We start from the raw sequence: 54,469 nt of genomic DNA, 5'->3' as shown, positions 1-54,469 counted from the left end.
CTCATGCACCGACGCCGCCGACTCGACGTCCAGATGCACACCAGTACTACGGAACCCAATCTGACGACCCACGAGGCAACACCCTTTCGAACGAATCAGGTGTTGCAGCGATCACTTGAGCCTGCCCCGCTTGGCACCCGCGTTGGACGCAGGCTCGATGCCGTCACCGCAGGCTCGCTTCAACTCCACAGCGTCACATGCACTTTCGGGCGGAACCTGGTCACACCCACCCCGCTGCCGCGGATCATCGCCTGGGTACACCGCGGTGTGGTGATGAAGCCAATGAGCTCCGACACGGCGGGCTGGCGGGCGGACGGTCCCAGCGTTGACGCGCACCATTCGCCGGACGCCTGCAGTCGCTGCCCGGCGACGTGGATCAACCGCCCGGCGGCAAGGTCTTTGGACACCGCGAACCCGATGGTCAATGTGATACCGCCGACGCGCTGAACCTCCTCGAGCGCGGCGGCGTCGCTCTGGAAGATCCGCTGCCGCGACTCCGGAATCGCCAACTCCCGCAGTATGGATGCGATCTCACCGTCCACGCTGCCCGCGGACGGGCCGAGCATCCAGTCTTGCTCGCGCAGCTGTGCCGGCGTCGGGGTGCCGTGCGCCAGCGGGCTGTGCGGTGCGGTCACCGCGATGATCTGGTACTTCAGGAACGACCGCATACAGATCAAACCATCTGAGCCGGTGCCACTTTCGCTGGCCGGTCCGATCGCGATGTCGACGGCGCGCGCGGCGATCAGATCGGCGAATCGGCTTGTGGGGTGCACGCTCAATTCGACCGACAGATCGTCGGCGCGCGACGAGAACAGCTCGATCAGCCCGGGCGCCGCGTGCTCGGCGAAGGCGCTCGACGCGGCGATGCGCAGCAGCCGGCGCCCGTGGGCGGCCTCGCTCACCTCGATCGCGGTTTGCTGTTGCAGCCCGAGGATCTCCACCGCCCGGCTGGCCAACCGCAGCCCGCCCGGGGTGAACGCCAGTCCGGCACCGGTCTTGGTGAACAACGCGTCGTCGAGTTCCTTGCGCAGCGCCGCGACATGCATCGAGATACCGGCATCCGACATGCCCAATTCCTCGGCGGCTGCGCGCACCGAGCCCAACCGCACCACCGCCGAATAGGCCCGAAGCTGAGCCGGAGTCATGAAAAGAAGCCTACGTTGAGATGCGTGCGCGACGTTCTCGCCGACCTGATGTCGATCTGGCGCGCCGGTCGGACCGCCGGCGTCGGGACCGTGGTACGAACCTTCCGGTCGGCGCCGCGCTCGTCGGGCGCGGCGATGATGGTGGCGCCGGACGGGTCGGTCGCCGGCTCGGTGTCGGGTGGCTGCGTGGAGGGCGCCGTCTACGAGCTTGCGACCGAGGTGGCGCGCACCGGCACACCGCGGTTGGAGCGCTACGGGGTCAGTGACGACGACGCGTTCGCGGTCGGGTTGACGTGCGGCGGCATCATCGACGTCTTCATCGAGGCGATCTCGGCCAACACCTTCCCCGAGCTGGACGCGGTCGCCGAGGACATCGACGCGCACCGGCCGGTCGCGGTCGCGACCGTGATCGCCCATCCCGACCCCGCGTGGCTGGGCAGGCGGTTGATCATCCGTCCCGACACGGTGACCGGATCACTCGGCACGGCGCGGGCCGACGCCGCCGTCACCGATGACGCGCGTGGGTTGCTGGCGGCCGGGCGCAGCGAAGTGCTGCGCTACGGGCCCGACGGCGAGCGGCTCGGCGAGGGGATGGAAGTCTTCGTGGCCGGTTACGCCCCGCGACCGCGGATGTTGGTGTTCGGCGCGATCGACTTCGCCGCGGCGCTGGCGCGGCAGGGATCGTTCCTGGGCTACCGGGTCACGGTGTGCGACGCCCGCCCGGTGTTCGCGACGTCGCCGCGGTTTCCCACTGCCGACGAGGTCGTCGTCGACTGGCCGAACCGCTATCTGGCTGCCCAGGCCGAGGCGGGCGCGATCGACCGGCACACGGTGATCTGTGTGCTCACCCATGACCCGAAGTTCGACGTCCCGGTGCTCGAGGTGGCGCTGCGGCTGGACGTCGGCTACGTCGGGGCGATGGGATCGCGGCGCACCCACGACGACCGGATGGCCAGGCTGCGCGAAGCGGGCCTGACCGACACCGAGCTGAGCCGGCTGACCAGCCCGATCGGCCTGGATCTCGGTGCCCGCACCCCCGAGGAGACCGCGGTCTCGATCGCGGCCGACATCATCGCCCGGCGTTGGGGCGGCGGCGGCGGTCGGCTGGTCGATGTCGATGGCCGCATTCACCACGACTCCACCGCCGCGACCGACGCCCGGCCGAGTTCAGCGATTACTTAACTCGGTATTGACGCCAGGTCAGCACGGGACTGACACTGAGAATCCCGTCAGTGGATGTGAGGTGCGTCACATGCAGGTACCTGGTCCGTTTGAGTACGAACGAGCAAACAGCGTCGACCACGCCGTCGGATTGCTGGACCGGCTGGGCGATGGCGCGATGATCGTCGCCGGCGGGCACAGTCTGCTGCCGATGATGAAGCTGCGGATCGCCAATCCGGAATATCTGATCGACATCAACGATCTGGCGCCGGAGTTGGGGTACGTCATTACCGACCCGACGCTGGTGCGCATCGGGGCGATGACCCGGCACCGTGAAGTGCTGGAATCCGATCCGCTGGCCGCGGTGTGCCCGATCTTCCGCGACGCCGAGCGGGTGATCGCCGACCCGGTTGTGCGCAACCGCGGCACCGTCGGCGGGTCACTGTGCCAGGCCGACCCCGCCGAGGACCTGACGACGGTGTGCACGGTTCTGGGCGCGACCTGCTTGGCCCGTGGACCGTCCGGGGAACGCGAGATCGCCATGGACGATTTCCTGGCGGGGCCCTACGAGACGGCGCTGGCCCACAACGAGATGTTGGTCGAGGTGCGGATCCCGGTGCGGCACAACACGTCTAACGCCTACGCCAAAGTGGAGCGCCGGGTGGGTGACTGGGCGATTACGGCCGCCGGCGCCGCGGTCACTCTCGACGATGGCACGATCGCCGCCGCCCGGGTGGGTTTGACGGCGGTCAACGCGGATGCCGCCGCCCTCGCCGAGGTGTCCGAGTCACTGATCGGCCGGCCGGCTACCGAAGAAGTGTTCGCCGACGCCGGACGCGCCGTCGCCCAGGCGTGTGAACCGGTGACCGATATGCGCGGCACCGCTGACTACAAGCGTCACCTCGCCGACGAGCTGACCACCCGGACGCTGCGCACCGCGGTCGAGCGGGTGCGCAATATCCCAAGGCCACAAGGGAATTGAGGAGAATAGGCTATGCAGATCAATTTGACGGTCAACGGTGAGCAGGTCAGCGCCGAAGTCGAACCGCGGATGCTGCTGGTGCACTTTCTGCGGGATCAGCTGGGCCTGACCGGAACGCACTGGGGCTGCGACACCAGCAACTGCGGAACCTGCGTCGTCGACGTCGACGGTGTGCCGGTGAAGTCGTGCACGATGCTGGCCGCGATGGCGTCCGGGCACAGCGTGCGCACCGTCGAGGGACTCGAACGTGACGGACAGCTCGATCCGGTGCAGGAGGGCTTCATGCGCTGCCACGGGTTGCAGTGCGGTTTCTGCACTCCGGGCATGATGATCACTGCCCGCGCCCTGCTGGACCGCAACCCGAACCCGGACGAGGAGACCATCCGCGACGCGATCTCCGGGCAGATCTGCCGTTGCACCGGGTACACCACGATTGTGCGCTCCATCCAGTGGGCCGCACAGCATCCCAAGGCCAGCGCGGAGGCCACCTCATGACCACCATCGAGTCTCGCCCGCCAGTCCCGGAGGGACGGCCGGAAGACACCGCCGACAACGACCAAAAGCCGTGCGGGCACGGCCGGATGCTGCGCAAGGAAGATCCCCGGTTCATCCGGGGACGCGGCACCTACGTCGACGATGTCGTGCTGCCTGGCATGCTGCATCTGGCGATTCTGCGTTCGCCGTTCGCCCATGCCCGCATCGTCGGCATCGATACCTCTGCGGCCCAGGCGCATCCGAAGGTCAAGGCGGTGGTGACCGGCGCCGACCTCGCCGAGAAGGGCCTGGCCTGGATGCCGACGCTGTCCAACGACGTGCAGGCGGTGCTGGCCACCGACAAGGTGCGGTTCCAGGGCCAGGAGGTGGCCTTCGTCGTCGCCGAGGACCGCTACTCCGCGCGGGACGCGCTGGAGCTGATCGACGTCGACTATGACCCGTTGGACCCGGTGATCGACGTGCGAAAGGCACTGGATCCCGACGCCCCGGTGATCCGCGACGACCTGGAAGGCAAAACGGACAACCACATTTTCGACTGGGAGACCGGCGACGCGGCGGCAACCGAGGCGGTGTTCGCCGAGGCCGAGGTCGTCGTCAAACAGGAGATGATCTACCCGCGCGTGCATCCCGCGCCGATGGAAACCTGCGGCGCGGTAGCCGATTTGAACTCGGTCAGCGGCAAGCTGACGCTGTGGACCACCTCGCAGGCTCCGCATGCGCACCGCACGCTGTACGCGTTGGTCGCCGGTCTGCCCGAACACAAGATCCGGGTGATCTCACCGGATATCGGCGGCGGCTTCGGCAACAAGGTGCCGATCTACCCCGGTTACGTCTGCGCGATCGTCGGCTCGCTGCTGCTGGGCAAACCGGTCAAATGGATGGAGGACCGCAGCGAGAACCTGACCTCGACCAGCTTCGCCCGCGACTACATCATGCTCGGCGAGATCGCGGCCACCAAGGACGGCAAGATCCTGGCGGTCCGGTCCCATGTGCTGGCCGACCACGGTGCGTTCAATGGTCAAGCGGCACCGGTGAAATACCCGGCCGGATTCTACGGTGTGTTCACCGGCAGCTACGACCTGCAGGCGGCCTACTGCCACCAGACCACGGTGTACACCAACAAGGCGCCCGGCGGGGTGGCCTACGCCTGCTCGTTCCGGATCACCGAGGCGGTGTACTTGGTGGAGCGGCTGGTGGATTGCCTGGCCTACGAACTGAAAATGGATCCGGCCGAGCTGCGGCTTTCAAACCTGCTGCGGCCCGACCAGTTTCCCTATACCACCAAGACCGGCTGGGTGTACGACTCGGGCGACTACGAAACCACCATGCGCAAGGCCATGGACATGATCGGCTACCAGGCGCTGCGCGCCGAACAGAAGGAAAGACGCGCACGCGGCGAGGTGATGGGCATCGGCATGTCGTTCTTCACCGAGGCGGTCGGTGCCGGGCCGCGCAAGGACATGGACATCCTCGGCCTGGGCATGGCCGACGGCTGCGAGCTGCGGGTACACCCGACCGGCAAAGCCGTTGTGCGGCTATCGGTTCAGACTCAGGGACAGGGCCACGAGACGACGTTCGCCCAGATCGTCGCCGAGGAGCTGGGTATCCCGCCCGACGACATCGAGGTGGTGCACGGCGACACCGACCAGACGCCGTTCGGGCTGGGCACTTACGGCAGCCGGTCCACTCCGGTGTCGGGAGCGGCGGCGGCGCTGGTTGCCCGCAAGGTCCGCGACAAGGCGAAGATCATCGCATCGGGGATGCTGGAGGTGTCGGTCGCCGACCTGGAGTGGGAGAAGGGCAAGTTCCACGTCAAGGGTGACCCGTCGGCGTCGGTGACCATCGCCGACATCGCGATGCGCGCGCACGGGGCCGGCGATCTGCCCGAGGGCATCGAGGGCGGGCTGGACGCCGAGGTCTGCTACAACCCATCGAATCTGACCTACCCCTATGGTGCCTACTTCTGCGTGGTCGACATCGACCCCGGCACCGCCGTGGTCAAGGTGCGCCGTTTCCTGGCCGTCGACGACTGCGGCACCCGGATCAACCCGATGATCATCGAGGGTCAGGTGCACGGCGGCATCGTCGACGGGATCGGGATGGCGTTGATGGAGATGATCGCGTTCGATGCCGACGGCAACTGCCTGGGCGGGTCGCTGATGGATTACCTGATCCCGACCGCGCTGGAGGTGCCCCATCTGGAGACCGGGCACACCGTGACGCCGTCACCGCACCACCCGATCGGCGCTAAGGGTATCGGTGAATCGGCCACCGTCGGCTCACCGCCCGCGGTGGTGAACGCGGTGGTAGATGCGTTGGCGCCGTTCGGCGTTCGGCACGCCGACATGCCGCTGACCCCGTCGCGGGTGTGGGAGGCGATGCAGGGCCGGGCCCGGCCGCCTATTTAGAGGAGCGCACCGATGACGATCAGTGAGCGCGTCGAGCAGCTGACGCGTGCCCGGACACCGTTCGTGTACGCGACCGTCGTGCGTGCGCAACAACCGACGTCGGCGCACCCCGGCGACGAAGCGATCCTGTTGGCGGACGGCACAATCGAGGGGTTCGTCGGCGGCCACTGCGCGCAGAACTCGGTCCGCAAGGCAGCGCTGGGTGTGCTGCAGGCGGGCGAAAGCGTGTTGCTGCGTGTGCTGCCCGACGGTGACGTGCATTTCCCCGAGGCACCCGGTGCGAGCGTGGTCGTCAACCCGTGCCTGTCCGGTGGCGCGCTGGAGATCTATCTGGCGCCACGGCTGCCCGCACCGCTGATCCGGATCTGCGGTGCCACACCGATTGCCGACGCGCTGGCCGAATTGTGCGGGGTGCTCGGATACGAGGTGGCCCGCGAGGATGTCGGCACACCGCAGGGAACCACCGCGGTGGTGATCGCCAGCCACGGCGGCCCGGAAGCCGAGACCATCCGGGCGGTACTCGACGCCGGCATCGGCTACGTCGGCCTGGTGGCCAGCCGGGTGCGTGGCGCGTCGATCCTGGAAGGGCTGGCACTGTCCGACGCCGAGCGCGTCCGGGTACACAGCCCGGTCGGCTTGCCGATCGGCGCGAAAACTCCTGCGGAGATCGCGGTGTCGATCCTCGCCGAAGTCATCAGCGAAATTCGGGTCGGTGGGCTGCCGGTGGCCTCGGCTTCGCCGTGAAGCTTTTCGCAGACGTCGACGACGTGGTCCGCCGCTTCGACGCCAACGACTACCTCCTCGACACCGGGACCGCGTCGGCGATCTATCTCGCGGTGACGCTGGGCCGGCCACTGCTGCTGGAGGGCGAGCCCGGAGTGGGCAAGACGACGGCGGCGAAAACCCTCGCCGCAGTGCTGGATACCCCGCTTGTCCGGCTGCAGTGCTACGAGGGACTGACCGCCAGCGAGGCCCTCTACGACTGGAACTACCAGCGTCAACTGCTGTCCATCAGGCTGGCCGAAGCGCGCGGCGCCGGGATCGACGAATCGGATCTGTACACCGAAAAATACCTGGTGGACCGGCCTATCCTGCAGTGCGTGCGGCACCGCGGGCCGACACCGCCGGTGTTGCTGATCGACGAAATCGACCGGGCCGACGACGAATTCGAGGCGCTGCTGCTGGAGTTCCTCGGCGAATCCGCCATCACGGTCCCCGAGCTGGGCACCTTCGTGGCCGAGCGTCCACCGATCGCGGTGCTCACCTCCAACCGCAGCCGCGACCTGCACGACGCGCTGCGGCGACGGTGCCTCTATCACTGGATCGACTACCCGGAGCCGTCGCGGGCTGCCGCGATCGTGCGCCGGACAGTACCCGGCGCAACCGCGCCGCTGATCGAGCACGCTACCCAGTTCGTCGGCGCGGCACGCGATCTCGATCTCGACAAACCGCCCGGAATCGCAGAGACCATCGACTGGGTCGCGGCCCTGGTCTCGCTGGGTGTCGCGGACCTCGTCGATGCGGATGGCCTCGCCGGCATCGGTGCGCTGGCCAAGACGCCCGACGACCGCACCCTCATTCGTGAAGCGCTCGTCGAGTACAGCAGCAGTTAGGACGCACCGATGAAGATCGTCAACGAGTTCACCGTCAGCGCGCCGATCGAGGAGGTCTGGGACGTGCTGTCCGATTTGGAGCAGGTGATCCCGCTGATGCCGGGCGCGCAACTGGTGGGCCGCGACGGCGACGACTTCGTCGGCAAGGTCAAGGTCAAGGTCGGACCGGTGATCAGTGACTTCAGCGGAAAGGCGCGGTTCGTCGAGTACAACCGTGACGAGCATCGTGCGGTCATCGATGGCCGGGGCAAGGAGGCACGCGGCACCGGCAACGCTGCCGCGATCGTCACCACCCAACTCCACGAGGCCGGGGAGCGTACCCGTGTCACGGTCGACACCGACCTGAAAATCGTCGGCAAGCTCGCCCAGTTCGGCAGCGGGTTGTTGCAACAGGTATCGGAGAAGTTGTTGGGCCAGTTCGTGGAACAGCTCGAGGCCAGGCTGGCTGCCCCAAAAGAGCCGTCGAGACCGGAAACCCCGGACAACCCGGCGGCGACCGCCGAGCCGGCTCCCGTCAACCTGCTTGAGCTGGCCGGCGGCACTACGGTCGCCAAGTACGCGCCGCTGTTACTGGCCGCGGTGTTCGCGCTGCTGCTGCTGGTCTGGGTGCTTCGCCGCCGACGATGACCAGCCCGCTGCTGCGCGGAGTCGATTCTGCGGCGTTCGCCGCGGCACTGGTGGCGCGGCTGCGCGGCTTCGGGATACTCGTATCCGCGAGCGGCCCAGCCACTTTCGTGCAGGCACTCCGGCAGCTGGTACCGCGCACCAGCTCGGAACTGTACTGGGCGGCGCGGTTGACATTGGTCAACCGCATGGAGGATCTCGCCGCGTTCGACTCGGTGTTCGCGGCTACCTTCGGCGACGCCCCGGTTGCCGCTGAGGCGTCGGGATGGCACCCATCCGCGCGGCGTGAGGTAGCGGACACCGGCAGGCCCGCGCACGACGCCCCGACCCGGCCCGCGGCGGGGCTGCCCTGGTCCACGCGTCCAACCAGGATGGCCGCGCTCGCGCACGACGACACCCAAGCGGCGAACGTCCTGGTGCCGGATCCGCTGCCCAGCCGCATCGCCGCGCGGGCCGAGGAACCCTTCGACCGGTTCGATCAGGACGACCTGCGGCTGCTCGGGACCTGGCTGGAGGCGTCGGTGGCGCGGTGGCCGCGACGGCGCAGTCTGCGGCTGGAGCCCAGCCGGCACGGTAAGAGGATCGACCTGCGTCGCACGATGAACGCTTCGCGGGCAACCGGCTGGGAAACGGTGGTGCTGGCCCGAACGCGGCGGCGCCGCCGGCACCGCCGGGTCGTGCTGATCTGTGACGTGAGCCGGTCGATGCAGCCCTACGCGACTATCTACCTGCATCTGATGCGCGCGGCGGTACTGCGGCACGCCGGGATCCGCCCGGAGGTGTTCGCCTTCTCGACGTCGCTGACCCGGCTCACGGCGGTGCTCGCCCACCGTTCGCCGGAGGTGGCGCTGGAACGGGCCAACGCGAAGGTGACGGACCGCTACGGCGGCACCCACATCGGTCGCAGCATGGGCGCGCTGCTGTCCCCGCCGCACGGCAACGTGCTGCGCGGCGCGGTGGTGATCATCGCCTCCGACGGCTGGGATGCCGATCCGCCCGAGGTGCTCGGCCACGCCCTGGCCCGGGTGCGTCGGCGCGCCAAGCTGGTGGTCTGGCTCAACCCACGGGCGGCGCACCGCGAATTCCGGCCGCTGGCCGGCTCGATGGCGGCGGCACTGCCCAACTGCGACCTGTTTTTGCCGGCGCACTCGCTGGCCGGATTGCGGCAGCTGTTCGACGCATTGGCCGTGCGAGGCTGAGTGCCGTCAGCCCGCAGCGCGACAGCTTCTATTCTGAGCTGCATGCAGGAAGCGCGGGGGCAGGAGCAGTTCGGCGGCGGCGATGCCCGTCGGACCAGGGTGATGCTGCTAGGGGCCGGGGAGTTCGGCCGCGAGCTGGCGGTCGCCTTCCAGCGTCTCGGCGCTGAGGTGATCGCGGTCGAGCGGTACGCCGACGCGCCCGCGCACCGGGTCGCCGACCAGTCGGTGGTGGTCACGATGACCGACACCGACGAGTTGGCCGCGGTGACCAGCCGGCTGCAACCAAATTTCGTGGTGACGGTCACCGATGCCGTCGCGGCCGACGCGTTGACGGCCGCCGCGGAAACCGGGTTCGCGCAGGTCTTCCCCACGGCCCACAGTGCCCGGCTCACCGCCGACCGGGAAAGCCTGCGGCGGCTGGCCGCCGACGAGCTCGGCCTGCCCACCGCACCGTTCTGGTTCGCCGGATCGCTCGACGAACTGCGTGCAGTGGCCGACCACGCCGGCTACCCGTTGCGGGTCCAGCCGGTGGCGCCGGCGGCCGGGCACGGGGAGTCGGTGATCTCCGGCCAGCACGACGTCGAGGCGGCCTGGCAGCGCGCGGTGTCCGCCGGTGGCCCGCTCGCGACCGCGCGGGTGTTGGCCGAAACCGTCGTCGAGATCGACTTTCGTGTCACGCTGCTCGCCGTGCGCAGCGAGGGACCGACCGGTCCGGTGATCGAGTTCTGCGCACCGATCGGACACGGCGAGGCGACCGGCGACGCGTTGGAATCCTGGCAGCCGCAACAGCTCAACACCACCGCGTTGGACGCCGCCAAGTCGATCGCCGCGCGCGTCGCCAAGGCGCTCGGCGGGCGCGGCATCTTCGGGATCGAACTGATGGTTCGCGGCGATGAGGTGTACTTCTGTGACGTCAGCGTCCGGCCCTACGAGTACGCGGTGGTCACGCTGCGCACCCAACGGCTGTCGGCGTTCGAGCTGCAAGCCCGCGCGATCCTGGGTTTGGCGAGTGACACCATCATGATTTCGCCGGGCGCCGCGCAACTGCTCTACGCCGACCACGAGGCGGTCGACGCCGGACCCGCCGCCCCTGCGTTGGCCGACGCGCTCGCGGTGCCCGAAAGCGACGTGCGGGTCTTCGGTCCGGGGGAGTCCGACGGCCGGCGCCTGCTCGGGGTGGCCGTCGCCACGGCGCCGGACGTGACGGCCGCCCGGGACCGTGCCCGGCAGGTGTCGGCCGCGCTGCGCAAGAATTGGCCGTCGTGAGAGACTCACGCGGGTGAGCCGCGCGTACGCAGGAGATATCACGCCGGAGCAGGCTTGGCGGCTGCTCAGCGAGAATCCCGAGGCGGTGCTGGTCGACGTGCGTACCGAGGCTGAATGGCGCTTCGTCGGCGTGCCCGACCTGTCGAGTCTGGGCCGCGCCGTGGTGTACATCGAGTGGAACTGCGTCGACGGGACGCGTAACCAGAAATTCGTCGCCGACCTGTTGGACCAGGTGCCGGCAAGCACGGATCGGCCGGTGGCGTTCCTGTGTCGCTCCGGCAACCGTTCCATCGGCGCCGCGCTGGCGGCCACCGAAGCCGGCATCGCTCCGTCCTACAACGTGCTCGACGGGTTCGAAGGACATCTCGACGCCGCCGGCCATCGCGGCGCGTCCGGGTGGCGGGCGATCGGGTTGCCCTGGAGGCAGTCTTGAACCGCGCGGACGACGAGCGGTCGATTCGCACGCCGCCGCCGCTGCCTGCCGGCGTCGGTCCGGCCACGGTCGGCGTACGCGGTGGGATCCTGCGTTCGGGTTTCCAAGAGACCGCCGAGGCGGTCTATCTGAGCTCCGGCTACGTCTACGAGTCAGCGGCCGCCGCGGAGCAGGCGTTCACCGGCGAGGTGGACCGCTATGTGTACTCCCGTTATGGCAATCCGACTATCACCATGTTCGAGGAACGGCTGCGGCTGATGGACGGTGCGCCGGCGGCTTTTGCTACCGCGAGCGGCATGGCCGCGGTGTTCACCTCACTGGGCGCGCTGTTGGGCGCCGGTGACCGACTGGTCGCCGCACGCAGCCTGTTCGGCTCGTGTTTCGTTGTATGCAACGAGATCCTGCCGCGTTGGGGGATCGAGACCGTCTTCGTCGACGGCGACGACCTCGGCCAATGGGAACAGGCGCTGTCGGTGCCGACCCAAGCGGTGTTCTTCGAGACCCCGTCGAACCCGATGCAGTCGCTGGTCGACATCGCCGCGGTAACCGAGTTGTCGCACGCCGCCGGTGCGAAAGTGGTGCTGGACAACGTGTTTGCCACCCCTTTGCTGCAGCAGTGCTTTCCGCTGGGTGTTGACGTGGTGGTGTACTCGGGCACCAAACACCTCGACGGCCAGGGCCGGGTGTTGGGCGGAGCGATCCTCGGCGATAAGGAGTACATCGACGGCCCGGTGCAGAAGCTGATGCGCCACACCGGTCCGGCGATCAGCGCGTTCAACGCCTGGATTCTGTTGAAGGGCCTTGAGACGCTGGCGATCCGGGTTGAACATGCTAATTCCTCTGCTCAGCGGGTCGCCGAGTTCCTGGAGGAACATCCCGCGGTGCGCTGGGTGCGCTACCCATTTTTGGCGTCGCATCCGCAGTACGACCTGGCCAAGCGCCAGATGTCCGGCGGCGGCACGGTCATCACCTTCGAACTCGACATCCCGGAGAGTGCGGCCAAGCAGCGAGCCTTCGACGTGCTGGACAAGTTGCGCCTGATCGACATCTCCAACAACCTCGGCGATGCGAAATCGCTTGTCACCCATCCGGCAACCACCACGCACCGGGCGATGGGTCCCGAAGGACGTGCCGCGATCGGCCTCGGCGACGGTGTGGTGCGAGTTTCGGTCGGACTGGAGAACACCGAGGATCTTATCGCCGACCTCGGTCAGGCATTGGGCTAAGACCCGCAGCGGGCCGGCGTATAACAAACCGCGGTAACGACGAGATAACAAATCCCACAACAAACTAGCGCGACGCGCTGGGCAAATACCGGGGACTTTGCCTCGGGCCAAATATCGTCACTTCGTGTACCGCCGAACGGTCCTGAAGTTACCGCTGTTGCTGGCAGCGGGCACCGCGTTGGCCCGAACGCCGCGCGCCTCCGCGGATCCAGGCCGTTGGCCGGCCGACCGTGCCAACCGTTGGTATCAAGCGCAACGATGGCCCGTCGGAGCCAACTACACCACCTCAAGCGCCATCAATCAGCTCGAGATGTTTCAGCCCGGCACCTATGACCCCCGGCGCATCGATACCGAGTTGGGCTGGGCCCGGTTTCATGGACTCAACACGGTGCGTGTCTTTCTCCACGATCAGCTCTGGGCGCAAGACTCCCGAGGTTTCCAACTCCGTCTCGCGCAGTTCGTCAACATTGCATCGCGCCGCGGCATCAAACCACTTTTCGTCTTGTTCGACTCATGCTGGGATCCGCTCCCCAAACTGGGGCGGCAGCGTGCGCCGAGGCCCGGAGTGCACAACTCCGGCTGGCTGCAGAGCCCGGGGGCTGAACGCCTCGGCGACAGCCGCTACCGGCGCACGATGCAAGCCTATGTCACTGGAGTATTGAGCCAATTCCGCAACGATGACCGTGTTCTGGGTTGGGACCTGTGGAATGAACCCGACAATCCCTCGCGGGTGTATCGGCAGGTCGAGAGACCGGACAAGCAGGAGCTTGTCGCAGACCTGCTTCCCCAGGTGTTCGGATGGGCACGATCGGTTGAGCCGAGTCAACCGCTGACCAGTGGGGTGTGGGACGGCGAGTGGGGGGATCCCGCACGCCGCAGCGCAATCAGCGGTATTCAACTCGACAACGCTGACGTGATCACATTCCACTGCTATGGCAAACCGGCGGATTTCGAGAACCGGATCGCCGAGCTCAAGCCGCTGGGGCGGCCAATCCTGTGTACGGAGTACATGGCCCGTACGATGGGCAGCACCGTTGACGGAATCTTGCCAGTTGCCAAGCGGTACAACGTTGGTGCGCTCAATTGGGGTCTGGTCGCTGGGAAGACTCAGACCTATTTTCCCTGGGACTCGTGGGATCGCCCGTACACGTCAATTCCGAACCCATGGTTTCACGATCTGCTCCGACCCGACGGACAACCCTTCCAGAACAACGAGATCCAGACGATTCGGGGGCTGACCACCTTATAGCCGAGCAGCGTGGGACGGACATCAATCCTTGTGCTCGACTACGCCGGTCGCGTGCTGGGCGCGGTCCTCGTACGCGGCGCGGGTCTTGGTATCGAGGTTGAGGAATACCGTGTCGGTGCCCATCTTCTTGCCGAGCCAACGGCGGCCGCGAACGGGCAGCAACATCGTCAAGATGGCGATGAGGCGAGATGAGCCAGGCACTGACACTTGGGTTTTCGGTTTGTCGAGTACCTTGACGATCGCGGCGGCGACGTCGTCGGGTTGGACCGGCTTGGTCGCAGCGGTAGTGGTGGTGCCGGAGATCAACTCGGTGTTGGTGAATGTCGGCAGCACCGCGGTGACGTTGACACCCTGCGCGGCGAACTCGTCGGCCATCGCGGACGAGAGCCCGACGACGGCGAACTTGGTGCCGGCGTAAACGACCTGGCCGGGTACCGCGACCATGCCGGCCATCGAGGCGATGTTGACGATGTGGCCGCTGCGGCGCTTGACCATCTCCGGCAGCACTAACCGGCAACCGGTGAGCACACCGTAGAAGTTGACCTCGATCGACGAGCGGATGGCATCGGTGGATTGCTGCAGGAACCGGCCGACCGGCATCACGCCGGCGTTGTTGATCAGCACGTCGATGTGCCCGCCCCCGTCGGCGCGGGCTTTGTCGAGGAAGGCCGCGAACGACTCCCGGTCGGTGACGTCGAGCGGATGACCCGACACCGGGCCCAAACTGCTCATGTCAGCGACAGCTTGCTCGAGCGCGTCGAGGTCGCGGTCGCCGATCACCACCCGCGCACCGCGGCTCAGCAACGCCCTGGCGGTCGCATGCCCGATGCCGCGGGCTGCGCCGGTGACGACGACGGTCTTACCCCTGATGTTGTCCATGCCGACGGACTTTACACATGTCAAGTCTGCGGCCCGCCCGGGGTGGCCGTTGCGTCGGAGCTTCCGTGTAGTATCGAAAATATGTTCGAAGCGTCGGTATCTGCGCAGGCTGCGAGTGCTTTTGTCGGTCTAGACGACGCCGGTGTGGTGGATGCCATCACCGCGGCGTCGCGCCGGCAGAACGCGATGTGCGCGCGGGAGTTGGCGGCGATTGGTGAGCTGTACACGCGGCGGGCGACCGAAGACGATGTCGACCGGAGCAACTGGGCCATTGACGGGCATGAGAATGTGGTCGCAGAGGTCGCCGCCGCGTTGGGGATCAGCCGGGGGCGAGCCCGGGGGCGGTTGCGCTATGCGATCGCGTTGCGGGAGCGGTTGCCGCGGGTGGCGGAGGTCTTCGCCCGCGGAGACATTGATTTTCGGGTGATGGCCGCGGTGGTGTGCCGCACCGAGTTGGTGGACGATCCGGTGTTGATCGCCAAGCTCGACGCCGCGATTGCCCGGCATGGGCCGAAGTGGATGCGCCTTTCCGAGCCCAAACTCCTTGAGCGCATCGATATGTGGGTTGCCCGGTTCGATCCGGCCGGGCGGCGGTTGCCGGGTCAGCGTAATGAGGATCGCTATGTCGAGATTGGCCCGGTCGATTCCGGATTGGCTGGGGTGTGGGCGCAGCTGCACGCAACCGACGGCGTGGCGTTGGATCACAAGCTTGATGCGCTGGCTGCCACCGTGTGCCGAGATGACCCGCGCAGCAAGGCGCAGCGGCGCGCCGACGCGCTGGGCGCGTTGGTCGCCGGCATGGACGTGATGCGCTGCGAGTGCGGATCGCCGGATTGTTCGGCGGCAGCGCGGCGCCCGGGCACCGATGTGATCATTCACGTGTTGGCCGAACAAGGCACCGTCGAGGGTGCTTCCGAGGCGCCGGGTTATCTGCCGGGATTTGGGCCGATTCCGTCAGCCGCGTTGCGCAACTTGGCCGCTACCGCCAAGCTCAAGCCCCTGGCCAAGCCGTCGACCGAGGCGGAGTCGGGTTATCGGCCGTCGGCGGCGCTGGTCGAATTCGTGCGGCTGCGTGATTTGACCTGCCGGTTCCCGGGGTGCGACCAACCGGCCGAGTTCTGCGACATCGACCACACGATCCCGTTTCCGCTTGGCCCCACCCACCCGTCGAATCTCAAACTGCTCTGCCGCTATCACCATCTTTTGAAGACCTTCTATACCGGGCTGGGCGGCTGGGCGGACCGTCAGCTCCCCGACGGCACCATAGTATGGACGGCCCCGACCGGCCACACATATACGACGAAACCTTGTGGTGCCCTGTTCTTTCCGGCATTGGCCGTTCCGACCGGCGAATTGGTGCTCCCAACATCGACACCGCCTCGGTGCGACAACCGAGAGGTGATGATGCCCGCCCGCCGCCGAACACGAGCGGCCGAGCGCGCCGGCCGGATCCGCTGCGAGCGCGCCATCAACGAAACCCGCATCGCCGCCGAAGCGGCCCGAGAAGCCGAGCGACTCGCCGCCTGCAACGACCCGCCGCCCTTCTAAGTCGGCATTGACTCTTAACCAACTGGTGCCCACAGGTCGGCGGGGACGATTTCCTGTGCGCGGCATTATAACGACGTTATAGTAGGACGTGCGTCATCGAGGGTAAGGGAAAGGATGGGTAGATGCCTCACCTGCAGTTGGACACATCAGGTACTTATTCAGCCGAGGTCAAGCGCGAATTCGCGCGTCGACTCGGCGACGTTTACGCCGAGAAGATGCAGACTTCCCCCGATATTGTCGACGTGACGATCCGCGAACACGGCCCAGGTGGGGTGTGGCGGTGCGGAAAGGAACCTCGTCCGTCCGCGGTGCTTTCGTGTGACATCCGGCGAGGACGCACGGTTGAGCAGCGCGCCCAGTTGGCCGATGCTCTGGTCGATGTCGCAGTCGATGTCCTCGGTGCCGACGACCGGTTTTTCAACGTTGAGTTCACCCAGCACGACGGCGATGAGATTTACAGCTCTGTAGACATCGACGGCGTCGTGCACCGTGGCTTCGCGCCGAACTGGAGCCCTTCGGAAGCTACGACGCCAGTGCTTGAACAGGTACGAGAAACCCACCGCTAGGTGCTGTTACGTCCCGCGACGGTCGTCTGCAGTCAGCGACGCTAGCACGTGACGGGTTTGCAACTCGATGTAATCGTCGAGGCTGTAGTGCGGCCCGAAATGCCAGTGCTTGAGCGCCCATCCGTGCGCGAGCAGCATGATGTCGAAAACGACCAGATCGACATCGGCGGCGTGGAAAACGCCGCCGGCGATACCGGCCTCGATGACCGAGCGCAGCGGTGAAGCGGTGGCGATCTCGAGTTCCTTGATTTGTGCGCGCCCGGCCGCGTCGAGGGTGCGGCTTTCCCGGTAGGTCAGGACCACTGCGTCCAGGTTCTCGTCAACGATCTCGATGTAGCGCCGGATTCCGGCGGCCAACTGTTTGACGGGATCGTCGCCGGCAGCCGCCATGACCGGTGCCAGTTGGTCGCGAAAGGCGTCCTGGATCCGCACGACCGTCGCCAGCAGCAGATCCTCCTTGCCGCCGAAGTACTTGTAGATCAGGCCGACGCTGACGTTGGCCTCGGCCGCCAGGTCCTGCATCGACATCTGATGAAATCCCTTCTGGCCCATGACCTTGACCGCGGCGTCGAGCACCTGGCGGCGCCGCGAGCTGGTCCGGGCGGCGCGGACGGCCTCCTCGACCGGTAGAGAGCCATAGTCAGCGACATCGGTGGCCATCAGATACCCAGATCTTTGGCGACGATCGTCTTCATGATCTCGGTGGTGCCGCCGTAGATCGTCTGGATGCGGGCGTCGACGAACGCCCGCGACACCGGGTATTCCCGCATGTAGCCATAGCCGCCGTGCAGCTGCAGGCAGCGGTCGGCGACACGCACTTGCAGCTCGGTGGTCCACCATTTCAACCCGGCTGCCCGTGCAGCGGTGAGCCCGCCGGTCAGATGCTCAGCGATGCAGTCGTCGAGAAAGGTGCGGGCGACATCGAGTTCGGTTGCCAACTCGGCCAGCACGAATTGAGTGTTCTGCAGGCCGGAGATGGGGGAGCCGAAGGCGTTTCGCTGCCGGACGTAGTCGAGGGTTTCGGCCAGTACTCCCTCGGCGGCGGCCACCGCGCCCACCGCCAGCGACAGCCGCTCCTGCGGCAGGTTGGCCATCAGCTGATAGAAGCCCCTGCCTTCCTCCTCGAGCAGGTTGTCGACGGGTACCCGCATGTCGGTGAAGCTCAGCTCGCTGGTGTCCTGGGCGTGCAGGCCGATCTTCTCCAGGTTTCGGCCGCGGCTGAAACCCGGCGTGTTCGGCTCGACGACCAGCAGCGACAGCCCCTTGTGCCGGTCGGGTGCGGTGCGTACCGCGACGACGAACAAGTCACCAATCTGTCCGTTGGAAATAAAGGTTTTCGCGCCGTTGACGACGTAGTGGTCGCCGTCGCGCACCGCCGTGGTGCGGATACCGGCCAGGTCGCTGCCGGCGCCCGGCTCGGTCATCGCGATGCCGATTAGCGTCTCGCCGGTCACTACACCCGGCAACCAGCGTTGTTTTTGTTCGGGTGTCGTCAGGTCGGTGAGATAGGGGAGCACGATGTCGTTTTGCAGCGAGAAGGCGACCGTCTCGGCCGCCGCGCCGACCCGCTGGAGTTCTTCGACGACGATCGCGTTGTAGCGGAAGTCGTTCACACCCGCTCCGCCGAAATTCTCGGGTGCCGAAAATGCCAGCAGCCCAAGCTTTCCGGCCTCGGTGAACAGGGAGCGGTCCAAGCGGCCGGCCTTCTCCCAGCGTTCGTGGGCTGGAACGACCGCCTGTTGCACGAAGTCCCGTACCAGCTCCCGGAACTGGTTGTGCTCGGCGCTGTAGCTCAGTGTCATCGGAAGGCATCCATCCCGGTAAAGGCCTGGCCCAAGACCAGCTGGTGCATCTCCGGTGTGCCCTCGTAGGTCAGCACCGATTCCAGGTTGACCATGTGCCGGATCACCGGGTACTCCAGCGATATCCCATTGCCGCCCAGGATGGTCCGGGCGGTCCGGCAGATCTCGAGCGCCTCGCGGGTGTTGTTGAGCTTGCCGAAGCTGACTTGCTCGGGGCGGATACCGACGCTGTCCTTGAGCCGGCCGAGGTGCAGCGAGAGCAGTTGCCCCTTGTGTAGCTCGACCGCCATGTCTACGAGCTTGGCCTGGGTCAGCTGAAATCCGGCGATCGGGCGACCGAATTGGGTGCGCGCCGTGGCGTAGTCCAGCGCGGACTGCCACGCCGAGCGCGCGGCGCCCATCGAGCCCCAGATGATGCCGTAGCGCGCTTCGGACAGGCAGGCCAGCGGTCCGCGCAGACCGACCGCCTCCGGAAGCATCGCGTCTTCCGGCAATCGCACGTCGTCGAGCACCAACTCGGACGTGATCGAGGCACGCAGCGACAGTTTGTGGTGAATCGTGTTGGCGCTAAATCCGGCAACGCCGGTGGGAACAATGAATCCGCGGACCCCGTCGTCGGTGGTCGCCCAGACGATCGCGACGTCGGCCACCGAGCCGTTGGTGATCCACATCTTGCGCCCGTCGAGGATCCAGTCCGAACCGTCGCGGCGGGCGCGGGTTTTCATGGCGGCCGGGTCGGATCCGACGTCGGGTTCGGTGAGCCCGAAACACCCCACCAGTTCGCCGGCGGCCATACCCGGCAACCACTGTTGCTTCTGTGCCTCGGAGCCGCCCTTCCAGATGGCGAACATCGCCAGCGACCCCTGCACCGACACCAGCGAGCGGATGCCCGAGTCGGCGGCTTCCAGTTCCAGGCAGGCCAGCCCGTAATGCACGGCCGATGCTCCGCCGCAGCCGTAGCCCTTCAGGTGCATGCCCAGCAGCCCGAGCGCACCGAACTGCTTGGCGAGCTCGCGGGCCACCGGCAGGTCGCCGGCCTCGAACCAGCCGGCGACATATGGGGTGACGTGCTCGGCGCAGAACCCTCGAACCGTGTCACGCACCGCGATCTCGTCCTCAGACAGCGACGCGTCCAGGCCGAGCGGGTCGTTTCGATCGAAAGCCGGCAGGGTGCTCATCGGATCATCCTGCCATCGTCAGGCCGCCGCTGACGCTGATCACCTGACCGGTGATGAACGACGCGGCGTCGGAGGCGAAGAACAACACCGGCGCCGCTACTTCCTCGGGCCGGGCCAGCCGACGAAACGGAATCGCTTTGACCAGCGCCTCTCTCAGCTTTTCCGGCTGGGCCGCGAACAGCGGGGTGTCGGTGGGACCGGGGCACACGCAGTTGACGGTGATCGCATGCCGCGCCATCTCCCGGGCGAGCGACTTGGTCAACGCGATGACGCCGCCCTTGGCGCCGGCATAGATGGTTTCGCCCGCGCTGCCGACCCGGCCGGCGTCGCTGGCCAGGTTGACCACCCGCCCACCACCGCCGGCCTCGATCATTCCCGGCAGGAACGCACTGCACATGTGCACCGGCCCGAGGTAGTTGATCGCTACCACCTTCTCGGCGAATTCGGTTGTGGCGTTGAGGAACTGGTCGGTGCGGTCCCAGCCGGCGGCATTGACCACCACGTTGGGGACGCCGACTTCGGCGTGGGTGCGGTCGCGCAGCGCGTCGACCTGGGCGCGGTCGGCGACGTCGACCGGCAGCGCCGTGATCAACTCCGGGTACTCCGTGGCGGTGGCCGCCGCGGCCACGTCGTCGAGATCGGCGGCGATCACCCGGTCGCCTCGGGCGGCGAACCCCAGGGTGATCGCTTTGCCGATACCCGATCCGGCGCCGGTCACAAGTGCGATTTTGCTGCTCATCTGTGAAGTTCTCTCAGGCCGTGACGAACTGGCCGAAGTTGGCCGGACGTTTCTCCGCGAACGCCTGGGCGCCCTCCATGCCCTCGTCGGTGTGTACGAAGATCTCCAGCGCCGACATCGCCAGGTTACTCAGTCCGGCCTGGTGATCGGTGTCGGCGTTGAAGGATTGCTTGAGGAAGCGCAGCGCGGTCGGGCTCTTGGCGGCGATCTCCGCCGCGATGGCCTTGGCCTCGGCAATCAGCTTCTCGGCGGGCACCACGCAATTCACCAGCCCCCAGCGTTCGGCGGTGGCGGCGTCGTAGCGACGGCACAAGTACCACATCTCCCGGGCCCGCTTCTCGCCGATTACCCGGGCCAGATAGGCCGACCCGAACCCGGCGTCGAACGACCCGACCCGCGGTCCGGCCTGACCGAACGTCGCGTGCTCGGCGGCGATCGACAGGTCGCACAGCACGTGCAGCACGTGCCCGCCGCCGACCGCGACCCCGTTGACCGCGGCGATGACCGGCTTGGGCACGTCGCGGATGAGCTTGTGCAGGTATCCGATTTCGAACATGCCGCTCTCGGTGGGTCCGTAGTCGCCGGTCTCGGCACGCTGCTTGACGTCGCCGCCGGTGCAGAACGCCTTGTCGCCGGCCCCGGTCAGGATGATCACCGATACCCCGGTGTCGGCCCACGCCCTGCGGAATGCCCTGATCAGTTCTTCGACGGTCTTGCCGCGAAAGGCGTTGTAGCGCTCAGGCCGATTGATCGTGATGACGGCAGCGGCCGCGTCGATCTCGTAAGTGATGTCTTGGTAGTCAGTCATGGCGCTCCCGAGTGAACCAGCATTCATTCCGGACGAATCTACATTCACCATCGTGCCGGGTCAAGATGCCGGGTAATCTCGCGACATGCGCGCACCACGCGGTTTGGGCTGGCTGGGTGTTGACGTCGGCTGTGTCCTGGTGTTCTGCGCGGTCGGGCGGCGCAGCCACAACGAAGGCCTGGACGGCGTCGGCGTTGCGGTAACCGCCTGGCCGTTCCTGACCGGCGCCATCCTGGGATGGCTGGTGTCACGCGGTTGGCGGCGTCCGACGGCCGTGGCTCCGACCGGGGTCCTCGTCTGGGTGTGCACGGTGGTGGGCGGAATGTGGTTGCGCAAGATGACTTCGGCCGGTGTCACTGTCAGCTTCGTGGTGGTGGCCTCGTCGGTCACCGCCGTGTTGTTGCTGGGTTGGCGGGCAGCGCTGCTGTCGATGATGCGGCGGCGGACAAAGGTGTGATAGCCGGGGCGATATGGCACGGTCAGCGGGCGACAGCTGGGATGCGGCCACCGGCGTGGGCGCCACCGCGACGCTGGTTGCCGCGGCCAGGGCGGCGGCAACCCGGGGCGGGCTGATCGACGACCCGTTCGCCGAGCCGCTGGTGCATGCGGTTGGGGTGGACTTCTTCGTCCGGGTGGCCAGCGGCGAGCTGGCTTTGGCCGACCTTCGAGACAACGGCGGGTTCGCCCATCTGACTGAACTTTTCGCGGTGCGCACCCGGTTTTTCGACAACTTCTTCGCCGACGCCGGCCGCGCCGGTATCCGGCAGGCGGTGATCCTGGCGTCGGGGTTGGACGCGCGCCCGTATCGGTTGTGGTGGGCGCCGGGGACCGCGGTGTATGAGATCGATCAACCACAAGTGATCGAATCCAAGACCCACGCGTTGCGGGCACTGGGTGCCACCCCGACGGTCAACCGTCGTGCGGTGGGCATCGATCTGCGTCAGGATTGGCCGACGGCGTTGCGGCAGGTTGGATTTGACGCCGGCCAGCCGACCGCCTGGATCGCCGAAGGGCTGCTGATCGGCTTCTTACCGCCCGACGCACAGGACCGGTTGCTCGATGACGTCACCGCGTTGAGCGCCGTCGGCAGTCGGTTCGCCGCCGACTACCTGCCGGCCGGACGCCCGCCGCCGGCGGGCCAGGAACGGGTCCTTGCCGAATGTTGGCGAAGCCACGGTTTAGACGTCGACCTGGCCGACCTGACGTATCCGGGCGAGCACCACGACACCGCGCAGTACCTGGCCGCCCAGGGTTGGGCGACCGTCGAGATGCCCCTTTCCGAAGTGCTCGCCGCCACCGGACTGCCCGACCTGCGCCATGACGACCCCGCCGACGCGCCGGTCTCGAGCTCATATGTCGGCGCAACCCGGACCTGACGAGGGACGATCAAGCCGCCAGTGCGGCGGGTTTTTTAGCGAACCGCAGGCCTTCGTCGGCCACCTTGCCATGCCTGATCAGCCGCACGTCCAGCAGGTAGTTTTGGTTCAACCGCCACGGCTTACGCGAGCCCTGCGTGGGCAGCTCGTCAAGTTTGCGCAGCACGTAGCCGGGGGTGAATTCCATGAACGGGCGCTCGTCGACGTCTGGGCCCGGGCGCTGGGCCACCACGGTGTCGTAGCCGTTGGCGTCCATGTAATTCAAGATGCGGCAGACGAATTCCGACACCAGGTCGGCCTTCAGCGTCCACCCTATGTTGGTGTAGCCGACCGTGTAGGCCATGTTGGGCAGGCCGGACAGCATCATGCCCTTGTAGGCCATCGTCTGAGTCAGGTCCACCTCCCGGCCGTCGATGCTGCCGGTCGCCCCACCGAAGAGTTGCAGGTCGAGTCCCGTCGCGGTGACGATGATGTCGGCGGCCAGCTCACGACCCGAGTGGAGCTTGATGCCGGTCGGCGTGAACCGCTCGATGGTGTCGGTGACTACCTCGGCTTTCCCGTGGCGAATGGTGCGGAACAGGTCGCCGTTGGGCACTACGCACAGCCGCTGGTCCCATGGGTTGTAGTTGGGGCCAAAGTGCTTTTCGACGTCATAACCCTTGGGTAGCTGGCGTTTGACGAGCCACATCAGGATCTTGCGCATCCGCCGCGGCCACCATTGGCAAAGCTGGTACAGCGCTACTTGCAAGACCACGTTCTTCCACCGAATGACGGTGTACGCCTTGCCCTTGGGCAGCCAGCGGTTGAGCTTGGCCGCGATGGGGTCGCGGTAAGGCTGGGAGATGATGTAGGTCGGTGAGCGCTGCAACATCGTGACGTGCTTGGCGCCGGAATCGACAAGCGCCGGAATCAAAGTCACCGAGGTGGAACCGCTGCCGATCACAATGATGCTCTTATCGGCGTAGTCGAGGTCTTCGGGCCAGTGCTGCGGGTGGACGATGGGGCCGGTGAAGTCCTCGGAGCCGGGGAAAGTCGGCGAGTAACCCTGCTCGTAGTTGTAGTAGCCGCTGCACAGAAACAGGAATGAGCAGGTAATTGTGCTTTCCGCGCCGTCCGTCTCAATTCGCACGCTCCAGCGGTTCTGGGCGCTCGACCAGTCGGCGCCGACCACCTTGTGGTCGAATCGGATGTGCTTGTCGATGCCATACGTCGCCGCGGTGTCCTTGATGTAGTCGAGGATTGGCTTGCGCTCGGCGATGGCCTGGCTTCCCGTCCACGGGCGGAAGCGGAAGCCCAGCGTGTACATGTCGGAGTCGGATCGGATGCCCGGATACCGGAACAGGTTCCAGGTGCCGCCCATATCCCCGCGCTTCTCCAGGATGATGTAGCTCTTGGCCGGGCAGCGCTCCTGCAAATGCCATGCTGCGCTCACGCCGGAAATGCCGGCTCCCACAATGACGACGTCGTAATGTTCAGTCATAGCGCCACGTTATCGCTGTTCGCATCGTTTGAGCTCAGTTCGATCAGGCGGGCCGCGCCGCCCCACAAGCGCAGGTACCGCTGCCCGGTAGTGGTGGTTACTTGTAGTACGAGCACACCGGTAGACGTTGACCTATCCGTCTTCACGCAGGGGTGCCTTACTGCGATGAGTGTTGGATGGCGACGGCGGCAGCGCCCGAATAGCTCTTGCCACGACGGCAGGTCGGTCTCGGAGGCGTTGGCGAGGCCTTACGTGCTCACCGACCCGTCATCGCATGACGTTCAGCCGGTCATGAATTCGTTGTATGCCGACTCCAGCTCGGGTGATAACACCGTCGTGCTGCACTGCTGCTGCGTGTCACCGATTGGCGCAAGAATTCCCCGCAAGTCGTAATACTCCTGCGGGTGGGCGGTGAAGTAGTTACGCAGACTGGCCGCAGCCTCCGGGCGCGGCTGGCTGAACGCTGCTGTCACGGCCGCATTCGCGCCCGGGTGAGCGTCGAGGTACTGATGAGCCGAACCCTCTGCCGAGTTGACGGTGTTGGTCACCGCGGCAGGGCTGCAGTCCGGTGCCGCAGACGCCGTCGGCGCCGCGATTGTGGTTGCAGCCAGACCCCCGAGTAGGCACAAGCCGGCAGCGTGCCGGCGCGCAGTCATACCACTGAATTTCATTACTGCTTGTTCCTTTGGCGGATTGGACATAGATGTTTGTCGACCTGAGATCACCGTAAGCGAAGTCAATCGGCTGTAACCTGTTCCGAAACCGATCGATCCTGACGGAAGTCACTGTGAGACAAGCATTCCGCAGCATTCCGCGGCAACGTTGAGCGTGACCGAATTGTTACCGATGCGCCCGTGCGGTCGCCTGGTCGGTGGCTTCCCGGACCGGCCCACGCCATAGGTCGCCGTGCCCGGGCGCCAGAATCTCGGTGTCCAGCAGCGCCAGCGCCGCCAGGCTGCGCACGCAGTCGTCCTGGTTGTGGCTGAATACCCCGGGCAGCAGCTGGGGCCCCGCGCGCGCCAGCAGCGGATGCCCGGTGACCAACGCGTCCCCGCTGGCCAGCACACCGTCTACCAGATACGAGCAGTGCCCGCTGGTGTGTCCGGGAGTGGGGATGGCCATTGGATGGCCGGGCAACTCGGCAGCGATATCGGCGGTCAACGGTTGCGCGGACGGGATGCCCTCGCGGATCAGGCCGCCGTTGCGCACCACGTGCGCGGCCCACACCGCCCAGCGGGGCCGCCAGATGCGCAGCGCGACGTCGAGCGGCGACGCCTGTTCCAGATACTCGCGTTTGGCGTGGCCGACTTCGTCGGAGTGGCAGTAGACCGGGATACCGTGGGTTTTAGCGAACCAGATCGCCGAACCCAGGTGGTCGATGTGGGCGTGGGTAAGCAGGATCGCGCGCACGTCGCCGCCCTCATACCCCAGCTCCCGCAGCGAGGCCAGCACATCGTCGCGGTCACCGGGGTACCCGGCGTCGATCAGCATCACGCCGTTGTGATCGGTGACCAGCAGCCAGTTGACTGCCTCGCCCTGGGCGAGCTGCACGGTGTCGGTGATGCGGGTGAGCACCGGTGCCATGCTCGCGAGTGTAGGCACCAGGCGATCGCAAGCTCGGCGAAGCCGGGTGCCGCGGGTCGCCTGCCGACAAGCCACCAGGCGATCGCAAGCTCGGCGAAGCCGGGTGCAGCGGGTCGCCTGCCGACAAGCCACAGGAGTAGAAACAACAGCGTGGCTGAACTGAAACTGGGATACAAGGCGTCGGCGGAACAATTCGCGCCGCGCGAACTCGTCGAGCTGGCGGTCGCCGCCGAAGGTCACGGCATGGACAGCGCCACGGTCAGCGACCATTTCCAGCCGTGGCGGCACGAGGGCGGGCACGCGCCGTTCTCACTGTCCTGGATGACCGCGGTCGGCGAGCGCACCACGCGGATCGTGTTGGGCACCTCGGTGCTCACCCCGACGTTCCGGTACAACCCGGCCGTTGTCGCCCAGGCGTTCGCCACCATGAGCTGTCTGTATCCGGGGCGGGTTTTCCTGGGCGTGGGCACCGGGGAGGCGCTCAACGAGATCGCCACCGGCTATGCGGGCGAGTGGCCGGATTTCAAGGAGCGCTTCGCCCGGCTGCGCGAATCTGTGCGGCTGATGCGTGAGCTGTGGCACGGCGACCGGGTCGACTTCGACGGCGAGTACTACCGGCTGAAGGGCGCGTCGATCTACGACGTGCCCGAGGGCGGGGTGCCGGTCTACATCGCGGCCGGGGGGCCGACGGTAGCCAAATACGCCGGACGCGCGGGCGACGGCTTCATCTGCACCTCCGGCAAGGGCGAGGAGTTGTACAAAGACAAGCTGATGCCGGCGGTGAAAGAGGGCGCAGCTGCCGCGGGCCGCGACGTCGGCGACATCGACAAGATGATCGAGATCAAGATTTCCTACGACCCCGACCCGGGGCTGGCGCTGGAGAACACCCGGTTCTGGGCGCCGCTGTCGCTGACCCCCGAGCAGAAGCACAGCATCGACGACCCGATCGAGATGGAGAAGGCGGCCGACGCGTTACCGATCGAGCAGGTTGCCAAGCGCTGGATCGTGGCGTCGGACCCCGACGAAGCCGTCGAGAAAGTCGGCCAATACGTGACGTGGGGCCTCAACCACCTGGTGTTCCATGCGCCCGGCCACGACCAGCGCCGGTTCCTGGAGCTTTTCGAGAAGGATCTCGCCCCGCGACTGCGCCGGCTGGGCTGACGCGGCATGCCCGAGGTCTCCGCGCTCTACATCGCGGCGCCCGAGGGAGACACGGGTAAGTCGACGATCGCGCTGGGGATCTTGCACCGGCTGACCGCCACCGTCGCCAGGGTGGGCGTGTTCCGGCCGATCACGCGGATATCTGGTGAAGAGCGCGACTACATCCTGGAGCTGCTGCTCGCGCATGCCACGGCCGGCCTGTCCTACCAGCATTGCGTCGGGGTGACCTACCCGCAGTTACACGCCGACCCCGAGGGCGCGATCGCCGACATCGTCGACCGCTACCACGCGATGGCGCAGGCCTGCGACGCGGTGGTGATCGTCGGCAGCGACTACACCGACGTCACCAGCCCGGCCGAGCTCAGCGTCAACGCGCGCATCGCGGTCAATCTCGGCGCGCCGGTGCTGCTCGCGGTGCGGGCGAAAGATCGCAGCCTCGACGAAGTCGCGCAGGTCGTAAAGCTGTGCTTGGCCGAACTGTCCGCTCAACACGCCCACACCGCGGCGGTGATCGCCAATCGCTGTGAACCGTCGCAACTTCAGGCCGTCGCCGAGGCACTGCGCCGATTCGAGCCGCGCAGCTATGTGCTGCCCGAAGAACCGCTGCTGGTGGCGCCCACGGCCGCCGAGCTGCAGATCGCGGTGGGCGGGACAATGGTCAGCGGTGACGCCGAACTGATGGGACGCGAGGCGATGGGCGTGATGGTGGCCGGGATGACCGCCGACCACGTACTGGAGCGGCTGCGTGACGGTGTCGCGGTGGTCACTCCCGGCGACCGCTCGGAGGTGGTACTGGCTGTGGCGAGCGCCCATGCGGCCGAGGGGTTTCCGTCGCTGACGTGCATCATCCTCAACGGCGGCTTCGAGTTGCATCCGTCGATCTCGGCGCTGGTGTCCGGGATGCGGCTGCGATTGCCGATCATCGCCACCACGTTGGGCACATACGACACCGCCAGTGCGGTGGCGTCGGCGCGCGGGCGGGTCACCGCGTCCTCACAGCGCAAAATCGACACCGCGCTGGAGCTGATGGAACGCCACGTCGACGTCGCGGATCTGTTGAAGCAGCTGGCGATTGCGGGGCCGGCAGTGACCACACCGCAGATGTTCACCTATCAGCTGCGCGAACGGGCGCGGAAGGATCGCAAGCACATCGTGCTGCCCGAAGGCTCCGACGACCGGATCCTGCGCTCGGCGGGCAGGGTGCTTCAACGTGGCATCGCCAATCTGACCATCCTCGGCGAGGATAATCAGATCCGGTCCCGCGCTGCCGAGCTCGGTGTCGATCTCGATGATGCGACGGTAATCGACCCCCGCACAAGTCAGTTGTGTGACCGGTTCGCGCAACAGTACGCGAAGCTACGCAAGGGCCGAGGCGTCACCGTGGAGCACGCTCGCGAGATCATCGGCGATGTATCGTATTTCGGCACAATGCTGGTGTACGACGGCATCGTCGACGGGATGGTGTCCGGCGCTGCGCACACCACCGCGCATACGGTTCGGCCGGCGTTCGAGGTCATTGGAACCGCACCGGATATCACCACAGCGTCCAGCATCTTTCTGATGTGCCTGCCGGACCGGGTGCTCGCGTACGGCGACTGCGCGATCGTCCCGGATCCGACGGTCGAGCAGCTCGCGGACATTGCGATCAGCTCGGCGCGTACGGCGGCACAATTCGGCATCGAACCAAGGGTGGCCATGCTGTCGTATTCCACCGGCGAATCCGGCTCGGGTGCCGGCGTCGATAAGGTCAGGGCTGCAACGGAATTAGTTCGCCAGCGGGCCAATCAGCTGCCGGTTGAGGGGCCGATCCAGTACGACGCCGCGGTGGAGCCGACGGTGGCGGCCACCAAGATGACCGGTTCGGCGGTCGCCGGCCGGGCCACCGTGCTGATATTCCCCGACCTCAACTCCGGCAATAATGCCTACAAGGCGGTGCAGCGCAGCGCCGGTGCGATCGCCATCGGTCCGGTACTGCAAGGCTTGAACAAGCCGGTGAACGACCTGTCCCGCGGCGCCCTGGTCGAAGACATCGTCAACACCGTTGCCATCACCGCGATCCAGGCGCAGGGTGCCGATGTTGGCTAAGCCCGCGGTGCTGGTGATCAACTCCGGCTCGTCGTCACTGAAATACCAACTGATCGAACCTGACTCGGGTAGGTCGCTGGCTGACGGTATCGTGGAGCAGATCGGTGAGCGGTCCTCGCCGGTCGCCGATCACGATGCGGCGCTGCGCTTGGCATTCGACCGGCTAGCCGAGGCCGGGATCGATCTGAAGACCTGTGGGTTGGTAGCTGTCGGGCACCGGATGGTCCACGGCGGCAGAACGTTCTATCGGCCCACCGTCGTCGACGACGCAGTGATCGCCAAGCTGACGGAGTTGTCGTCGTTGGCCCCGCTGCACAACCCACCGGCGATACGCGGTGTCGAGGCGGCACGCAAGATCCTTCCCGACGTGCCACACGTCGCGGTGTTCGACACCGCTTTTTTCCACAACCTGCCGGACGCGGCAGCGACCTACGCCATCGACCGCGAGCTGGCCGAGAAGTGGCGGATCCGCCGGTACGGATTCCATGGCACCTCGCACCAGTACGTCAGCGAACAGGCCGCAGTCTTCCTGGGCCGGCCGTTGGCCGAGCTGAATCAGGTGGTGCTGCACCTGGGTAACGGCGCCTCGGCGTCGGCGATTGCGGCGGGTCGGCCGGTCGACACGTCGATGGGGTTGACCCCATTGGAGGGCCTGGTGATGGGCACCCGCAGCGGCGACATCGACGCCGGCATCATCGGCTACCTCTGCCGTGAAGCCAAGATGAGTGTGGACGACGTCGAGTCGATGCTCAACCATCACTCCGGAATGCTGGGTCTGGCCGGCGAGCGGGACTTCCGCAGGGTACGGAAGATGATCGAAACAGGCCATACTGCAGCGAGATTGGCCTATGACGTTTTCATTCATCGACTACGTAAATATGTCGGTGCCTACCTGGCGGTGCTGGGTCGCACCGACGTCGTGAGCTTCACCGCGGGTATCGGCGAGAACGTCGCAGCAGTACGCCGCGATGCGCTGAGCGGGCTGGCGTCGTTGGGCATCGAGATCGACGAACAGCGCAACTCGCAGCCCGCCACCGATGCCCGCCGGATTTCCACTGACACCTCGCCGATCGCCGTGCTGGTGATCCCAACCAACGAAGAACTGGCCATCGCCCGCGATTGCCTGCAGGCGATCGACTAACCGCGACTACAGAAACCCCAGATCCCGGCGACCGGTCCCGACCGACGGTGTCGGATCGGCTCCGATGGTATGCGACAACAAGCCGTAGTAGACGTCCCGGAAGTCGGTGGTGGGTTTGAGATCGCCATTGTCAAGGTCGGTCAGGCTTGGTTCCTCGCCGTAGAACCCGCCCTTGACTGGTATGCCGGCGACGAATACCGGGCCGGCGGTGCCGTGGTCGGTGCCCTGCGACGCATTGGCCGCCACTCGCCGGCCGAACTCCGAGTATGCCAACAGGACGACGTTCTTGCCGTATCGGTCACCGGCCATCTGGCGCAGGAACGGAGCCACGGCCTCGTCGAGGGTTTGCAACAGACGCTGTTGAGTGCTCCGTTCATCGGCGTGGGTGTCGAAGCCGCCGAGCTGCGCCGAATACACCCGCGTCGGTACACCTGCGCGCACTGCCTTCGCCACCATGTCCAGCTGCGCAGTGAGCGAGCTGTGGTCCTTGCCGGATGCCGTGACCGGCGCCAGGGCAGCATCAGTGCTACGCGTGGCACGGTAGGCCGCGCACACAGCCGACATCGCCGGCGTGTCATGGGGATCCTCGACGCCAAGCGCGTCCATGGTGACGGCGTACTTCTCGGTCGACTCAGGCGCCGCGGCCGGTGAAAGGGCTGCTGCCGTGCACTTTTCACCGACCGCCAGTGGTGGCAATACCGGCCCGATGTTGACGGCGCGCAGCGGGTCGTCGCCGGTGGCGTCAAGCCAGCGGCCGATCCACCCGGTCGAGACGGGTTCGGCCGGCGATGCGGTTTGCCAGATGTCCATGGACCGGAAATGACTGTGGTCCGGTTTCGGATAGCTCGCCCCGCGCACGATGGCCAACTTGCGCTCGTTCCACAACTCGGCTATGCCGCGCATCGCCGGGTTGAGCCCGAGTTGGCCGTCCAGGCGCAGGACATCGGCCGGCGCATAGGCGAGTTCTGGCCGTGCATCGTGATAGGCATTGTCGGTGTAGGGGATTACGGTGTTGATCCCGTCGTTCCCGCCGTAGAGCGTGACGATTACCAGGATGCCGGCGTCGTCGGCTAATGGCCGTTCACGGGCTGCACGCGTCAAATCCGACCAGCGGATCGCCGCGGTCCCGGTTAGCAGGCCGGCGGTGGCGGCGCCGGCGCTGGCGATCAGAAACTTGCGGCGGTTGATTTCGGGCATGGTGTTCTCGCTACGACGTCAGGTATTCGGGCGTGTTCACGGCAGCGGCGACCAACTGTGCCGGCCGGTGCACCAAGAGCTTGAGTGCGGCGACGGTGCGATCCGACCATGCGCCGACACCGATCAGATACCCGACCGCGTCGATGCGCTCGTCGGCTGCCACATCGTCGACGGTTGACACGTCGCCGGTGTGCGCGATCGCGGTCGCTGCCCGTAGCCGTACGCCGGCGCTGGCCGTGGTCAGCCAGACCCGGCCGTGCGGCCACCCTCCGACATCCGGTGGATAGAAAGGCCGCTGCCCCAACGCTTTCAGCGTCGCATCCATCGTCTTTAGTTGCGCAGGAGTATCGAGCGGAACCCGGAGTGTGCGGATCACCCCGACAAGCCACTCGACCGGCGTGTTGACCACGGCAGCACGGGTAGCGATGAACTCGTCGTCGGTGAGGATCGCCGCGGTCAGCGCCCGCAAGTCTCGGCTCGGCCCGTAGGCGGTGACGATGCGGTCGAGTGTGTGTCCGGAAGGCGGGTCGTCGGAAGCCAGCTGTTGCCACAGACGCGCCGCAACATAACCCGGAGACTTCGGTTGGGCCAGCACTGCATCACAGAATCCCGCGGCGTCGAAATCGCCGGTTGTGCCGAACAGCGTCTTGGTTGTTCCATCGTGGCGCCTGGGGACCAACAACGTCTGGCCGTCGGGTTTGATCACCCATCCCGTCAGCGCTCGGGCGCCGGCCCGGACGTCGGACTCGGAGTAGCCGTCGCCGTGCCCGAGCGCGAAAAGCTCCATGAATTCCCGGGACAGATTCTCGTTGGCAGCCTTGGCGGTGTTGCTCTGTCCGTCCAGCCACCGCAGCATCGCCGCGTCGGTCAACATCATGAACGCCAATGTGCGGAAGTCGCCGCGGTTGAGGGTACGCAGTTTCTGATTCTGGGCACCCATATATGCCGCGATTCGAACCTTCTGTGCCGATGTCGCAAAGTGATTGTGCCACAACAGAGTTAACTTCTCGTGAAGAGGCTGTTCAACTGCGGCCATGCGGCGCAGCCACCAGCTCGATAGCTGCGACATTTGCTCGGACAGTTGGCGGTTGTACTGCTTCCGATTGGTCGTGCTCGCGTGTTTCGCAGGCGGCCGCGGTGCGGTCAAGGCGGGCATGGGGGTCGCGACCGCGCCGGGGTCCGCGCCGGGATCCGCGCCCAGCGCGGCAGCCAGGTAAGCCGACCAGTCCTGGGCGGCAACGGTATCGACCAGCGGACCGGGCACCCCGAAACCGGCACGGCGCAAGACACGCGCCGTGGTGATCCACCGGTCGGACTGGCCAGGCATGAGTCAACTGTGAACCGCGCAACTGGGAATTAGCTGAAGACCCGCCGTGGGCACGTCCTGTGGATACCGGGAATTGCGGTGCCAGCCCGCGTGCGATTGTCCGCGGTATGAAGGAGCCATTCATCGGCAGCGAGGCATTGGCGTGCGGCGCACTGAGCCGGCATCAATTGCGGAGTCGGCATCGAGCCGTGTTTCCGAACGTCTACCTGGCCACGGAGCTTCGACCGTCTCTGGAGCGGCGCATTGCGGCCGCGTGGCTGTGGTCGGATCGCCGGGCGATCATTGCTGGGACCGCTGCCGCCGCTCTGCATGGCGCCAAGTGGATCGGCGACGACATCCCGATCGAGCTGATTTATCCCAATACTCGTCCGCCGCGGGGGGTGCTGACCCGGCGCGACGTGCTGATAGACGACGAAATGATGACCATGGCCGGACTCGCGGTGACCACACCGGGGCGCACCGCCTACGACATCGGCCGACGCGCACCGCGCCGGACGGCGGTTGCCCAACTCGACGCGCTCGCACGAGCGACCGGTTTGAAGGTCGACGACGTTGCGGCCCTTGCCCAGCATCACCGCGGTGCGCGGCAGCTGCGCAAATTGGAGACGGTGCTGCAGCTGGTGGACCCGGGCGCGGAGTCGCCTCAGGAAACGTATCTGCGGCTTCTCCTTGTCGAGGCTGGCCTGCCACGACCGCAAACCCAGATTCCCGTGCTGACCGGCGAGGAGACGTACTACCTCGACATGGGCTGGGAAGACTGCATGGTGGCCGTCGAATACGACGGGGACCACCATCGGGTAGAGCCGTGGCAATGGCGTAAGGACATTCGGCGGCGGGAGAAGCTGGAGCGGATGGGTTGGGTCGTGATCCGGGTGATCGCCGGAGACGATCGAGCCGATATCCTGCGGCGGGTGCGGTGTGCGCTGGCAGCCCGGAAATCGAGCGTGCACTAATGGTTTCCAGCGTGACTCCAGGGCGCAAAAATCGCGAAAATGCCGCCCCACGTTCACACTCGACGCCAAAGATTCACACTCGAAGCGGGACCACTAGAAGGTGCTGCTGGGCCGCACCCGGTTGGCCATATCGACCAGCGTGTAGCGGTGCGCCTGGGTGGGCGCGACCCTGGCCAGCCCGCGCAACGACGCCTCAACGCCCAGCTGCAGTCCGTGTTTGGTGAACGGGAAACCGAGGACGTGGTTGGTGCTGGCCTCGTGGTCCTGGAGCCAGTCCATCGCGCCGCCGAGCACCAGCGCGCGAATCTGCAGCACCCGCGGTTCGGTCGGCGGCAGCGCCTCCACCCGGCGCGCAGCATCGCGAATCTCCTCTTCGGTGATCTCGCTTATCGACCGGCCGGACAGCAATGTCACCGCACTGGTCAGTCGCGCGGTGGTGAAATGCCGTGAGCTGGCTGGTACTTCGTCGAGGGTGCGCACCGCGCCTTCCCGATCACCTCCGGCCGACAGCGCCCGGGCCAGCCCGAAGGCCGCCGAGATCACCCCGTCGTCGGTCTTCCACACCGCCTCGTAGAACTTGTGCAAGTCGGCGGTGCCGGCCAACTCGGCGGTGGCGGCCAACGCCATTTTGGGTGCCAATTCACCGGGGAAGGTGTCGAGCACCTCGGTGAAATGTTTGATCGCCGAGTCGTAGTCGCCGGTGAGCAACTCGGCGACGGCACGATACCAAACCGGCCGCCATTGCCAGCCGACCCGTTCGGCCAGATCATCGAGCCGGTGAGTCGCCTTTCCCACGTCACCGAGATCGAGCAAGGCGCGGACCTCCATCAACGACAGCTCGACCGACTCCGACAGGTCGATGCCCTCGGAATCCAACGAGCCGTGCCGGAACGCCCGCAACGAATCCAGCGTCTGCACCGGCTCGGAGAGCACCGTTGCCTGTAACACCGGCGCGGCGACGTCGGCCGGATCGACCAGCGGCACCTGCAGCGCGGTGACGATCTGTTTGGCGGTGAGCTTCTGCGAATGCACGTGGCCGTCCAGGTACACGTCGGTGTGTGCGACCAGCAGGTCCACCCCGAACGTCGAACGGGTGCGGGAAAAGATCGTCGACAATCCCGGTCGTGGCGCCCCGGTGTCCCGGGCGACCACCTCGCGCAGCACCCCCACCAGCTGGCCGGACATCTCTTCTGCGCTGGTGAACCGGCGGCGCGGATCGGAGTATATGGCGCGGCGCAGCAACCGGCCGAACGAGTCGTAGCTGGTCAACAGCGGGTCGTCTTCGGGCAGCCCCTCGACGTAACGCCCGTTGCGCGTGCGCAGTGTCATCGTGAGCGCAGCCAGCGTGCGTCCCACCGTGTAGATGTCGGTGGCGACCGTCGGGCCGGTCCGCACGATCTCCGGTGCCTGGTAGCCGGGCGTGCCGTACAGATAGCCGAACGAGTTGATCCGCGACACCGCACCGAGGTCGATCAGTTTGAGCTGCTCCTCGGTGAGCATGATGTTTTCCGGCTTTAAGTCGTTGTATACCAAGCCGATCGAATGCAAGTACGCCATCGCCGGCAGGATTTCCAACACGTATGCGATGGCCTCGGCGACCGACAGATTGTGGCCGCGGCCCCGCTTGAGCGATTGCCCACCGATGTACTCCATCACGATGTAGCCGACCGGGTCGCCGTGACGGTCGGTGTGCTCGACGAAGTTGAAGATCTGCACGATCGATGGGTGCACGACCTCGGCGAGGAATTGTCGCTCTGCCATCGCGATCGCCTGCGCTTCGGCGTCGCCGGAATGCACCAAGCCCTTGAGCACGACTGGACGGTCGTTGACATTGCGGTCGGAGGCCAGGTACACCCAGCCCAGCCCACCGTGCGCGACGCAACCCTTGATCTCGTACTGGCCGGCGACGACATCGCCCGGACTCAGTTGCGGCAAAAAGGAATACCGGCTGCCGCAGTGCGGACACCAGCCTTCCGACTGTGCCTCCGGTGCCTCGTTTTCCGGACTGGAGCGCCCCACCGGCCGGCCACAATTCCAGCAGTACCGTTTGGATTCCGGCACCACCGGATTGGGCATCAACGCCTCGAGCGGGTCGGTATCGGGTGCCCGCGGGATTTCCACCAGCCCGCCGCCCAGCCGCCGAACCGGGGGCAGCATCCGCGTCGCGGTCGTCAGCCGCTCCTGCGGTTCAGTCTCGACGGTGCGCACGCTTTCGGAGTCGTCGTCGAATTGCGGACGGAAGATCGCCTGGGTGGACATCGGCCGTATCCGCGCGGACGAGTCGGCCAGCACGTCGGCCGGTTGGGTGGCCGGGCCGGTGTCGTCGTTCTCGGAGTCTTCAGGGGCCCGACGTTCTGGATCCAGCTGAGCGCACATTAGTCCAGATACCTCGGGCTCGGTGGGGCCGGCGCCGGACCCAGCACCGTCAACCACTTGCGGTACAACGCATTCCAGGTGCCGTCGCGGCGGATGCGTTCCAGGGTGCCGTTGACGAACCGGACCAGCCCGTCGTTGTGCAGGTTGATCCCGATGCCGTAGGGCTGGGTGCCCATGTTCGGCCCGACGAGATGTAGATACGGGTCCTGGGACACCAGCCCGGCCAGGATCGCGTCGTCGGTGCTGACCGCATCGACCTGACGTTGTTGGAGGGCCACCAGGCAGTCCGCCCAGTTCACCACCGACACGACGATCGGCGGCGGCACGATCTCGCGGATCCGGCCCAGCGACGTAGTGCCCTCGGCCACGCAGACCCGTTTGCCGGGCAGATTGGACGGCTTGACGATCGCCGAGTCGCGCGGCACCAGGATGCGCTGGTAGGCGTCGAGGTAGACGGTGGAGAAGTTCACCAGCTTGCGGCGCTCGCAGGTGATCGTCATGGTCTTGACGACGATGTCGACCTGTGATTTCTGCAGGGCGCTGAGGCGCTCGGCCGACGACAGGATCCGGTACTCGACCGCAGCGGGAGTGCCGAAGATGTCGCGGGCTACTTCGGCGGCGATGTCGACATCGAACCCGGTGATGTCACCGGTGATCGGGTCGCGGAAGCTGAACAGGTTGGAGCCGATGTCGAGCCCGACGATCAGCCGGCCACGGCCGTGGATGCCGGCCACCGCGGCGTCGGCCTCGGCCTTGGTTCCGAACGGCCGCAGGCTGGCGGTGGCGTTGCAGTCTTCATCGGAGCGGTCCGGCGGTCGTGGCGGCTGCGGCGGCAGTTCCTGCATTCCGGCCGGTGTGGGCGGTGGCAGCGTCGGCGCCGCCGCCGTGACCATCGGTTCCGAGTGTCCGCACCCGGCCAGCACCGCCGCCGCCGCCAGGGCGGCGTACAGGAGCCGAGGTGGGCGGCAGCCGATTGCGGCGACCCGTCCCCCTCGCCGCTCCGCGGCTGGGGGTGCCCCCAGCGCCCGGCTCCGCCGCGCTTGCGATCGCCGCGTCATTACCGGTACTCGTTCAGCCGGGGCCACATGCCGAGAGCGACCGCGATGGCGGCGCTCAGGCTGAGCACCACGACGCCGACCGTGGCGCCGGACAGTCCGCGCCGTGCGTTGAGAACGTCGTTGCGTAATTGGTTGCGGCTCTGCTCCATGGTCTTGCCCAACGCCTGGTCGAGCTTGTCGAACGCGGGGGTGGAGTCGTCGTCGCGGCTGCCGAGCGCAACCTGGGTGGCGGCTTGGTAGTTGCCCACCGAGATGTAGGAGTTGATCCGTTCGTTTGCCCGACGCCAGCGCGCAAGCAGTTTGTTGGCGTCGCGCAAGTCGGTCTTGTCGACGGCGTCCGGGCGGGACAGATATTCGTCGAGCTGCTGCTGCATGGTATCGATGCGCTGGTAGAAGGACTGTTTGCGGACTTCTTCGTCCCCCCGCCGGATCAACGACAGGGTCTCGTCGGCGCGGGCCTGCTGCGCGGTGATCGACAGGTTGGTGATGGTCTTGAGCGATTCTGCGGCAGTGTCTTTCGCGCTGCGGCTGCCGGAGGTGGAAATCGCCAGGGCCGTCCCCACCCACACCACCATAACGAGAATCGCCATCCCACCGGCGACAAGACCGGGATTGACCCGGCGCTTGGTGCGCCGGACCAGCCAGCGGTGCGCGAATGCGCCGAAGATGACCGTGCTGGCGACGACGAGGATCACCGGCGCCGGGATCTGCGTCGACGCCGTCGTTTCTCCGTCGACCCGCGCCGACGTCGCGCGGTAAAGCTGTTGCGCGTCAGGCAGGATCCGCGACTGCATGAGCGACGACGCCTCCGACAGATACGACGATCCGACCGGGTCGCCGGCCCGGTTGTTGGTACGCGCGATCTCGATCAGCCCGGTGTAGACGGCCAGTTCGGCGTTGATCCGGCCCAGCAACTGCATCAGGGGCTCGTCGGTCAGCCCGCTCGACGCGCGGGTCACCGCCACCGCGGCGTCCGTGATCGCCTGCTCGTAACGCTCCCTTACGGTCCGCGGCTCGGCCTGCGCGATGAACGCCGTGGCCGCCGCCGCATCGGCCACCGACAGCGTGGTGTAGAGCCGTCCGGCCGCGAATGCGAGCGGCTCAGTGTGGTTCAGCACGGTGGTCAGCGCCCGCTGCCGGTGGTTGATGGTCGTCGAGGTGGCAAACGCGCTGAGCACGCCAAGGATCGCCAAGACGACGCCGATGGACAAAATGCGGCCCGGCGTCGTCGAAATAAACCACCAGCGGGGGTGGGCGGGTTCGGTCGGCGACCGCGACCCCAGTGGCTCGGTCGACGGGTGCGCCAACTCAACGGTCACGTCGGTTCGACCTCATCTTTCGGCCGTGCGTCCCACAAACTCTATAAGCGAATTCTAAGAGTTCGTCGCTGGGATGCGGGGAGGCTCGGCGAACGGCGCCACGCTCCGGCCTGCTTATCCTGGACGGGTGCGCGGCGACGGTGACGGCTGGGTGGTCTCCGACACCGGCGTGCATTACTGGGGTCGGCACGGCGCGGCCGGGCTGCTGTTGCGGGCGCCGCGCGCCGACGGGAGCCCGGCAGTGCTGCTGCAGCACCGGGCGCCGTGGAGCCACCAGGGCGGCACCTGGGGTTTGCCCGGCGGAGCACGGGACAGCCACGAGACCGCCGAGCAAGCCGCCGTCCGCGAAGCGCTCGAGGAAGCCGGGTTGCCCAGTCAGCGGCTGACGGTGCGGGCAACCGTGATCACGGCTGAAGTTTTCGGGGCCGGCGGCGCGCACTGGACCTACACCACTGTCGTGGCCGACGCCGGGGAGATCCTGCGCACGGTTCCCAATCAGGAAAGCGCCGAGCTGCGCTGGGTCGGCGAGGACGAGGTCGACCAGCTGCCGCTGCACCCCGGGTTCGCGGACAGCTGGCAACGGTTGCGTACCGCACCCGCGACCGTGCCGCTGGAGGCCGGCGACGAGCGCCGTCGCCACCTGCCGCGCACGGTCGAAATCGAGGCGGGCGTTTTCCGGTGGTGTACTGCCGGTCAGCCGGGTCAGGCGCCGTCGCAGCTGAGTTCCCGGATCAGCTCGTTGTTGCAAGCGCCGAACTGAGCTGCTCGGCTGCCGCCCGCGGGTCCTTGGCGGCAGTGATCGCTCGTACTACCACGATCCGGCGAGCGCCGGCGGCCAACACCTCCGCTAACCGCTGGATGTCGATGCCACCGATGGCGAACCACGGCTTATCGCCGGCCATCTCAGCGGCGTCGCGCAGCAGCGGCAGGCCCGGCGCGGCGCGGCCCGGTTTGGTCGGGGTGGGCCAGCAGGGGCCGACGCAGAAGTAGTCAGGGCCCTGGGGGGCCGCGGTGACCGCGCCGGTCAGCTGGTCGCGGTCGTGGGTGGACCGGCCGATCAGAGTGCCCGGGGTGACGATGTCACGAGCCACACCCAGTGGCAGGTCGTTTTGGCCCAGGTGCAGCACATCGGCGCCGGCCGCCCGGGCGATGTCGGCGCGGTCGTTGACCGCGACCAGCGCACCGTGTCGACTCGCGGCGTCGGCGAGGATTGCCAGCGCCGCCAGCTCATCGCGCGCCGCCAAGGGACCGAACCGTTGCTCGCCCGCCGACCCCTTGTCACGCAGCTGGATGATGTCCACCCCGCCGGCCAGCGCGGCATCGGCGAATTCGGTCAGGTCGCCGCGTTCGCGGCGCGCGTCGGTGCACAGATACAACCGGGACGCTTGGAGCCGGGACACAGGATCGTGCACACCGCGACGCTAGCCGCTAGCGTGGAGAATCGACGACACGGGAGTCCCGGGCGGGGACTGAGAGTGGGCACGCCTGCCCTTACCGTTTGACCTGATCCGGATCATGCCGGCGAAGGGAGCAGAGGATGCCACCCGACAACGGATCGCTGGCCGTCATCGGCGGCGGTGTCATAGGGCTATCGGTGGCCCGCCGGGCGGCCCGGGCCGGGTGGTCGGTGCGGGTACATCGCACCGGTGAGCACGGCGCGTCCTGGGTGGCCGCCGGGATGCTGGCCCCACACAGTGAAGGCTGGCCGGGTGAGGAGAGATTGCTGCAACTGGGCCTCGAGTCGCTGCGGTTGTGGCACCTGAAATCCCCGGGCGGCTACACCGACGGCCTGCCGGCGCGGGTGATCAGCGCGCGCGAGTCGCTGGTGGTCGCTGTGGACCGCGCCGATGTCGCCGACCTGCGCACAGTGGCCGACTGGCTGTCCGCGCAGGGTCATCCGGTGGTTTGGGAATCCGCCGTCCGCGACGTGGAACCGCTGCTGGCACAAGGTATCCGGCACGGGTTCCGGGCGCCCACCGAGTTGGCGGTGGATAACCGCCTCGTGCTGGATGCCCTGGCGGCGGCCTGCGAGCGGCACGGGGTGCACTGGGACGGTCCGGTGTCCGACCTGGCTGGTGTCGACGCCGACGCGGTGGTCATCGCCAACGGGATCGACGCCCCGCGGCTGTGGCCGGACCTGCCGATCCGGCCGGTGAAGGGCGAGGTACTGCGGCTGCGCTGGCGCAAGGGCTGTATGCCGGTGCCGCAGCGGGTGATTCGTGCCCGAGTGCACGGCCGGCGGGTGTACCTGGTGCCGCGCGCGGACGGTGTGGTTGTTGGCGCCACCCAGTATGAGCACGGCCGTGACACCGCGCCGGCAGTCTCCGGTGTGCGTGACCTGCTCGACGACGCCTGCGCGGTGGCACCGGCCCTCGGCGAGTACGAGTTGGCCGAATGCGCGGCCGGGCTGCGCCCGATGACGCCGGACGGCCTGCCGCTGGTGGGGCGCCTGGACGAGCGAACGCTGGTCGCCGCCGGCCATGGCCGTAATGGTTTCCTGCTGGCGCCGTGGACCGCCGAACAGATTGTGTCCGAACTCGTTCCTGTCGGAGCCCACTAGATGATCGTCATGGTCAACGAAGAACAGTTGCAGGTCGATGAGGCGACCACGGTTGGCGCACTGTTGGAGTCGCTTGGTTTTCCCGATCGCGGCATCGCGGTCGCGCTGGACCAGACCGTGCTGCCGCGATCGGGGTGGACGACGACACTTTCCGATGGTGCCCGACTCGAGGTGGTGACGGCGGTGCAAGGTGGTTGACAACAAATTCACTGTCGCCGGGCGCAGTTTCGCGTCCCGGCTGATCATGGGCACCGGGGGAGCGACCAACCTCGCGGTGCTGGAGGAGGCGCTGGTCGCGTCGGGCACCGAGTTGACCACCGTCGCGATGCGCCGGGTCGACGCGGAGGGCGGCACCGGCATGCTCGACCTGCTTGGCAGGCTCGGTATCATGCCGCTGCCCAACACCGCAGGCTGCCGCAGCGCCGCCGAGGCGGTGCTGACCGCGCGGCTGGCCCGCGAAGCGCTGCAAACCGAGTGGGTGAAGCTGGAGGTCATTGCCGACGAACGGACGTTGCTGCCCGACGCGGTCGAATTAGTCGGGGCCGCAGAGCAATTGGTGGATGACGGGTTCGTGGTGTTGCCGTACACCAATGACGACCCGGTGCTGGCCAGAAGGTTGGAGGACGTCGGCTGCGCGGCGGTGATGCCGTTGGGGTCACCGATCGGCACCGGCCTCGGGATCACCAACCCGCACAATATCGAGATGATCGTCGAAGCGGCCGGTGTCCCGGTGGTGCTCGACGCCGGTATCGGCACCGCCAGCGATGCCGCGCTGGCGATGGAGCTCGGCTGTGACGCGGTGCTGTTGGCCAGTGCGGTGACCCGAGCCGCCGATCCCCCCGCGATGGCCGCCGCGATGGCCGCCGCCATCACCGCCGGTTTCCTGGCGCGAAAGGCCGGCCGCATCCCGAAGCGGTTCTGGGCCAGGGCGTCCAGCCCGGCGTTATGACCAAAAGCCGGTACGTGGCGCTGGGCAGTTCGATGGCGGCGGGTCCGGGCATCTGGCCTCGCGCCAACGGGGCGCCGTGGGGGTCTGGCCGGTCCGCCCGCAACTACGCGCACCTGGTTGCCGAACGACTGCATCTCGACCTGGTCGACGTCACCTTCTCCGGCGCGACCACCGCTCATGTTCTCACCGACCGGCAGCGCGGTGCGCGGCCACAGATCGATGCGCTGGACGGGTCCGAAGCGCTGGTCACGATCACGATCGGCGGCAACGACGTCGGCTACATACCGCTGCTGATGGCCGCCGCCTTGCCGCGGATGGCCCGCGTCCTGCCGAACATCGCTGCGCTGCTGGACCGCGATGCCCGCGAACAGGCGCTCGGCCAGGTCGGCGATTCGCTGCGTGCGGTCGGCGCGACGGTGCGCCGGCGGGCACCGCAAGCCCGGGTGATCTTCGTCGATTATCTGACGATGCTGCCGCCGGACGGGCAAAGCGCGCCGCCGCTGTCGCGGGTCGACGCCGGTCTCGGCCGCCACGTTGCCGCCCGTCTCGAGGAGCACACCGCGGAGGCCGCGGCGGCCACCGGTTGCCAGATCGTCCGCGCCGCACACGCCAGCCGGGACCACCATGCCTGGTCAACCGATCCGTGGACAGTGGGTGCGACCTGGCCGCTGCCCTGGCGTCCGGCACCGTTTCACCCCAATGCCGCCGGGATGCGCGCCGTCGCCGAATTGCTGATTAACGCATCATGACCGTGGGTAAGCGATCGTCGACATGACCACACACGCGGACCACCCCGATTATGATCACACCGCGCTTCTGTACCACTCGGAGCGCGAATATGTCGATTCCCTGGTGCCGTTCATATGCGAGGGTTTAGATAGTGCGCAACCGGTGCTCGTCGCGGTGCCGGGGGATAAACTGTCGTTGCTCCGCGACGCGATGGGTGACGCAGCGGGGTACGCGAAGATGATCGACATCACGGATATAGGCCGCAATCCCGGCCGCATCCTCGCCGCCGAACTCGCCTTCGTCGACGGGCGACCAGATCGGCACGTCCGCATGGTCGCCGAGCCGGTGTGGGCGGGTCGCACCGCCGCCGAATACCACGCCTGCCTGCAGCACGAGGCGCTGGTCAACATCGCGTTCGCGGGCTGTGAGGTTACCGGGCTATGCCCCTACGACGCCTCGTGTCTGGACGAGAGCATCCTGGCCGATGTCAGCGTCACGCATCCACTGGTTTCCGAACACGGAACGCAGCGATGCAGTCCCGGCTTCTCGATCGACGGCGCACTCGACAAGTGCAATCAACCGTTGTCGACCAGTCCCGTCGCGATAACCTACACCGTGTGCGAAGCAACGGATCTGGCCGGCGCGCGCCGGTGCGGCACCCGATACGGCCGGTTGCTCGGCATGTCCGCTGATCGCATCGCCGATCTGCAACTGATCACCACCGAGTTGGCCACCAACAGCCTTGACCACGGCGGCGGGGTGTGCCGGCTGGCGTTCTGGCATGACGCCGGACAGCTGGTCTGCGAGGCACGCGATATCGGGTATCTGGCCGACCCGCTCAGCGGGCGTCGACCGCCGGTTGACGGCTCCGGTCCGTACGGGCTGTTCGTCGTCAACGCGATTGCCGATCTGGTACGCATCCACACATCGCCATCCGGCACCACTATCCATGCTTACCTGCAGTTGGGCCGCTCACCCGAAGAGGACAGTTGATGCGCTCTCAGGGTGAGCTGATCTCCGCCGCAGGCTTGGTCCCGTTCGGCCACGTTGCCTGGGGCTATCGGGATCGTACCGAATTCCTCACCCGCGCAGCGGAATACATTGCCGACGGTGTCGCGCGAAACCAGCGGATCCTCTACGCCAGCGACGCCAGCCGCGATGTGCTGCTGGGGGAACTGGCCGAGATGGGTTTCGCTGACGCGGTGCGGTCCAAGCAGATATGGGCGACGCCGGTGCGAGAACACTACCCGTTCGTTTCCGGCAGCGATGTGGTGGACCCCGAGGCGGCGGTGGCAGAGGGTGTGGCGGCCATGCAGCACTTCGTCGCCATGGGATACGACGGCTGCCGCGGCGTAATCGACGGTGCCGTGCTGGTCCGCACACCCGAGCAACGCGCCGCGTTCAGCCGTCTCGAATACCTCATTGACCAGAAGATGGCGGTGCTGCCGCTGTCGGCGTTGTGCGCCTATAACCTCGAACTCCTGGGCGACACCGCGAAAGAGCTGATGTGCCTGCACCCCTTGCTGAGTCAGGGCGCGGTCGGCTTTCGGATCTACGCCGAACCGGGCGCCGGCTTTGCGTTGGCCGGTGAGATAGACGCGGTGGACAACGACGCGTTCATTACTGCCATACGACGAATCTGGCCGCTGATCTGGGCCGACGAGCCGGTGATCGACGCGCAGGGTTTGGACTTCATCACCCACCGTGAGCTTTCCGCCCTCGATCGGCTCGGCGGGGCAGGCGGCCGACAGGTGGTTTTGCGGACCGACCGGCACCTGGTCGGCCGGCTGGTCGATCTGCTCGAATTGGAAAACCTTCGGGTGGAAACCCCACCTGCGCTGCTTGCCGACGCCGGCTGACGTGATACAGGCGTCTACCCTAGGCGCGGTGGTCAACAAATCGAAGCTGATGCTCACTGTGGTTGCAGTCGTTGCGCTACTGGCCGGCGGCTGCGGCTCATCGAAGGGGTCCGAGCCGGCAACCTCGCGCGCGGCGCACGACTTCGCCGCGTCGCTCCGTGAACGGCTCAGCACCGACGCGATGGTGGCGCATCTGGCGAAGCTGCAGGACATCGCCACAGCCAACGGCAACACCCGCGCGGTGGGCACCCCCGGATACGACGCCAGCATCGATTACGTGGTGAGCAGGTTGCGGGACAAGGGCTTCGACGTGCAAACCCCGCAGTTCGGTGCGCGCGTGTTCGATTCCGACACCGGGTCGGTGACCGTTGGCGCCAAGACCTTCGAGGCACATGCGGTGCAGTTCAGCCTCGCCACACCGCCGGACGGGGTGAGCGGCCCGCTGGTGGCTGCGCCCGCCGACGACAGCCCGGGCTGCAGCGCGTCCGACTACGACAAGCTGCCGGTGCAGGGCGCGGTGGTGGTGGTGGACCGCGGCACCTGCCCGTTCGGTCAAAAAGAGGACGTCGCCGTGCAGCGCGGTGCGATCGCCTTGATCGTCGCCGACAACGTCCTCGAGGAGAAAATGGGCGGCACGCTCGGCGAGAAGGCCGACGTCAAGATCCCGGTGGTCAGTGTCACCAAGTCCGACGGGGCGCAGTTGCGGGCCAAGCCGGGTCCCGCCACGGTCAAACTCAAAGCGGAGACCAAGACCATCGAGGCCCGCAATGTCATTGCGCAAACCAAGACCGGCTCATCGGCTGACGTGGTGATGATCGGGGCGCACCTGGACAGCGTCCAAGAGGGTCCCGGCATCAACGACAACGGCTCCGGGGTGGCCGCGGTGCTGGAAACCGCGCTGCAGCTGGGCCCCTCGCCGCAGATACACAACGCGGTGCGGTTCGGTTTCTGGGGCGCAGAGGAACTCGGACTGATCGGCTCGCGGAAGTACATCGAATCGCTGGACCAGGGCGCGCTCAAAGACATTGCGCTGTATATGAACTTCGACATGCTGGCATCACCCAATCCGGGCTACTTCACCTACGACGGAGACCAGTCGCTGCCGGCCGACAAGCGCGGGAATCCGGTGGTACCCGAGGGGTCGGCCGGTATCGAGCGTTCGCTGGCCGCCTATCTGAACTCGGCCGGCAAGACCCCTGCCGACACCTCATTCGACGGCCGCTCCGACTACGACGGGTTCACGATCGCGGGCATAGCGGCCGGCGGGTTGTTCTCCGGCGCCGAGAACAAGAAGTCGGCGGAGCAGGCCAAGCTGTGGGGTGGCGCCGCCGAGCAGCCGTTCGACCCGAACTACCACAAAAACACCGACACCTTCGATCACATCGACGCCGCCGCGATGGGCATCAACGGCGGCGGCGTCGCCTACGTGACCGGTCTGTATGCCCAGGATCTCGGTGGCCGCAACGGCGTTCCCATCCGGGAGGACCGCACCCGCCACGAGCTCGCGAAGTGACGGTTGGCCGACTCCTGGCCGCACTTCTCATCGCGATGTGTGGCGGCTGTGACGCACGTGCCAGCGCCGACGTGCCGCCGGTAAGCCGGCAAGCCCAAAACGCGGGATTCGTCGACGTCCGCAGCCTCGTGCCGGACGCAATCATCGACCTGCGCTACGCGACATCCAACAATTTCACCGGCGCGCCGCTGTATCCCGCCAACGCCCGCTGTCTGGTACACGAATCGATGACACCGGGTCTGACAACCGCGGCCGAAACCCTGCGTCGGCAGGGACAGTCGCTGGTCTTCTGGGACTGTTACCGCCCGCACGCCGTGCAGGTCAGGATGTGGCAGGTGGTGCCCAATCCTGCCTGGGTGGCCCGGCCCGGCCCGTATGCGCGCAGCCACGAGGCGGGCCGCTCGGTCGACGTGACACTTGCCAGTGCGCAGTGCCCGCCCGGGCAGCACTGCCTCGTCGACATGGGAACCGACTTCGACGATTTCACCGCCCGCGCCCACGCATTCGCCACCGAGGGCGTCAGCGCGGACGCGCAGGCAAACCGGGCCCGGCTGCGCGACGCCATGAGCGCCGGCGGGGTGACGGTGTACTCCGGCGAGTGGTGGCATTTCGACGGTGCCGGCGCCTACGTCGGACGCCCGATCCTCGACGTCCCGGTCAACTGAAAGCAAGGAGCCGCACTTGGCGAACCACTACACCCACGGCCATCACGAGTCGGTGCTGCGGTCGCACCGCCAGCGCACCGCAGAGAATTCCGCCGGCTACCTGCTGCCGTACCTAAGCCAGGGGATGTCGCTGCTCGACATCGGCTGCGGGCCTGCAACGATCACCGCCGATCTTGCCGCGCTCATCGCTCCCGGTCCCGTCACCGCCGTCGACATCACCGACGACGCCCTGGATGTCGCTCGGGCGGAGGTCGGTGCACGCAACCTGTCGAATGTCTCGTTTGCGGTCGCCGACGTACGCGCACTCGAATTCCCCGACAACGCTTTCGATGTCGTGCACGCCCACCAGGTCCTGCAGCACATCATCGACCCGGTGCAGGCACTGGGCGAGATGCGGCGGGTATGTAGGCCGGGCGGGATCGTCGCCGTCCGGGATGCCGACTATGCCGGGTTCATCTGGTATCCGCGACTACCGGCGCTGGACCACTGGCTGGATCTCTACGAACGGGCGGCCCGTGCCAATGGTGGCGAGCCCGACGCCGGGCGGCGGCTACTGTCCTGGGCCCGGCAAGCCGGGTTCGATGACATCACCCCGACCGGCGGGATCTGGTGCTTCGCGACACCCGAGGACCGCGCCTGGTGGGGCGAAATGTGGGCCGACCGGATTCTGCAGTCGGCGCTGGCCCGCCAGCTGGTGGACTCCGGGATGGCGACCATCGCCGAACTCACCGAGATCTCCTCGGCGTGGCGGGCCTGGGCGGCCGCACCTGACGGTTGGCTGGCGATCCCGCATGGCGAGATCCTTTGTCGGGCCTAGGAAGCGGTGGGAAACCCACCACACAACATCTCAAAGGCGTGCGCGACCCGCAGCACGGTGGCGTCGTCGAATCGCTTGCCCATGATCATCATCCCGACAGGCAGCCCGTCGACGAAACCGGCGGGCACCGAGATCGCGGGATGGCCGGTGACGTCCATCGGTGCGGTGTTGAGCGCCTTTCCCATCGCTTGGGCAAGCAGTGTGGCATCGTCGACGCCGGGCGCCGGCAGTGTGGACGCCGTGTCGGGGACCGTCGGCATCACCAGCACGTCGTGCTGCTCGAGTGCGTCGTCGTATGCGGCACGGATATGCGGTAACAGGTTGCGCGCCTTCGCGTACGACGTGCCACCGAGCGTGGTCAGGCTGTAGTGGCCGCACAGCGCGGTCACCTTGATCACGGCCGCGAGTTGATCGGCCTTGGCGCGCCGCCGGTGCGCGAAGTAGGCCATCAGCTCCGGGTCGTAGAGCCCGTCCACACCGAGCCCGTAACCGTTGCCGTCGAGCATCTGATAGGTCGCACCGTCGGTGACGATGACGGTGAAGATATGGAATGCGTTTCGGTGCCAGGGCACGCTGGTTTCGGAGACGGTGCAGCCGATCTCGGTGAAGCGCTGCGCCGCCGACCGAACCGCCTCGTCGACAGCGGGTTGTGAGCCGGGCTGGCCGAAGCCCTCGGCGAGGATGCCCACCCGCAGACCGGCGACGTCGCCGGTGAGCGCGGCCGGATAGTCGACCGTGGGCAGGTTATCGGGCTGACGCGGGTCCTTCCCATCAGGTCCGGCGAGCACCGCGAGCAGTAGCGCGGCGTCGGCGACGGTGCGGGTGAGGGGGCCGAGGTGATCGAGTGTTCGCTCGATCGGGAAGGCTCCGGTGTACGGGATCAGCCCGTGGGTGGGCTTGTGTCCGACGATGCCGCACAGCGCAGCCGGGATCCGGACCGATCCGCCCTGGTCTCCGCCGAGGGCCAGGTCGACCTCGCCGGCCGCGACCAGCGCCGCACTGCCGCTGGATGACCCGCCCGTTTCACGCGTGGGGTCCCAGGGGTTGCGCACCGGCCCGGAGGCCGAGGTGAAGCTGGAACCCGAGCAGCACAGGTCCTCGCAGACGGTTTTGCCGGCGATGATCGCCCCGGCATTCAGCAACCGTTCGACGACGGTGGCGTCGCGGCTGGGGATAAATCCCTCCAATGTCCGTGACCCGTTCATCATCGGGATCCCGGCGACGGCGATGTTGTCCTTGATGGCCACCCGTCTGCCTGACAGCGGCCCGTCGGCGCCGGACCCGATCTCGGCGGTGACATACCAGGCGCCCAACGGGTTGTCGTCGGGGGATCGGTAGGCGCGCTCGGGCGCCTGCGGTCGGGCGATTTTGTCGTACAGCTCGTCGACGATGTCGTAGGAGGTCAACGCATATCCGGCGAGCGCCGTGAATCCCGTCAACGCATCGGCGTCGAAGTGCAGATCGAAATGCTTTGCCGCCGAGGAGATGTCTGCCGTGGATGGTCTGGGAATCGCCATGCCGCCAATTGTGCCGGTTGTGCGGTTTCATACGCGACGCGCCGGGCGCGGCGTATGAAAACGCACAGTCGCGCAGCCTGGGCCCAGCCCAGTTTGCCCTGGTCAGCTACCCGGTATTGGCATTCTCTTTTTTTGCAAGTACGTTATCAGTCGATGGACAACCACACTCAGACGTCATCCGGCATGCCGCTCGCGCCGGTTTACGGGCCGGGTGAGCGTGGTGGGCAACCGCCGCCGCCGGGGACCTATCCATTCACCCGCGGCAACTTCGCGTCGGGGTACCGCGGCAAGCTGTGGACGTTTCGGCAATACTCCGGGTTCGGCACCGCCGAGGAGTCCAACCGCCGGTACCGCTACCTGCTCGAACAAGGGGGGACGGGGCTGTCGGTGGCGCTCGATCTGCCCACGCAGTGTGGCTTCGACTCCGACGATCCCGAGGTCGTCGAGGAGGTCGGTCGGGTCGGCGTCGCGATGGACACCCTCGCCGATGCCGAGATTCTGTTCGACGGCAGTCCGCTGGACAAGATCAGCACCAGCATGACGATCAACGGCACGGCGGCGATCCTGCTGGCGTTCTATGTCGCGGCCGCCGAGCGCAACGGTGTGCCCCGGGCCAAGCTGACCGGCACCATCCAGAACGACATCCTCAAGGAGTACGCGTCGCGGGGCACCTGGATCTGGCCGCCGGAGCCGTCGCTGCGACTGATCGCCGACACTATCGAGTTCTGCGCCGCCGAAGTTCCGAAGTTCAACGCGATTTCGGTTGCCGGGGCGCATTTCCGCGACGCCGGCGCCAACGCGGTGCAGGAGATGGCGTTCACCCTGGCCGATGGCGTCACCTACTGCGACACCGTGGTGCAGCGCGGTCGGATGAGCATCGACGAGTTCGCACCGCAAATTTCGTTCTTCTTCTACACCCACGGGGACTTCTTCGAGGAGATCGCGAAATACCGTGCCGGGCGGCGGCGCTGGGCGACGATCGTGCGGGAGCGCTACGGCGCCACCACCGACAAGGCGTCGATGTTCCGATTCGGCTGCGTGTGCGGCGGCGCATCGCTTTTCGCTCCGCAGGCGCACAACAACGTCGTTCGGGTGGCCTATGAGGCGATGGCTGCGGTGCTCGGCGGGGTGCAGTCGATGTTCACCGCCGCCTGGGACGAGCCGTTCGCGCTGCCCACCGAGGAGTCCACCACGCTGGCGCTGCGCACCCAGCAGATCCTGGCCCATGAAACCGGCGTTGCCCGGGTCGCCGACCCGCTGGGCGGCTCGTACTTCGTCGAGGCGCTGACCGACGACACCGTGGCCCGCATCATCGAGATCATGGATGACCTCGAGCGGCACGGGGGGATGGTGCGCGCTATCGAGGACGGCTATCTGCAGGGCCTGATCGCCGACGAGGCTTATCGGATCCACCGGGAGATCGAGTCGGGTGAGCGGCCGGTGGTGGGTGTCAACCGGTTCGCCACGCCCGAGCCACCGCCCGAGATCGCCACTTACGAGCTCGACGCTGAAGGACGGGATCTTCAGCTGAAGCGGCTGTCCAAGGTGCGGGCCGAAAGGGATTCGGACGCGGTGCAATCCAGCCTCGCCGCACTGTCGCGCGCCGCGGAGGGGACCGACAATCTGATGCACAAGCTGATCGACTGCGCCACCGCCTACTGCACGATCGGCGAGATGGTCCACGCGCTCAAAGCGGTGTGGGGCGAATTCGAGCAACCGGTGGTGTTTTAGATGGCGGTACGAGTTCTGGTCGCCAAGCCGGGCCTCGACGGGCATGACCGCGGCGCCAAGATCGTCGCGCGCACCTTGCGGGACGCGGGCTTCGAGGTGATCTACACCGGCATCCGGCAACGGATCGAGGACATCGCGTCGATCGCCGTGCAGGAAGACGTGGCCCTTGTCGGCTTGAGCATCCTGTCGGGCGCGCACGTGTCGTTGACCATTCGCACGATCGAGGCGTTGCGTGCGGCCGACGCGGGCGACATCGCCGTCGTCGTCGGCGGCACGATCCCGGAGGCCGACGTGCCCAAGCTGCGCGACGCCGGTGCGGCGGCGGTGTTTCCGACCGGGACATCGCTGGACGTGCTGGTGCGCGATATCCGCAGGCTGACCGGCAGCCCCGAACCGACGGTGGAGGCACCGTGCGTCTCGGAGTGATGATCGGCGCCGAGCGTGGCGACTCGGCGCGCAAAGTCAGCAAGCTGCTCGACGACATCGAGTGGGCCGAGGCCGCCGGCATGGACACCGCGTGGATCCCGCAGGTACCCAACGACTTCGACGCACTGACGGCCGTCGCGCTGATGGCGCCTCGCACCAGCCGCATCGAACTCGGCACCGCGGTGGTGCCGCTTCAGGCGCAGCATCCGATCGCGTTGGCGCGCCAGGCATTGTCCGTGCACGCCGCGACGGGGGGCCGGCTGGCACTCGGTGTCGGGCCGTCACATCACTGGATCATCCGCGACATGCTCGGGCTGCCCTATGAGCGCCCGGCCGCGTTCACTCGGGACTACCTCGAGGTGCTCGACGCCGCCCGCCACGGTCCCGGCCCGGTGGACGTCGAGAACCAGACTTTTGCCGTGCACAACCCGCTGGATCTCGCTCCGGTAGCGCCGCTGCCGGTTCTGGTCGCCGCGCTCGGCCCGGTGATGCTGGCGCTGGCCGGCGAATGCGCCGACGGGACCGTGCTGTGGATGGCCGACGAGCGGGCCGTCGCCGAGCATGTGGTTCCCCGGATCACCAAGGCCGCCGACAACGCTGGCCGGCCGGCTCCCCGGATCGTCGCCGGTATACCGGTGTGTCTGTGTGCACCAAGCGAAGTCGATGCCGCCCGGGAGCGAGCCGATCGGATTCTCGGTGAGGCCGAGGTGTCGCCGAACTATCAGCGGCTGCTGGATCACGGCGACGCGAAGGACGTGGGTGATCTTTGCGCGGCCGGTGACGAGAAGGCGATCCTGGCACGGTTCCGCCGGTTCGCCGACGCCGGGGTGACCGATCTGTCGGTGCGGCTGTTGCCGATCGGCGACAACCGCGACGAACTGATCGCTTCCAAACTCCGTACCCGGGAGTTGATCGCGGCGCTCGGCGCCGAGGTGCGATGACGGCGCCGCTGGCCGGAATCCGGATCCTCGAGGTCGGCACCATGCTTGCCGGGCCCTACGCCACCATGCTGCTGGCCGATCTCGGCGCCGAGGTCACGAAGGTCGAACCGCCTGGCGGCGAGATTTCGCGTCAGGTCAGCGACAGCTACTTCGCCAGCCTCAACCGAAACAAAAACAGCATCTGCCTGGACCTGAATTCCGCGGGGGGCCAGGCTAAGCTGGGTGACCTCGTCGCGAAATCCCATGCGCTGCTGGTGAACCTGAAGCCGTCGGCGATCCGCCGGCTCGGATTGACCTACCAGGCGCTGCGCCGGTTCAACGAACGGATCGTCTGTGTCGCGATCACCGGCTTCGGGTTGGAGGGCGGCGACGACCCGGCATTCGACTATGTGGTGCAGGCGGCCACCGGGATCGCCGCCCTGACCGGCGAACCGGACGGGCCCCCGACGCTGCCCGGCTACTCCTCGGCGGACAACTCCACTGGGCTGGCCGCCGCACTCGGATTGCTGGCGCAGATCGCGTCCGGCCGCGGCGGCCAGGTGGATGTCTCGCTGCGCGACGTGATGCTCTCCCAGCTCAACTACCACGCCTCGGCTTACCTCAACGACGGTGTCGAGCCGCAACGGCGGCCCTTCGGTGCGCACTCGTATTACGTCCCGGCGCAGATGTTCCCGACCGCCAACGGCTACCTGGCGTTGTTCATCACCCATGACGGGTTCTGGAAATCCTTTGCGGCCGAAGCGAAGATCGACGGCTTCGAGACGATGGCCGAGCGGGTCGCGCGACGTAGCGAGGTGCTCGCGGTGGTCGCGGCAGCACTGGCCACCGACTCCGCCGCCAATTGGGAAGCCCGGCTACATCCGCTTTCAGTGCCCGCGGCGGCCGTCCGCACGCTGCCCGAGGCGTTGAAAGCCACCCCGGAGGTCATCGTCAACGCAGGCGATTTCCGTCTCGTCGGCAACCCGATCCGCGTCGCGGGCTACCAGCCGGACTACCGTCCGCCGCCGACGTTGGGTGAGGCGTAGACCCGGGTGGGTGCGATCAGAACCGCCGTTCGGCGCTGTTCGCGCATCACCCGGTCGTAGGTGGGCCAGTCGTCGTGGGCTCCGCCGGCCGCAGTGAAGATTTCGCGAAGCAGGAGTCGGAGCCGCTCGCCATCCACCTCCGGGTGTGGATCATCCGGACCGATCAATTGTGCCGAACCTTCGACGGTGGCCCATTGCCAGCCCGCGCGGGCGACGATCGTGGTTCTGGGATCGGCGCGCAGATTGCCCAGCTTGCGGGAGCCCCCGATGGCGACCAGGCCGACGACCGGCGCATCGGTCAGCGGGTGTTGCAACACCCCGGCATTGACGACCGAGGATTGGATACTCCCGTCGCCACGCAACGTGCTGAATACACAAAGCCCGTGATCGAGCGAGATGAGATCGGCGAAGGCGGAAAGATCGGTCATGCTTGGCCCTCCAGGCTCTCACTCGTAGCGTACGGTGACCGAGGCCGTGTCCGGAATGCCCTGGCACGTAAGAATGTAACCGTCGGCCACCTCGTCGTCCTCGAGCGCGTCGTTGACCAACATTGTCGCGCTGCCCTCGGTGAGCCGGGCCATGCAGGTTCCGCAGTTGCCGGCCTCGCAAGAAAACGGCGGCGCCAGGCCGGTCCGTCGCGCGCTTTCCAACAGCGTTTCGCCCTCAACCCGCGGCACCGATACCTTCTTGCGTTCGAGATAGATCGTCACCGTACCGCCCACCCCGGCTCCACTGACCGGCTCCGGCGCAGGCGGCTTGACCGGCGGTGAGGCATCGAAATCCTCGACGAACACCTGTCCCGAATCGGGCAGCGCAGAGCGCACCACCGCCATAAAGCCCTCCGGACCGCAGACATAGCAGTCCGCATCGGTGTCGGTGCCGACGAACTCACCGATGGCGGCGGCGTCGATCAGCCCCTGCTTGTCGTCGAGATGACGCATCACCGAGAGCCGGCCGGGGTACTGCTCGACGAGGTCGGCCATCGTGTCGTCGAAGATCACCGACGGGCGATCCCGGTCGGCGCACAATAGCCGCACCGGGCGGTCCGTGGTCGCCAGTGCGCTCTTGGCCAGCGACAGGATCGGGGTGACACCGCTGCCACCGGCGAAACCCAGCAACGGCACCGGGGTCGGACGCAGGCAGAAGGTTCCGGCGGCTCGGGTCATGGTCAACTCGTCGCCCTCGACCACGTTGTCGACCAGCCAATTGGACACCTTGCCGCCGGGCACCCGTTTGACGGTGGTCATCAGCTCGGTGTCGGTCTCCGGGGCGCTGGACATCGAATACGACCGATACAACTCCGCGCCGTCCACGGTCACCCGAAATGTGCAGAACTGCCCGGCGCGATAGCGGAACGGC

Annotated in this window: 53 protein-coding genes and 1 riboswitch; of the genes, 34 read left to right on the top strand and 19 right to left on the bottom strand. The window is 66.9% G+C overall.

Translation table 11 applies throughout. From position 1 onward, the window contains the following. Positions 1–179: 179 nt before the first annotated feature. Entirely contained in the window at positions 180–1,145 is a 966-nt protein-coding gene (locus ACRDTL_RS01810) for a LysR family transcriptional regulator (protein ID WP_431505016.1), read from the bottom strand. 24 nt (positions 1,146–1,169) lie between these two features. Here ACRDTL_RS01810 and ACRDTL_RS01805 point away from each other — a divergent pair, with 24 nt between their 5' ends. The 12 genes from ACRDTL_RS01805 to ACRDTL_RS01750 all read left to right on the top strand — a co-directional run bounded on the left by ACRDTL_RS01805 (position 1,170) and on the right by ACRDTL_RS01750 (position 13,801). Then, complete coding sequence (locus ACRDTL_RS01805) at positions 1,170–2,327, top strand: XdhC family protein (RefSeq protein ID WP_431505015.1); 1,158 nt, start codon at positions 1,170–1,172, stop codon at positions 2,325–2,327. A gap of 70 nt (positions 2,328–2,397) precedes the next feature. Continuing rightward, positions 2,398–3,288 (top strand): FAD binding domain-containing protein, encoded by an 891-nt coding sequence (locus ACRDTL_RS01800; protein ID WP_431505014.1) that lies wholly within the window; start codon positions 2,398–2,400, stop codon positions 3,286–3,288. A gap of 12 nt (positions 3,289–3,300) precedes the next feature. Next, positions 3,301–3,783 carry a (2Fe-2S)-binding protein gene (locus ACRDTL_RS01795; RefSeq protein WP_431505013.1) on the top strand — a complete coding sequence of 161 codons (483 nt, stop codon included), beginning with the start codon at positions 3,301–3,303 and terminating at the stop codon, positions 3,781–3,783. Continuing rightward, positions 3,780–6,191 (top strand): aerobic carbon-monoxide dehydrogenase large subunit, encoded by a 2,412-nt coding sequence (locus ACRDTL_RS01790; protein WP_431505012.1) that lies wholly within the window; start codon positions 3,780–3,782, stop codon positions 6,189–6,191. Before ACRDTL_RS01795 ends, ACRDTL_RS01790 begins: the two co-directional genes overlap by 4 nt. Before the next feature lie 12 nt (positions 6,192–6,203). Continuing rightward, a complete protein-coding gene (locus tag ACRDTL_RS01785; protein WP_431505011.1) occupies positions 6,204–6,935 on the top strand; it encodes an XdhC family protein in 732 nt (243 codons plus the stop codon). After that, positions 6,932–7,804 carry an AAA family ATPase gene (locus ACRDTL_RS01780; RefSeq protein WP_431505010.1) on the top strand — a complete coding sequence of 291 codons (873 nt, stop codon included), beginning with the start codon at positions 6,932–6,934 and terminating at the stop codon, positions 7,802–7,804. The genes ACRDTL_RS01785 and ACRDTL_RS01780 overlap by 4 nt, the downstream gene beginning before the upstream one ends. Before the next feature lie 9 nt (positions 7,805–7,813). Further along, positions 7,814–8,431 carry an SRPBCC family protein gene (locus tag ACRDTL_RS01775; RefSeq protein WP_431505009.1) on the top strand — a complete coding sequence of 206 codons (618 nt, stop codon included), beginning with the start codon at positions 7,814–7,816 and terminating at the stop codon, positions 8,429–8,431. Further along, on the top strand, positions 8,428–9,627 hold the full coding sequence (locus ACRDTL_RS01770; RefSeq protein ID WP_431505008.1) for a vWA domain-containing protein: 1,200 nt from the start codon (positions 8,428–8,430) through the stop codon (positions 9,625–9,627). The genes ACRDTL_RS01775 and ACRDTL_RS01770 overlap by 4 nt, the downstream gene beginning before the upstream one ends. Before the next feature lie 42 nt (positions 9,628–9,669). Then, positions 9,670–10,893, top strand: a complete 1,224-nt coding sequence (gene purT / locus ACRDTL_RS01765; RefSeq protein WP_431505007.1) for a formate-dependent phosphoribosylglycinamide formyltransferase — start codon at positions 9,670–9,672, stop codon at positions 10,891–10,893. Between the two features lie 13 nt (positions 10,894–10,906). Further along, positions 10,907–11,326 carry a rhodanese-like domain-containing protein gene (locus tag ACRDTL_RS01760; RefSeq protein WP_431505006.1) on the top strand — a complete coding sequence of 140 codons (420 nt, stop codon included), beginning with the start codon at positions 10,907–10,909 and terminating at the stop codon, positions 11,324–11,326. Further along, positions 11,323–12,552 carry an O-succinylhomoserine sulfhydrylase gene (locus ACRDTL_RS01755; RefSeq protein WP_431505005.1) on the top strand — a complete coding sequence of 410 codons (1,230 nt, stop codon included), beginning with the start codon at positions 11,323–11,325 and terminating at the stop codon, positions 12,550–12,552. Before ACRDTL_RS01760 ends, ACRDTL_RS01755 begins: the two co-directional genes overlap by 4 nt. 124 nt (positions 12,553–12,676) lie before the next feature. After that, a complete protein-coding gene (locus ACRDTL_RS01750; RefSeq protein ID WP_431505004.1) occupies positions 12,677–13,801 on the top strand; it encodes a 1,4-beta-xylanase in 1,125 nt (374 codons plus the stop codon). A gap of 21 nt (positions 13,802–13,822) precedes the next feature. Here ACRDTL_RS01750 and ACRDTL_RS01745 read toward each other — a convergent pair whose 3' ends face one another. After that, complete coding sequence (locus ACRDTL_RS01745; protein WP_431505003.1) at positions 13,823–14,680, bottom strand: SDR family oxidoreductase; 858 nt, start codon at positions 14,678–14,680, stop codon at positions 13,823–13,825. Positions 14,681–14,761: 81 nt separating this feature from the next. On the opposite strand from ACRDTL_RS01745, the gene ACRDTL_RS01740 reads away from it, so the two are divergent. Together ACRDTL_RS01740 and ACRDTL_RS01735 are read left to right on the top strand one after the other, a co-directional pair. Further along, positions 14,762–16,228: an HNH endonuclease signature motif containing protein gene (locus tag ACRDTL_RS01740; protein ID WP_431505002.1), complete on the top strand. Its 1,467-nt coding sequence runs from the start codon at positions 14,762–14,764 to the stop codon at positions 16,226–16,228. Positions 16,229–16,350: 122 nt separating this feature from the next. After that, positions 16,351–16,794: a tautomerase family protein gene (locus tag ACRDTL_RS01735; RefSeq protein WP_431505001.1), complete on the top strand. Its 444-nt coding sequence runs from the start codon at positions 16,351–16,353 to the stop codon at positions 16,792–16,794. 6 nt (positions 16,795–16,800) lie between these two features. On the opposite strand, the gene ACRDTL_RS01730 is transcribed toward ACRDTL_RS01735, so the two are convergent. Genes ACRDTL_RS01730 through ACRDTL_RS01710 form a run of 5 tightly spaced genes read right to left on the bottom strand, consistent with a single transcriptional unit; the run spans position 16,801 to position 21,321 of the window. Then, positions 16,801–17,454: a TetR/AcrR family transcriptional regulator gene (locus ACRDTL_RS01730; protein ID WP_431505000.1), complete on the bottom strand. Its 654-nt coding sequence runs from the start codon at positions 17,452–17,454 to the stop codon at positions 16,801–16,803. Continuing rightward, complete coding sequence (locus ACRDTL_RS01725) at positions 17,454–18,596, bottom strand: acyl-CoA dehydrogenase family protein (protein WP_431504999.1); 1,143 nt, start codon at positions 18,594–18,596, stop codon at positions 17,454–17,456. Before ACRDTL_RS01725 ends, ACRDTL_RS01730 begins: the two co-directional genes overlap by 1 nt. Further along, on the bottom strand, positions 18,593–19,774 hold the full coding sequence (locus ACRDTL_RS01720) for an acyl-CoA dehydrogenase (RefSeq protein ID WP_431504998.1): 1,182 nt from the start codon (positions 19,772–19,774) through the stop codon (positions 18,593–18,595). Before ACRDTL_RS01720 ends, ACRDTL_RS01725 begins: the two co-directional genes overlap by 4 nt. A 4-nt stretch (positions 19,775–19,778) precedes the next feature. Beyond that, positions 19,779–20,513: an SDR family NAD(P)-dependent oxidoreductase gene (locus tag ACRDTL_RS01715; RefSeq protein ID WP_431504997.1), complete on the bottom strand. Its 735-nt coding sequence runs from the start codon at positions 20,511–20,513 to the stop codon at positions 19,779–19,781. A 13-nt stretch (positions 20,514–20,526) separates the two neighbouring features. Then, the gene (locus tag ACRDTL_RS01710) at positions 20,527–21,321 is read right to left on the bottom strand and encodes an enoyl-CoA hydratase-related protein (RefSeq protein WP_431504996.1); all 795 of its coding nucleotides are present in this window, start codon (positions 21,319–21,321) and stop codon (positions 20,527–20,529) included. A gap of 85 nt (positions 21,322–21,406) precedes the next feature. On the opposite strand from ACRDTL_RS01710, the gene ACRDTL_RS01705 reads away from it, so the two are divergent. Beyond that, positions 21,407–21,778, top strand: a complete 372-nt coding sequence (locus ACRDTL_RS01705; RefSeq protein WP_431504995.1) for a DUF3054 domain-containing protein — start codon at positions 21,407–21,409, stop codon at positions 21,776–21,778. Positions 21,779–21,791: 13 nt separating this feature from the next. Continuing rightward, positions 21,792–22,697, top strand: a complete 906-nt coding sequence (locus tag ACRDTL_RS01700; protein ID WP_431504994.1) for an SAM-dependent methyltransferase — start codon at positions 21,792–21,794, stop codon at positions 22,695–22,697. A gap of 10 nt (positions 22,698–22,707) precedes the next feature. On the opposite strand, the gene ACRDTL_RS01695 is transcribed toward ACRDTL_RS01700, so the two are convergent. From ACRDTL_RS01695 to ACRDTL_RS01685, 3 genes are all read right to left on the bottom strand, one after another. Beyond that, positions 22,708–24,177 carry a flavin-containing monooxygenase gene (locus ACRDTL_RS01695; protein WP_431504993.1) on the bottom strand — a complete coding sequence of 490 codons (1,470 nt, stop codon included), beginning with the start codon at positions 24,175–24,177 and terminating at the stop codon, positions 22,708–22,710. 281 nt (positions 24,178–24,458) lie between these two features. Then, positions 24,459–24,848: a heme-binding protein gene (locus ACRDTL_RS01690; RefSeq protein WP_431504992.1), complete on the bottom strand. Its 390-nt coding sequence runs from the start codon at positions 24,846–24,848 to the stop codon at positions 24,459–24,461. A 169-nt stretch (positions 24,849–25,017) separates the two neighbouring features. Continuing rightward, positions 25,018–25,761 (bottom strand): MBL fold metallo-hydrolase, encoded by a 744-nt coding sequence (locus ACRDTL_RS01685; RefSeq protein ID WP_431504991.1) that lies wholly within the window; start codon positions 25,759–25,761, stop codon positions 25,018–25,020. A 150-nt stretch (positions 25,762–25,911) separates the two neighbouring features. Between ACRDTL_RS01685 and fgd the strand changes: the two genes are divergently transcribed. Genes fgd through ACRDTL_RS01670 form a run of 3 tightly spaced genes read left to right on the top strand, consistent with a single transcriptional unit; the run spans position 25,912 to position 30,148 of the window. Beyond that, positions 25,912–26,922 (top strand): glucose-6-phosphate dehydrogenase (coenzyme-F420), encoded by a 1,011-nt coding sequence (gene fgd, locus ACRDTL_RS01680; protein ID WP_431504990.1) that lies wholly within the window; start codon positions 25,912–25,914, stop codon positions 26,920–26,922. A gap of 6 nt (positions 26,923–26,928) precedes the next feature. After that, positions 26,929–29,007: a phosphate acetyltransferase gene (gene pta / locus ACRDTL_RS01675; RefSeq protein ID WP_431504989.1), complete on the top strand. Its 2,079-nt coding sequence runs from the start codon at positions 26,929–26,931 to the stop codon at positions 29,005–29,007. Beyond that, positions 28,997–30,148, top strand: coding sequence for an acetate kinase (locus tag ACRDTL_RS01670; protein ID WP_431504988.1), 1,152 nt, complete (start codon positions 28,997–28,999; stop codon positions 30,146–30,148). Before pta ends, ACRDTL_RS01670 begins: the two co-directional genes overlap by 11 nt. Positions 30,149–30,154: 6 nt before the next feature. Here ACRDTL_RS01670 and ACRDTL_RS01665 read toward each other — a convergent pair whose 3' ends face one another. Further along, a complete protein-coding gene (locus tag ACRDTL_RS01665) occupies positions 30,155–31,345 on the bottom strand; it encodes a DUF1501 domain-containing protein (RefSeq protein WP_431504987.1) in 1,191 nt (396 codons plus the stop codon). A 10-nt stretch (positions 31,346–31,355) separates the two neighbouring features. Then, a complete protein-coding gene (locus ACRDTL_RS01660; RefSeq protein WP_431504986.1) occupies positions 31,356–32,672 on the bottom strand; it encodes a DUF1800 domain-containing protein in 1,317 nt (438 codons plus the stop codon). Positions 32,673–32,779: 107 nt separating this feature from the next. On the opposite strand from ACRDTL_RS01660, the gene ACRDTL_RS01655 reads away from it, so the two are divergent. After that, positions 32,780–33,625, top strand: coding sequence for an endonuclease domain-containing protein (locus tag ACRDTL_RS01655; RefSeq protein WP_431504985.1), 846 nt, complete (start codon positions 32,780–32,782; stop codon positions 33,623–33,625). Positions 33,626–33,718: 93 nt separating this feature from the next. Here the strand turns inward: ACRDTL_RS01655 and ACRDTL_RS01650 are convergent, their stop codons facing one another. Genes ACRDTL_RS01650 through glnX form a run of 3 tightly spaced genes read right to left on the bottom strand, consistent with a single transcriptional unit; the run spans position 33,719 to position 38,378 of the window. Further along, positions 33,719–36,001 (bottom strand): serine/threonine-protein kinase PknG, encoded by a 2,283-nt coding sequence (locus ACRDTL_RS01650; RefSeq protein ID WP_431504984.1) that lies wholly within the window; start codon positions 35,999–36,001, stop codon positions 33,719–33,721. Then, a complete protein-coding gene (locus ACRDTL_RS01645; RefSeq protein ID WP_431504983.1) occupies positions 36,001–37,059 on the bottom strand; it encodes a glutamate ABC transporter substrate-binding protein in 1,059 nt (352 codons plus the stop codon). Before ACRDTL_RS01645 ends, ACRDTL_RS01650 begins: the two co-directional genes overlap by 1 nt. After that, positions 37,059–38,378, bottom strand: a complete 1,320-nt coding sequence (gene glnX, locus ACRDTL_RS01640) for a protein kinase G-activating protein GlnX (RefSeq protein ID WP_431504982.1) — start codon at positions 38,376–38,378, stop codon at positions 37,059–37,061. Before glnX ends, ACRDTL_RS01645 begins: the two co-directional genes overlap by 1 nt. 127 nt (positions 38,379–38,505) lie before the next feature. Between glnX and ACRDTL_RS01635 the strand changes: the two genes are divergently transcribed. Then, positions 38,506–39,138: an NUDIX hydrolase gene (locus ACRDTL_RS01635; protein ID WP_431504981.1), complete on the top strand. Its 633-nt coding sequence runs from the start codon at positions 38,506–38,508 to the stop codon at positions 39,136–39,138. On the opposite strand, the gene thiE is transcribed toward ACRDTL_RS01635, so the two are convergent. Continuing rightward, entirely contained in the window at positions 39,110–39,790 is a 681-nt protein-coding gene (gene thiE, locus ACRDTL_RS01630; protein WP_431504980.1) for a thiamine phosphate synthase, read from the bottom strand. The two genes, ACRDTL_RS01635 and thiE, sit on opposite strands and share 29 nt — an antisense overlap. Positions 39,791–39,817: 27 nt before the next feature. Continuing rightward, positions 39,818–39,925, top strand: a riboswitch (TPP riboswitch). Here thiE and thiO point away from each other — a divergent pair. The 9 genes from thiO to ACRDTL_RS01585 all read left to right on the top strand — a co-directional run bounded on the left by thiO (position 39,916) and on the right by ACRDTL_RS01585 (position 47,470). Beyond that, positions 39,916–40,938 (top strand): glycine oxidase ThiO, encoded by a 1,023-nt coding sequence (gene thiO / locus ACRDTL_RS01625; protein WP_431504979.1) that lies wholly within the window; start codon positions 39,916–39,918, stop codon positions 40,936–40,938. It overlaps the preceding riboswitch by 10 nt. Then, the gene (thiS, locus tag ACRDTL_RS01620; RefSeq protein ID WP_431504978.1) at positions 40,939–41,136 is read left to right on the top strand and encodes a sulfur carrier protein ThiS; all 198 of its coding nucleotides are present in this window, start codon (positions 40,939–40,941) and stop codon (positions 41,134–41,136) included. Then, positions 41,129–41,887, top strand: a complete 759-nt coding sequence (locus ACRDTL_RS01615; RefSeq protein ID WP_431504977.1) for a thiazole synthase — start codon at positions 41,129–41,131, stop codon at positions 41,885–41,887. Before thiS ends, ACRDTL_RS01615 begins: the two co-directional genes overlap by 8 nt. Next, positions 41,884–42,636: an SGNH/GDSL hydrolase family protein gene (locus ACRDTL_RS01610; RefSeq protein ID WP_431504976.1), complete on the top strand. Its 753-nt coding sequence runs from the start codon at positions 41,884–41,886 to the stop codon at positions 42,634–42,636. The genes ACRDTL_RS01615 and ACRDTL_RS01610 overlap by 4 nt, the downstream gene beginning before the upstream one ends. A 22-nt stretch (positions 42,637–42,658) precedes the next feature. Further along, positions 42,659–43,609, top strand: a complete 951-nt coding sequence (locus tag ACRDTL_RS01605; protein ID WP_431504975.1) for an anti-sigma factor RsbA family regulatory protein — start codon at positions 42,659–42,661, stop codon at positions 43,607–43,609. Continuing rightward, complete coding sequence (locus ACRDTL_RS01600) at positions 43,609–44,475, top strand: MEDS domain-containing protein (RefSeq protein WP_431504974.1); 867 nt, start codon at positions 43,609–43,611, stop codon at positions 44,473–44,475. Before ACRDTL_RS01605 ends, ACRDTL_RS01600 begins: the two co-directional genes overlap by 1 nt. 28 nt (positions 44,476–44,503) lie before the next feature. Continuing rightward, on the top strand, positions 44,504–45,988 hold the full coding sequence (locus tag ACRDTL_RS01595; protein ID WP_431504973.1) for a M28 family metallopeptidase: 1,485 nt from the start codon (positions 44,504–44,506) through the stop codon (positions 45,986–45,988). A 35-nt stretch (positions 45,989–46,023) separates the two neighbouring features. Beyond that, positions 46,024–46,653: a M15 family metallopeptidase gene (locus ACRDTL_RS01590; RefSeq protein WP_431505017.1), complete on the top strand. Its 630-nt coding sequence runs from the start codon at positions 46,024–46,026 to the stop codon at positions 46,651–46,653. A gap of 16 nt (positions 46,654–46,669) precedes the next feature. Then, positions 46,670–47,470: a class I SAM-dependent methyltransferase gene (locus tag ACRDTL_RS01585; protein ID WP_431504972.1), complete on the top strand. Its 801-nt coding sequence runs from the start codon at positions 46,670–46,672 to the stop codon at positions 47,468–47,470. On the opposite strand, the gene ACRDTL_RS01580 is transcribed toward ACRDTL_RS01585, so the two are convergent. Then, positions 47,467–48,987, bottom strand: a complete 1,521-nt coding sequence (locus ACRDTL_RS01580) for an amidase (protein ID WP_431504971.1) — start codon at positions 48,985–48,987, stop codon at positions 47,467–47,469. The two genes, ACRDTL_RS01585 and ACRDTL_RS01580, sit on opposite strands and share 4 nt — an antisense overlap. Positions 48,988–49,140: 153 nt before the next feature. Between ACRDTL_RS01580 and ACRDTL_RS01575 the strand changes: the two genes are divergently transcribed. Genes ACRDTL_RS01575 through ACRDTL_RS01560 form a run of 4 tightly spaced genes read left to right on the top strand, consistent with a single transcriptional unit; the run spans position 49,141 to position 53,110 of the window. Next, entirely contained in the window at positions 49,141–50,718 is a 1,578-nt protein-coding gene (locus ACRDTL_RS01575; RefSeq protein ID WP_431504970.1) for a methylmalonyl-CoA mutase family protein, read from the top strand. Next, positions 50,719–51,144, top strand: a complete 426-nt coding sequence (locus ACRDTL_RS01570) for a cobalamin B12-binding domain-containing protein (RefSeq protein ID WP_431504969.1) — start codon at positions 50,719–50,721, stop codon at positions 51,142–51,144. Beyond that, a complete protein-coding gene (locus ACRDTL_RS01565; RefSeq protein ID WP_431504968.1) occupies positions 51,129–52,085 on the top strand; it encodes an LLM class F420-dependent oxidoreductase in 957 nt (318 codons plus the stop codon). The genes ACRDTL_RS01570 and ACRDTL_RS01565 overlap by 16 nt, the downstream gene beginning before the upstream one ends. Further along, positions 52,082–53,110: a CaiB/BaiF CoA transferase family protein gene (locus tag ACRDTL_RS01560; protein ID WP_431504967.1), complete on the top strand. Its 1,029-nt coding sequence runs from the start codon at positions 52,082–52,084 to the stop codon at positions 53,108–53,110. The genes ACRDTL_RS01565 and ACRDTL_RS01560 overlap by 4 nt, the downstream gene beginning before the upstream one ends. Here ACRDTL_RS01560 and ACRDTL_RS01555 read toward each other — a convergent pair. Together ACRDTL_RS01555 and ACRDTL_RS01550 are read right to left on the bottom strand one after the other, a co-directional pair. After that, a complete protein-coding gene (locus ACRDTL_RS01555) occupies positions 53,077–53,538 on the bottom strand; it encodes a TIGR03618 family F420-dependent PPOX class oxidoreductase (RefSeq protein WP_431504966.1) in 462 nt (153 codons plus the stop codon). The genes ACRDTL_RS01560 and ACRDTL_RS01555 overlap by 34 nt on opposite strands. Positions 53,539–53,556: 18 nt before the next feature. After that, positions 53,557–54,469: 2Fe-2S iron-sulfur cluster-binding protein (locus ACRDTL_RS01550; protein ID WP_431504965.1), on the bottom strand; the 913-nt coding region annotated here is incomplete at its 5' end.

It is taken from the genome of Mycobacterium sp. (assembly GCF_050700595.1).
Taxonomy (GTDB): Bacteria; Actinomycetota; Actinomycetes; order Mycobacteriales; family Mycobacteriaceae; genus Mycobacterium.
Note: the sequence above shows the minus strand (reverse complement) of the source record. Positions and strands in the feature narration are given on the sequence as shown.

Excerpts from the sequence above, each read along its gene's own strand:
- ACRDTL_RS01810 (WP_431505016.1), bottom strand. The coding sequence starts at position 1,145 with ATGACTCCGGCTCAGCTTCGGGCCTATTCGGCGGTGGTGCGGTTGGGC.
- ACRDTL_RS01800 (WP_431505014.1), top strand. The coding sequence starts at position 2,398 with ATGCAGGTACCTGGTCCGTTTGAGTACGAACGAGCAAACAGCGTCGAC.
- ACRDTL_RS01795 (WP_431505013.1), top strand. The coding sequence starts at position 3,301 with ATGCAGATCAATTTGACGGTCAACGGTGAGCAGGTCAGCGCCGAAGTC.
- ACRDTL_RS01790 (WP_431505012.1), top strand. The coding sequence starts at position 3,780 with ATGACCACCATCGAGTCTCGCCCGCCAGTCCCGGAGGGACGGCCGGAA.
- ACRDTL_RS01785 (WP_431505011.1), top strand. The coding sequence starts at position 6,204 with ATGACGATCAGTGAGCGCGTCGAGCAGCTGACGCGTGCCCGGACACCG.
- ACRDTL_RS01775 (WP_431505009.1), top strand. The coding sequence starts at position 7,814 with ATGAAGATCGTCAACGAGTTCACCGTCAGCGCGCCGATCGAGGAGGTC.
- ACRDTL_RS01770 (WP_431505008.1), top strand. The coding sequence starts at position 8,428 with ATGACCAGCCCGCTGCTGCGCGGAGTCGATTCTGCGGCGTTCGCCGCG.
- purT (WP_431505007.1), top strand. The coding sequence starts at position 9,670 with ATGCAGGAAGCGCGGGGGCAGGAGCAGTTCGGCGGCGGCGATGCCCGT.
- ACRDTL_RS01745 (WP_431505003.1), bottom strand. The coding sequence starts at position 14,680 with ATGGACAACATCAGGGGTAAGACCGTCGTCGTCACCGGCGCAGCCCGC.
- ACRDTL_RS01740 (WP_431505002.1), top strand. The coding sequence starts at position 14,762 with ATGTTCGAAGCGTCGGTATCTGCGCAGGCTGCGAGTGCTTTTGTCGGT.
- ACRDTL_RS01735 (WP_431505001.1), top strand. The coding sequence starts at position 16,351 with ATGCCTCACCTGCAGTTGGACACATCAGGTACTTATTCAGCCGAGGTC.
- ACRDTL_RS01730 (WP_431505000.1), bottom strand. The coding sequence starts at position 17,454 with ATGGCCACCGATGTCGCTGACTATGGCTCTCTACCGGTCGAGGAGGCC.
- ACRDTL_RS01725 (WP_431504999.1), bottom strand. The coding sequence starts at position 18,596 with ATGACACTGAGCTACAGCGCCGAGCACAACCAGTTCCGGGAGCTGGTA.
- ACRDTL_RS01720 (WP_431504998.1), bottom strand. The coding sequence starts at position 19,774 with ATGAGCACCCTGCCGGCTTTCGATCGAAACGACCCGCTCGGCCTGGAC.
- ACRDTL_RS01715 (WP_431504997.1), bottom strand. The coding sequence starts at position 20,513 with ATGAGCAGCAAAATCGCACTTGTGACCGGCGCCGGATCGGGTATCGGC.
- ACRDTL_RS01710 (WP_431504996.1), bottom strand. The coding sequence starts at position 21,321 with ATGACTGACTACCAAGACATCACTTACGAGATCGACGCGGCCGCTGCC.
- ACRDTL_RS01705 (WP_431504995.1), top strand. The coding sequence starts at position 21,407 with ATGCGCGCACCACGCGGTTTGGGCTGGCTGGGTGTTGACGTCGGCTGT.
- ACRDTL_RS01700 (WP_431504994.1), top strand. The coding sequence starts at position 21,792 with ATGGCACGGTCAGCGGGCGACAGCTGGGATGCGGCCACCGGCGTGGGC.
- ACRDTL_RS01695 (WP_431504993.1), bottom strand. The coding sequence starts at position 24,177 with ATGACTGAACATTACGACGTCGTCATTGTGGGAGCCGGCATTTCCGGC.
- ACRDTL_RS01690 (WP_431504992.1), bottom strand. The coding sequence starts at position 24,848 with ATGAAATTCAGTGGTATGACTGCGCGCCGGCACGCTGCCGGCTTGTGC.
- ACRDTL_RS01685 (WP_431504991.1), bottom strand. The coding sequence starts at position 25,761 with ATGGCACCGGTGCTCACCCGCATCACCGACACCGTGCAGCTCGCCCAG.
- pta (WP_431504989.1), top strand. The coding sequence starts at position 26,929 with ATGCCCGAGGTCTCCGCGCTCTACATCGCGGCGCCCGAGGGAGACACG.
- ACRDTL_RS01670 (WP_431504988.1), top strand. The coding sequence starts at position 28,997 with ATGTTGGCTAAGCCCGCGGTGCTGGTGATCAACTCCGGCTCGTCGTCA.
- ACRDTL_RS01665 (WP_431504987.1), bottom strand. The coding sequence starts at position 31,345 with ATGCCCGAAATCAACCGCCGCAAGTTTCTGATCGCCAGCGCCGGCGCC.
- ACRDTL_RS01660 (WP_431504986.1), bottom strand. The coding sequence starts at position 32,672 with ATGCCTGGCCAGTCCGACCGGTGGATCACCACGGCGCGTGTCTTGCGC.
- ACRDTL_RS01655 (WP_431504985.1), top strand. The coding sequence starts at position 32,780 with ATGAAGGAGCCATTCATCGGCAGCGAGGCATTGGCGTGCGGCGCACTG.
- ACRDTL_RS01650 (WP_431504984.1), bottom strand. The coding sequence starts at position 36,001 with ATGTGCGCTCAGCTGGATCCAGAACGTCGGGCCCCTGAAGACTCCGAG.
- ACRDTL_RS01645 (WP_431504983.1), bottom strand. The coding sequence starts at position 37,059 with ATGACGCGGCGATCGCAAGCGCGGCGGAGCCGGGCGCTGGGGGCACCC.
- thiO (WP_431504979.1), top strand. The coding sequence starts at position 39,916 with ATGCCACCCGACAACGGATCGCTGGCCGTCATCGGCGGCGGTGTCATA.
- thiS (WP_431504978.1), top strand. The coding sequence starts at position 40,939 with ATGATCGTCATGGTCAACGAAGAACAGTTGCAGGTCGATGAGGCGACC.
- ACRDTL_RS01610 (WP_431504976.1), top strand. The coding sequence starts at position 41,884 with ATGACCAAAAGCCGGTACGTGGCGCTGGGCAGTTCGATGGCGGCGGGT.
- ACRDTL_RS01605 (WP_431504975.1), top strand. The coding sequence starts at position 42,659 with ATGACCACACACGCGGACCACCCCGATTATGATCACACCGCGCTTCTG.
- ACRDTL_RS01600 (WP_431504974.1), top strand. The coding sequence starts at position 43,609 with ATGCGCTCTCAGGGTGAGCTGATCTCCGCCGCAGGCTTGGTCCCGTTC.
- ACRDTL_RS01590 (WP_431505017.1), top strand. The coding sequence starts at position 46,024 with ATGTGTGGCGGCTGTGACGCACGTGCCAGCGCCGACGTGCCGCCGGTA.
- ACRDTL_RS01580 (WP_431504971.1), bottom strand. The coding sequence starts at position 48,987 with ATGGCGATTCCCAGACCATCCACGGCAGACATCTCCTCGGCGGCAAAG.
- ACRDTL_RS01575 (WP_431504970.1), top strand. The coding sequence starts at position 49,141 with ATGGACAACCACACTCAGACGTCATCCGGCATGCCGCTCGCGCCGGTT.
- ACRDTL_RS01570 (WP_431504969.1), top strand. The coding sequence starts at position 50,719 with ATGGCGGTACGAGTTCTGGTCGCCAAGCCGGGCCTCGACGGGCATGAC.
- ACRDTL_RS01560 (WP_431504967.1), top strand. The coding sequence starts at position 52,082 with ATGACGGCGCCGCTGGCCGGAATCCGGATCCTCGAGGTCGGCACCATG.
- ACRDTL_RS01555 (WP_431504966.1), bottom strand. The coding sequence starts at position 53,538 with ATGACCGATCTTTCCGCCTTCGCCGATCTCATCTCGCTCGATCACGGG.